Genomic DNA, 57,094 nt, shown 5'->3' with positions numbered 1-57,094 from the left:
CATGATCGACCTGGTGCAGAAGGGCTTCTTCCCGGCCGGATCGAAGGTGCTCTACGCCCATCTCGGCGGTGCGCCGGCGCTCAACGGCTACGCCTACGCGTTCCGCAACGGCTGAGGCTGGTCACGCTTCGTAGCCCGGATGCAGCGAAGCGAAATCCGGGTTTGCCTTCTGCGGTATCTATGTTTCCCGGATTGCGCTGCGCTTCATCCGGGCTACGCGCTCTGTGCCCAAGTAAGGTCGGCGTCAGCTTCTCCCGATATCTTGTCCAGGCCGGGCGAGTCGGGAGACCTTCGCGTGACGATGATGAATGCGGCCGGCCGAGCCGTTGCCGCGCTCGGCGTCGGCATTGTCGCGGTGGGGCATTGGTTCTGGGCGTACCAGAGCCATAGTCATCTACCGCGCGCTCGCCTGCTGGCGGTGAATAGCGAGGTCGAACTCTATGTCGGCATCTTCCTGATCGGCGTCGGCGTCCACGCCCTCGCATCCCGTTACTGGTTTCGCGAACCAAACCCGCCCGCGCAGTCTTCGACTCGGGAGCCGCAATAGCGCGCCCGCCTCGCGCGCGCGACTATGTCTGGGTTGACAATCTAGGAACAAAATAGGAACATACGGTCTGTAACCACAGGGTGTGGCGATCGCCTCATCCGCGGCGGTATTGTGCGGCCGCAGGACCAAAGGCCAAGCCGCGCACCACTTGCGGATGAATTTCTCCGCCTCCTATGATGGGTTGTGGCTGGGGAGTGCGCGTCATGAGGGTTGTGGTCTGGGCGGTCGTTGCGGCCGCATGGTTGTTTGCGTCCGCAACGTCATCAAGCGCCCGCGGTCCCTACGGCTCGATCACGGTCGGCAATTGGAAGGGCGGCGCCTTCACCAACGACAAGGACGGCGCGTTCACGCATTGCTCGGCGGGGACGGTCTATCAGAGCGGCATCTACTTCGTGGTGGCGATTACCGCGAATGGGAGCTGGCGGCTCGGCTTTGCCCATGAGAGCTGGCGCCTGACGCTGGGTGAGGCTTTTCCGCTTGCGCTGACCTTCGACGGCCAGCCCGCGTTCAATGTCTACGGCATGCCATTCGGCACCCAGCTCGTGAATGTCGAGATGCCGGTAACCTCCAACCTGATCAATCAGTTCCGCAAGGCGCACCAGATGACCGCGTTCGCACAGGGACAATTGTTTCAGTTCAACCTCAATCAGACCGCGCAATTGCTGCCGGCGTTGCTCAATTGCGTGGTCTCGGTGAAGAAGAACGGCGTCGCCGGTGCAGGGGAATTCGCGGTCGCAGCCAAGCCGGCGGCTGCAGCGGCGCCGTCGGCAGCTGCGCCGAGCCCGCCGCAGAAGCAGGCCAAGTCGCGGGGACGGGGACCGGCTTCGTGGTCAGCAGCAGCGGGCACGTCGTCACCAACCATCATGTCATCAACGGGTGCAGCGAGATCACCGGCAATCTGAGCGGCGAGGCGCCGGTGAAATTGCGGCTGGTATCCGGCGATGAGACCAACGATCTCGCGCTGCTGCAGGCGCCATCGCCGTTCAAGGATGTCGCCAAGATCAGGCAAAATCCGATTCCGGTCGGCAATGGCGTGGTGGCGATCGGCTACCCCTATCACGGGCTGCTGACGTCCGATTTCACTGTCACCACGGGCATCGTCTCTTCGCTGAGCGGCATTCTCAACGACACCCGTTTCCTGCAGATCAGTGCCGCGGTGCAGCCGGGCAACAGCGGTGGTCCGCTGTTCGATCTCGGTGGCAGTGTGGTCGGCGTCGTGGCGGCCAAGCTCGATGCTGTCACGGTCGCGCGGGCAACAGGAACCATCCCGGAAAACATCAATTTCGCGATCAAGACCGGTGCGCTGCGCGATTTCCTCGACAACAGCGCGGTGCAGTACCAGACAGCCGAGTGGCGTGATTCGTTAAAGCGGGAGACGCCGGAGATCGCCAAGGACGCGCGCGGCTACACGCTCCTGATCGTTTGCAAGGTGAACGAGCAAAGCGCCGGCGCGAAGAAGCCGTGAAGCTCAGGTAGGCGGTTCGGTTGGTAGGATGGGTAGAGCGAAGCGAAACCCATCTCGTTCCGCGCATGAGATTGATGGGTTTCGCTGCGCTCTACCCATCCTACGGTCTACGTTAGCCGCCGCAGCGTGTGCAGCGTGATTTCGGCCGGGCAATTCAGCCGCACCGGCGCGAGGCTGGTGCCGGCGCCGGTCGATGTGTAGCCCGCGAGTTCGCCAAAGCGCCAGGCGCCCTTGCCCATCCGGCGCGGCAATCGCGCCTCCAGCTTGATCGCGATGCCGCCGGGCAGGCAGAGCTGGCCGCCATGGGTATGGCCGCTCAGCATCAGGTCGAAGCCGGCCGCCGCCGCTTCGCGATAGGATTCCGGCGTGTGCGCAAGCAGGATCGAGAACGCCTCGCGCGGAATCGCCGCGGCGGCCTTTGCGATGTCGTCGGTGCGATAGAAATGCGCATCGTCGATCCCGGCGAGGTGGATCGTCGCGCCGTCGCGCGTGATCGGCTCCTGCTCGTTGAACAGCATCCTGATCCCCATCGCCTCCAATCCCGGCGTCATGCGGATGCTGTCGTGATTGCCGAGGATGCCGTACAGCGGCAGCTTGATGCGCGCGCAGAGATCCTTCATCAGCGCGAGGCTGGTCTCGAACGGGCCAAAGGTCTTGCCGCGATAGTCGCCGGTCAGGACGCAGATGTCGCAGGCGATAGTGCCCACGATGTCAGCCAGATGCCGCATCGCGCCCTGGCTGATGTCGGCGTGCAGATCGCTGAGATGAAGGATGGTGAAGCCGTCGAAGGCGGCCGGCAGCCGCGCCGACGTCACCAGATTGCGCCGCACCTCGACCCGGTCGGCATTGCGCCGCGCACGGCCATGGAGGCCGACCAGCTTGAGCGTCGTCGTGACGATCCGCGGCGCCAGCTTCCAGTTCTCGACATTGAACAGCAGCGTGCCCTGGCCGAACACTTGCTTCTCATGCGCAGCCTCGATCCCAAGCCGGCGCACGACATGGTCCGCGCCGATCCGCTCGATCAATCCCTGCAACGCAGTGTCGGCCATCGTCCCCCGTGCGGCCCGCGATACGAAGCGCGGGCCGGCGCGACACTATCATGGGCGATCCGGTGCGGGATACCGCTGCGGCCAAAGCATGATCCGGAAAAGTGCGCAGCGGTTTTCCGAAAAGATCATGCTCAAACAAAGAGCTAAGGCGCGATGAAGATTCGACCCAATCTCATCGCGCCTTAGACCACAGGAACCCGTTTGGCGGCAACTGCGGCCGGCGAGATCACCTCGATGTCGAGCGGCACCTGCCAGCGCTCGGTGAAGCGCACCAGCGGCGCTGCATTGCCGTTGCGCCCGCCCTGCAGCACGAAGCCGTCATAGCCGGAGTTCATCACCTCATTGCACTTCTGCACGTAGATCGGGAAGCCGCCGATATAGGGCATGAACACGCGGGGACGGCCCGGGATGTTGGCGCCGACATACCAGGAGCTGCAGGTCGAGCGCAGCGAGACCGTGGAGACGTCGTTGACATGGGCGACCCAGGCGTCCTCGTCGTCGCGGACCGCCTCGATCGTGCCGGCGCCGATGTCGCGCATGTGACTGATGCAATCCGCCAGCCAGTCGACATGCTGCTCGATCGCCTGGATCATGCTCGCGAGCACCGACGGGCTGCCGGGCCCGGTGATCATGAACAAGTTCGGAAATCCCTCCGAGGCGAGCCCAAGATAGGCGCGCGGGCCGGCCCGCCATTTTTCGGCCAGCGTCTGCCCGCCGCGGCCGGTGATCGCGATCTTGTCGAACGAGCCGGTCATGGCGGCAAAGCCGGTGGCGGAAACGATCGCGTCGAACTTGTATTCGGCGCCGTCGACCACGATGCCGTCACGCGTGAAGCGTTCGATCGGCGTCTTCGAGACGTCGACCAGCTTCACATGCGGCAGGTTGTAGGTCTCGAAGTAGTTGGTATCGACGCAGAGCCGCTTGCAGCCGAACACGTTCTGCGGGCACAACAGCTCGGCGGTGGCGGGATCCTTGACGATGCCGCGGATCTTCTCGCGCGCGAAATTGGCGATGGTGTCGTTGGCGGCCTTCTCGAACAGCAAGTCACCGAACGCGCCGAGGAAGGGCAGGCCGCCGCGCTGCCAGGCTTCCTCATACAGCTGCTCGCGCTCATCCTCACTTGCCTGCAGTGCGGGCTGGGCGTTGAACTGAAAATAGAAGCCGGTCGGGCGCGCGCGGGCTTTCGCGCGCAGCTCCGGATAGTGCGCCTTGGCTTCCTTGAGATACTCCGCCGACAGCCGTTCATTCCATGCCGGCACCGACCAGGTCGCGGTGCGCTGGAACACGGTGAGCTCGGAGGCCTGCTGTGCGATGATCGGGATCGACTGGATCGCCGACGAGCCGGTGCCGATGACGCCGACGCGCAGCCCGCTGAAATCGACACCTTCATGCGGCCATTCGCCGGTGTGATAGATCGGCCCGCGGAAATCCGCCATGCCGGGAAAGGCCGGGCGGTTCGGCGCCGACAGGCAGCCGACAGCCATGATGCAGAATTTCGCGGTGACCTTGTCGCCGCGGTCGGTCTCGACCAGCCATGTCCCTGCCTTCTCGTCGAAGGTCGCCGCGGTGACGCGGGTATCGAACACGATCTGGCTGCGCAAATCGAAGCGGTCGGCGACATGATTGGCGTAGGCGAGAATTTCGGGCTGCGGAGAATATTTCTCCGACCAGCTCCAGTCCTGATCGAGTTCCTCGGAGAACGAGAAGGAATATTGCAGGCTCTCGACGTCGCAGCGCGCGCCGGGGTAGCGATTCCAGTACCAGGTGCCGCCGACCCCGCCGCCCGCCTCATAGACCCGGGCGGTGAAACCGAGCCCGCGCAGCCGGTGCAGCATGTACATGCCGGCGAATCCCGCGCCGATCACCACGGCATCGAACGTCCCGGTTTCGGCAGGGCGCGCAGTTGTGCGCGCGGTGCTCTCCTGAGCCATGTCCCGTCTCTTCCCTGTGCTTTGTCTTCGGCCGCGCCTCGTTGGGCGGGCACGAGAAAGATTAAGGCGAGCGCGGCGCGGCCCGCAAGCATGTGCGTTGCCGGGCCGGGTATGGCTCCTATGCCGCGGCGCTGATCGCAGCGGTATTCAAGCGCCGATTCATTCCAGCCGTTCCACCTTACGCAATGATGGGAACAATCTCATCCAGAGCAGCGCCACCGCGACCGTGCCGATGCCGCCGATCAGGGCCGCCGGCACCGTGCCGAACAACGCGGCCGTGATGCCGCTTTCGAATTCGCCGAGCTGGTTGGAAGCGTTGACGAACAGATAATTCACCGCGCCGACGCGGCCGCGCATCTCATCCGGCGTTGCGAGTTGCACCAGCGAGACACGGATCACGACGCTGATCGTGTCGGCCGCGCCCATCGCCGCGAGCACCAAGGTGGAGAGCCAGATCTCGCGCGACAGCGCGAATACGCAGATCGCGACGCCGAACGCGATCACGCCCTGGAACATGCGCAGGCCGACATGTTTCGAGATCGGATGCCGCGCCAGCATCGCCGTCATGACCAGCGCGCCGACCGCGGGTGCGGCGCGCATCACGCCGAGTGCCCATGGTCCCGCCTGCAGGATATCGCGCGCATAGATCGGCAGCAGCGCGCTGGCGCCGCCGAGCAGCACCGCGAACAGATCGAGCGAGATGGTGCCGAGGATCGCCGGATTGTCGCGGACGAATTTGACGCCTGCGAACAATTGACCGAGCGATGGCGGATCCGGCTCGCCCGCCGGCCGCTCCAGCCGGATCGCGCCGGCGAGGATGGCCGCGAGCAGCCAGAATGCTGTCATCACGGCATAGGGGACGACCGGAGAGATCGCGTAAGCGAAGCCGCCGATCGCGGGGCCGGCAACGACCGAGACTTGCCAGGCGCCGGTCGACAACGCAGTGGCGCGCTGCAGATGGCCGTCCGGCGCCACCGCCGGCAGCAGCGCCGAGGCGGCCGGATCGCCGAATGCACCGGCGACGCCAAACGCAACCAGCACCGAGAAGATCTCGGGCACCGTCAGGTCGCCGGCAAAGCTGCGCCAGCCGAGATAGGCGGCTCCCAGTCCCTGGATGATCTGGCAGGCCTGCACGACGCGGCGGCGGTCGTAGCGATCGGCGGCGTGGCCGGCGATGAACACGAGCAACGCGCTGGGGATGAACTGCACCAGCCCGACCAGGCCGAGATAGACCGCACTGCCGGTCAGCGCGTAGACCTGCCAGCCGATCGCAACCGTTGCGATCTGGTAGGCGAATTCGGAGAAGCCGCGCGACGCCACGAACAGCAGGAGCGGCGGATGGCGGAACAGATCGGCGGATGCCGCCTCGGATTGCGGGGACATTGGTCACGGATGGCGGAACCGGGGCGCGTCGTCAATCTCTGTGATTTGGACGCCCTCCATCTCGTTGGAGCCGGTGCTGTCAGATATATTCGGACGATCGACCCTCTCGAGAGCGACAGGCCGTGCACATGGCGCAAGCCCGAAAGCGATCCACCTCCGACGTTGAAGCTGTGGTTCGGGCCGGCCGATTCGATGTTGCAGCGTTGCAGGAGATCGCCGGCGACAAAAGCTTCGCTCGTGGCAGTGCCTATAAGGCGGATGGCCGGGTGGAGGTCATGACGATCGACGACACCCGCGTGATCGCGCGGGTGGCTGGGACCGAAATCTATCGCTGTGAGCTGACCGGGCGAGGTAAGAGCTTTTCCGGTCATTGTACCTGTCAGGCCTTCGTCGATTGGGCCTTCTGCAAGCATCTGACCGCCGTTGCCTTGACCGTCAACGATCTGGATCCGGAAGCGCTGGGACAGGCCTCGAACCGTCTTGGCAAGATTCGTTACCATTTGCGCACGAAGGGCATCGATCGCCTTGTCGAGATGGTTCTCGATCTCGCCGGGCGCGACCCCAAGCTGCTCGAGGAATTGGAGCTGTCGGCCACGCTCGACACGGCCGATGATGCGACGCTCATCGCGCAATTCAAGAAGGCCATCACCGACGCGACCCGGGTCCGCGGATACGTCGAATATCGCGACATGCGCGATTGGGCTCGCCGGATTGACGGCGTACTTGATCGTATCTCGGTTCTGCGCGATGGCGGGAAAGTGTTGCTCGTTCTAGAACTGCTCGAACATTTCTTCGCCCGAATGGACGAGGCCCTGACCAGGGTCGATGACTCCGACGGTGGCGGAGGTGCTTGCTACGCTCGCGCCTGCGAAATTCACCTTGCTGCCTGCGAGCAGTCAAAGCCCGAGCCAATAAAACTGGCGCGGGAGCTGTTCAAGCGCGAAGTCAGCTCCGATTGGGATTTCTTCTTTGGTGCGAGTGAGACCTATGCCGGGGTCCTCGGCGCGGCCGGGCTCGGCGAATATCGCAGGCTCGCAACCGAGGCGTGGCAAAAGGTGAAATCCAGGCAACGGGGGCGAACGGAGGTCCAGCCGAACGGAGAATATGCGCTTCGAGCCATGATGGAGCGCTTTGCCGAACGAGATAATGATGTCGATGGGATCATCGCCATTCGGGCCAACGATCTATCGTCCGCGTATCGTTATCTCGAGGTCGCTCAGGCCTGTCTCGACAACGGACGGGAACAGGAGGCGCTGAAATGGGCGGAAGAGGGGCTGTGGAAATTCGAGGATGAGCCCGACAAAGGCCTGGTTCTCTTTGCCTGTGATCTCCTTCAGCAAAACGGACGAAATGAAGACGCCAGCGCGCTGCTCTGGAAGCTGTTCGGCAAGGAACCCAGCGTCGACCTGTATCAGCGATTGATATCCGCCGCTGGCGATCGTAAGGCCCAGATCGGTGTTCGCGATGATGCCGTCGCCATGTTGAGCGCTCGAGCCGAAAAATCTGGCTCGCAAGCCGAATGGGACGTGTTCGGAGCTCCTGATGTTCTTGTCCGCGTGCTCATGGCGGAGGGATTATTGGCGGATGCTTGGGCGGCTGTCGGCAAGCACGGATGCCGTGAAATTGCGATGGAAGAACTTGCCAAAGCAAGCGAAGTGGATCTCCCGGCGGAGGCGTTGAAGGCGTATGCCCAATTGGTGGAACGCAAGGTCCGGATGGGCGGACAGGGCAACTACGAAGCCGCATATGCCATGATCAAGCGGATGCGGCGGCTTGACGGAGCAACCCAACATTCCGCCTACTTGGCCGATCTGATGACCCGCCATAAGGCGAAGCGGAATTTTATCAAGCTGCTGGCGTCGAAACAGGCCAGTTGAGGCGGCGCGCCCCCCATGGGACATCGTACGTCGCGGCCCGGCCGCTACTTGGAGAACGCCTCATGAAACTCGGTTGGCGGCCGCAGAAGTGGCTGGAAAAGAAAAGCAGGTCTGGCTTTCGCGGCTATCCGGTCGGGACGGTGGCGTTCTATGGACCCGACAACCTTCGCGCCAGCAAGGTTGCCGTTGCGGTGGTCACCGCCGAGGGAGCGCCTCCCTTCGCATTGCGCAGGTGGTTCTCCGAAACCGGCGATGTTCGCAATGATCCGACAATCATGGAGGAGGCCGCGGCTTTCCTTCGCGCGGAGGAAGTGCGCACAGTTGCCGTAGCGCCGACGATGATGGGATGCCCGCATGAAGAGGGGATTGACTATCCCGAAGGGGAGGTTTGTCCGCAATGTCCCTATTGGGCCAACCGAGAACGGCCCCTGCCCTGTTGAGAGGTCGTCTGACGACGACTCAGCTCCTGCACGGCGGCAGGCATTTGCAGCATTTCGGAATAATAAAAAAATACCGCTGAGTTGCCCGACGCGTCAAGCGCTTTTCCGAGTGCCAGCGGCCGCCTGCTACTTTGCATGGGGTTGTTTTCGATATTTTGAGAGCGCGTAGCTTTGATTCGTCGCTTCAGCGCAAATTGCCCGGCGATTAGTCGCGAGCCCTTCGCGATGACCACGAAGGGTGCGCTGACACGGTAAGACTAGCCGTCGTTGGCCTTCACGATCCGGATCAGCTCGTCGCCGTAATGCTCGAGCTTCTTGTCGCCGATCCCGGCGATGTTGCGCAGGTCGCTGAGCGTGTCCGGCCGCATCGCGGCGATGCCGTCGATGGTGGAATCGTGCAGCACGACATAGGCCGGCACGCCGCGCTGGCGCGCGACGTCCGAGCGCCAGGCGCGCAGGGCCGCATGCAGCGCCGGGTTTGCGACGCCGCCCGGGCTGTCGGCTGCGGGCGCGAGATCGCCGCGGCGCGACTTGCTGCGCACCGCGCGGTTGCGCGCGCCCTCCGGCTGCTCGCGCAGCATCACCGCGGTCTCGCCCTTCAGTACGCCGCGCGCGCTGTCGGTGAGCTTGAGTGCGCCGAAGGCGTCGCTGTCGGCGCGCAGGTGACCCATCGCCACCAGCTGGCGCAGCACCGCGCGCCATTGCTTCTCGTTGAGCTCGCGGCCGATGCCGAACACCGATAATTGGTCGTGGTTGAACTGCTTGACCCGCTCGGTCAGCCGCCCGACCAGCACGTCGATCAGGTGCATGGCGCCAAACCGCTGCCCGGTGCGATAGACGCAGGACAGCAGTTTCTGTGCCAGCACCTTGCCGTCGCGGACGCGCGGCGGCGTCAGGCAGTTGTCGCAATTGCCGCAGCTTTCATCGGTGCGGGTCTCGCCGAAATAGCCGAGCAGGCGCTGCCGCCGGCAATGCACGGTCTCGGCCAGCGCCACCAGCGCGTCGAGCTTGCCGATTGAGACGCGCTTGAAGGCGTCGGAACCGGTGGATTCGTCGATCATGCGGCGCTGCTGCACGATGTCGGAAAGGCCGTAGGCCATCCACGCCGCCGACGGCTTGCCGTCGCGGCCGGCGCGTCCGGTCTCCTGGTAATAGGCCTCGATGCTCTTCGGCAGATCGAGATGCGCGACGAAACGCACATCGGGCTTGTCGATGCCCATGCCGAACGCGATCGTGGCGACGATCACGATTCCGTCTTCATTGAGGAAACGGTCCTGATGCCGGGCGCGCACGCCGGCATCGAGCCCGGCATGGTAGGGCAACGCCGGAATGCCGGCCTCGCTCAGCGCCGCCGCGACATCCTCGACCTTGGCGCGCGAGAGGCAATAGACCACGCCGGCGTCGCCGGCATGCCGCTCCCTGATGAAGTTCTTCAGCTGCGTCGTCGCATTCTGCTTGTCGACGATCTCGTAGCGGATGTTGGGACGGTCGAAGCTGGCGACGAATTCCGGCGCGTCGGTGAGGGACAGCCGCTCGGCGATCTCCTTTCGCGTCAGCGCGTCCGCGGTCGCGGTCAGCGCGATGCGCGGCACCTTGGGAAAGCGCTCGGCGAGTACGGACAGGCCGATATACTCCGGGCGAAAGTCATGGCCCCATTGCGACACGCAATGCGCCTCGTCGATCGCAAACAGCGCGATCTGCGCCTGGCCGAGCAGGTTGAGGCAGCGCGGCGTCAGCAGGCGTTCCGGCGCGACATAGAGCAGGTCGAGATCGCCGGCGAGCAGCCGCCGTTCGACCTCGGAGGCCTCCTCATAGGACAGCGTCGAGTTCAGCACCGCGGCGTTGACGCCGGCTTCGGTGAGTGCCGCGACCTGGTCGCGCATCAGCGCGATCAGGGGCGACACCACGATGCCGCAGCCGTCGCGCAGCAGCGCAGGCAGCTGGTAGCACAGCGACTTGCCGCCGCCGGTCGGCATCAGCACCAGGCAATTGCCGCCATCGGTGACGTGGCGGATGATCTTCTCCTGCGCGCCGCGGAAGCCGGACAGGCCGAACACGGAACTGAGCACGGACCGCGCGTCGCGAGGCGGAGCGGATGCGTGGTCGAGGGCGGGCTGGGCGGTCATGATCCCTTGGTCTGTCCTGGGGTCAACAGGCGGTGATCGAGCTCTTCTGGGCGAACGATACCGGAACGAAACGTGTTAATACACGTCCCAACAACAAACTCAATTCAGGCATGCCCGGTCAGCTGCGGATCATCACAGGCATTGCCGCGATCGCGCTGGTCGCGGGGGCGGCGGCGGCCTTCGCGGTCGCCTGGCGGCCACAGATTGCGGCCATGGCGCCGCCGCGGCCCGATACGTTCGATCCCGATATCGTCAAGCGCGGCCGCGATCTCGCGGCGATCGGCAATTGCAACACCTGCCATACCGTCCACGGCGACGGAAATTACGCCGGCGGGCTTCCGGTTCCGACGCCGTTCGGCACCATCTTCTCGTCCAACATCACGCCGGACGCCGAGACCGGGATCGGAAGCTGGCCGGAGGAGGCGTTCGTCCGCGCGATGCGCTCCGGCGTCGGCCGTGACGGCCGGCATCTGTACCCGACCTTTCCCTACGATCATTTCACCAATGTATCTGACGCGGATGACCGGGCGCTCTATGCGTTCCTGATGACGCGGCAGCCGGTTCACGCCTCGCCGCGGGCGAATCAGCTGACGTTTCCGCTGAACTACCGGCCGCTGATTGCAGGCTGGAAGCTCTTGTATCTTCGCAGCGGCGACGTGCCTTCCGACGCGGCGAAGGGAGCGGAATGGAACCGCGGCGCCTATCTCGTGGAAGGGCTCGCGCATTGCGGCGCCTGCCACACGCCGCGCAACGCGCTCGGCGCCGAGCGGGTCAATGCGCAGTTCGCTGGCGGCGACGTCGATAATTGGCATGCCTACGCGCTGAACGACACCTCGCGTGCTCCGGTGCGCTGGACCGCCGACGCGCTCTACGCCTATTTGCGGCATGGCTGGCAAGCCGATCACGGCACTGCGCGCGGACCGATGGCCGAGGTGGTCGGCAATCTCGCGACCGTGGCCGACAGCGACGTGCGCGCCATCGCCGTGTACATGGCCGATGTCTCCGGCGCGCCGGCGCCGGATCGGAAGTCACCGACTGATGCGGTGGCGCCATCGGCCGCAGCGGACGCGACACAGGCGAACGCCACAGGCGCCGCGATCTATGCCGCAGCCTGCGCTTCCTGCCATGAGGGCGGCCGGGCGCTGCCCTATGGCGGCGTCAACCTCGCGCTCAGCACGGCGATCGCAGGCCCCGATCCGCGCAACCTGCTCAACATCGTCCTGTCGGGTGTCGGTGCCGTCCCGGGCGAGCGCAGTCCGATCATGCCGGGCTTCGCGGCGAGCGTCGATGATGCGCAGATGGTCGCGCTTGCGAATTATCTACGGAGCAAGTTCGGCAAGCGGCAGCTGTGGAAGGATGTCGACAAGGCGGTGCGTGATGCGCGCGCGGTGCAGGCCGCGTCGCTTGCGGCGGGCGATGCCCCTGCGGACTCAAGTCAACGAGGCAAGCCATGACGATAGTGAAGGTCAATGGCCGGGATCATCAGGTCGACGCCGATCCGGATACGCCGCTGCTCTATGTGCTGCGCAATGATCTCGCGCTCAATGCCGCCAAGTTCGGCTGTGGGCTCGGGCAATGCGGCTCCTGCACCGTGATCGTCGACGGCAAGGCGGTGCTGTCCTGTGTCACGCCGCTGCTGCTCGTCGAGGGCAAGCAGGTGACGACGCTGGAAGGGCTTGGCACGGTAGCGGCGCCGGCGCCGATCCAGCGCGCCTTCATGGAGGAGCAGGCGGCGCAGTGCGGCTATTGCATTGCCGGGATGATGATGCGGGCGCAGGCGCTCTTGATGCGCAATCCGAAGCCGTCGGATGCGCAGATTCGCGCCGAGCTCGAGCCGCATCTCTGCCGCTGCGGCACCCATATGCGCATTCTCCGCGCGGTGCACCGCGCCGCCCGGCTGATGGACACGGCCGACGCCGCAAGCGACAGGAGCGTCCGATGACCACGCCCGTGGTGCTCGATCGCCGCAGCGTGCTGGCCGGTGGCGGCGCGCTGATCGTCAGCTTCTCGCTGCGTCACGCGGCGGCACAGCAGCAGAAGGGCCCGGAACTGCCGGGCAGCCTGGCGAAAACGCCCAATCTGGATTCCTGGATCCGGATCGATGCCGACGGCCAGATCACGGCCTTCACCGGCAAGGCCGAGCTCGGCCAGGGATTCCGCACCGCGTTCCAGCAGATCGCCGCCGAACAGCTCGATATTGCCTTCGATGCGCTGAAGGTGATCACGGCCGATACCAAGCTCACGGCGAATGAAGGCTACACGTCAGGCAGCCATTCGATGCAGGACAGCGGCACCGCGATCCTGCACGCCGCGGCGCAGGCGCGCGCGTTGCTGGTGGCGGAGGCCGCGAAGCGGTTCGACGTTCCGCCCGATAAATTGCGCACCGAGAACGCGGCTGTGATCGCTCCCGATGGCCGCCGCCTGAGCTTTGGCGAGCTCGTCGCTTCGGACATGCTGCATGTCCAGGCCCAACCGACCTCGAGCCTGAAGGATCCGGCGCGCTTCAAGGTGATGGGGCAGCCGGTGCCGCGCGTCGATATTCCGGCCAAGGTCACGGGCGGCGTCGCCTATGTGCAGGACATGCGGCTGCCCGGCATGGTGCATGCGCGCGTGGTGCGCCCGCCGAGCTACGGCGCGCAGCTCGCCGAATGCGACACGGCTGCGATCGAGAAGATGCCGGGCGTGGTCGGAATCGTGCGCGACGGCAATTTCCTCGCCGTGGTGGCGGAGAAAGAGTTTGGGGCGGTCAAGGCGATGAAGGCGCTATCAGCCGCAGCGAAGTGGCGGGAGAGCGCGAAACTGCCGAACCAGCACGATCTGGCCAACGTGCTGACGGCGCTGCCGTCGCAGGATTTTGCGATCTTCCAGCGTCATGATGCCGCGGTGAGCGGCGCGCGATCGCTCGAAGCCACCTATACGCGGCCCTACCAGTCGCATGGCTCGATCGGACCGTCCTGCGCGGTCGCGCAGTTCGTCGATGGTGCGATGACGGTGTGGACGCATACCCAGGGCGTCTATCCCGACCGGCAGGCGATCGCCGAGATGCTCGGCATGCCGCAGTCGAGCGTCCGCCTGATCCATGTCGAAGGCTCCGGCTGCTACGGCCATAACGGCGCCGACGATGCTGCGGCTGACGCCGCGCTGATTGCCCGCGCGCTGCCCGGGCGCCCAGTTCGAGTGCAATGGATGCGCGAGCAGGAGCACGGCTGGGAGCCGTATGGTCCGGCGATGGTGACCAAGCTGAGTGCATCGCTGGATGGCAGTGGCAAGATCGCCGACTGGAATTTTGCGGTGTGGAGCAACACCCATTCGATGCGGCCGGGCGGCGCCGGCTCGCTGCTTGCGGCACAGCACATGGCGCGGTCGTTCGCGGTGCCTGCACCAAAGCCGCTGCCGCTTCCGGAAGGCGGCGGCGATCGCAACGCGATCCCGATCTACAATTTCCCGAATGCGCATGTGATGCATCACTTCATCCCCGCGATGCCGCTGCGGATTTCCGCGATGCGCGCGCTCGGCGCCTATCATAACGTGTTCTCGATCGAGAGCTTCATGGATGAGCTGGCCGGTCTTGCCGGGGCCGATCCGGTCGCGTTTCGCCTCAACCACCTCGACGATCCGCGCGGCCGGGCGGTGGTCGAGAAAGCCGCCCAGGAATTCGGTTGGGTGAGCGGACGGAGAGCGCCGCAGAATCGCGGCTACGGTTTTGCGTTCGCGCGCTACAAGAATCTCGCCGCCTATTGCGCCATTGCGACAGAGGTGGAGGTCGATCCCGAGACCGGGCGGGCTCGTCTGGTGCGCGCGGTCGCGGCCGTCGACGCCGGTCAGGTCGTCAATCCCGATGGCATCACCAACCAGATCGAGGGCGCGATCGTGCAGTCGACGAGTTGGACGCTCTATGAGAGCGTCACGTTCGACCAAGCGCGGATCACCAGCATCGACTGGCAGACCTACCCGATCCTGCGCTTCAATGCCGTGCCCGACAGCATCGCGGTCCACATCATCAACCGTCCAGGGCAGCCGTTCCTCGGCAGCGGCGAGACCGGGCAGGGGCCGGCCGCGGCATCGCTCGCCAATGCCATCGCGCATGCGACCGGCAAGCGGCTGCGCGATCTGCCGCTCAGCCGCAAGCGGATCAAGGATGCGATTGACGCCTAAATCTCAGACCGTCGGCGCGGGTGGCGCCCGCGGCACAGGCATTGGCTCGACCGTGTAGGTCTTGGGCATGTTGATCGGCTTGTAGGCCGGATCCTTCTGCATCCGCTCCAGCACCGAGGCGTGGATGGTCGCGCCTTCCGGTATCGGCCTTGGCTCGCCGCGCGGCAGGTAGAAGCCGAGGAAGGATTTCCGCTCCGGCCATTCCTTCCATTTGTCGCGCTTCGGAATCCACTCCAGGATTTCCCAGGCGGCGGTCAGGGAATTGTGCAGCGGGTCCGTCACGCTCGGGGGCGCATAGTCGTGGGTGTGCGGCGGTAGCGGCATCCCCCAGGCGAGATGATCGATCAGCGCTTGGTCCATGTGCAGCCCGGCGGCCCTGGCCTGTTCGAGCATCCAGATCAGCGGAAACTTCGACGGCCCGCTCTGGTCCTCCGGATAGCCGCCGCCGACGTCGGAATGCACACCGGCGAACCAGACCTGGCGGATGTCCTGGTCGATCGCGGTCGACGGGTCGAACGGATCGGTACGGAATTTCTGCGGCTCGATCCAGCGGTTGAGGCGGAACATGCGCCTGCGCTCGTCGATCGAGATCGCCTGGCGGAACCGCCTGACGCTGGAATTGGTGCGGGTGAACAGCAGCGTCTGCATGTCGAACAGGAAGTTGTCCTGCCGCGGCACGATGATCGAGGCCACCGTGTCCCAGACGCCGACGAATTCGATGTCGATGTTGCGGCCGCCGGCGATTTGGCTGAAATGCCAGACTTCCTTCAACGGGGCAGGGTCAAACGTCCCGTCGGACTTCTGGGCGTCAGCGCTCGCCTTCTTGTAGGCGCCGAAGGCGTAGCCGGCGAGGTCGAGCTGGTCGACCGGCAACAGGCCCATCACATGCACGAAAGCCGCCAGCGTGCGCACGGTGTAGGCACCGCGGCTGAAGCCGAACATCCAGACCCGGTCGCCGGGCTCCCAGAGCCGGCAGAGAAACTGGTAGGCGTCGAGCGTGTCCTTGTCGAGACCGGCGCCGAAGGCCAGGCCGAACAGGCCCCACGCCTCCTGCTTGAAACGGCCCCAGCTGTTCTGCAGACCGATGGTGCCGAGACCCGGATGATAATAGATCCGCTGCCCGTCATCCTTGTCGGCGACGCGAAACAGCTTCAGGACGTTGGAAATATTGGCGCCGATCTCGTTGCCGGTGCCGTCGCACAAGATCACAATATCCTTCGGCATCCGTAGCCCCTGCGGTCGCCGTGAAATTCGCGGCTTCTATGTACGGCAGAACGCGGGGATGATTCAATCTCCAATTGAAGACGGTTCTGTGTAGCGGGCGTGACCAGCAATCGTCGTGCGGATGGCTGCAACCGGCTCCGGGATGAGAGCCCGCTCTGCACAGCGTCCCCGGAATTCAATTGCAACGCTTTGGAAAAGGTGGAAATCTGTCCATCAATCATTGTTATATTGCGTTGATAATTTTCCCTTCCAGGGACCTCGCCGGTGCGCGCGATCATTCGGCCTGCGGCTTTCCGCGGCTCGCCCACCAAGGACAGGAATCGATCGGCATGAGCCGTCAAGCTCTCGTGACGATCATTCTCGCGGGGCTGGTGGTGAGTGCGTTCGGACTGTTCTGGTGGGTCGGCAGCTATTCCGATCGCGTTTTTGCTAAGCGATTCCGCACCCGCTTTCCGGAGAAGACGCTGAGTTACAGCGGTGACCAGCTCGGCGCGCTGGTGCAGTCCGATCTGAGGATGAAGTATGTATTTCCGATCCTGTTCCCGCTCGATCTCGTCGTCATGCTGGCGCTGGCGGGCGCGATGGGTGCGGCGTCATCGCACTGGCTCAACCAGATCTATCCGTCGGCGGCCTGGCTCGGGCTCGTCGTGCCGGCGGTGTATCTGCTCAGCGACCTGATCGAGGATTGCCTGCTGGCATGGCTGTTGCTGCGCGGCGACCCGGACGCGGCGGCGCGGTCGGTCTCGGTGCTGAAGGCGATCACGACGATCAAGCTCGTCAGTGTTTCTGCCTCGATCGCGCTCACGCTGATTGCATTCGTCGGCTGGCTGTTCCGCACCGAGGCGCTCGCCATCTAGACCGGGCGGCTGAGCGATCTACTGATAAGTCGCGACGATATCCGACACGGCGCGCTCGAGCTGCTGGGCGGTCGCGCACTGGCGCACCACGGTGCAGAAGGTCGCGTAGCGCGGCATCTCGGAATCGCCGAAGCCCCAGACCATACGGCCCTCGGGGTTGAGCCAGACCAGCCGCTTCGAGCGCTCGCCGATGCGGCGCAGGATGTCGGCGCGCGGATCGAGATTGTTACTGCGGGCATCGCCGAGCACGATCACCGTGGTCTGCGGCGTGATCGCGCTCATCCAATTGTCTTCGAAATCGGCGAAGGAATTGCCGTAATCGGACGAACCGAAGCCGACCTTGGACATGATCTCCTTCATCGCCTCTTCCGGCGAGTTCGATTCCAGGATGTCGCTGACCTCGATCAAATGGCCGGAGAAGGCGAAGGAGCGGACGTCGTCGACGACCTCGTGCAGGCTGTGGATCAGGAGCAGGAAGAAGTCCGAGACGCGGGCGACCGAACCCGAGACGTCGCACAGCGCGACGATCTTCGGCCGGTCGCGATGCTTGCGCTTCCACGCTGTCAGGAAGGGAACGCCACCCCAGGCCGCGTTCCGGCGCAGCGTGCGGCGGACGTCGAGATGGCCGCGGCGCTGGCGCTTGCGCGGCTTGGAATAGCGCTCGCGCAGCCGCCGCGCGATCTGGCGGATCAGCGCGCGCATCTGCTCGACCTGGCGCGGCTCGATCCGAGCCAGTGGCGCGTTGCGCAGGATCTCGTTGCGCAGGTTCTCGGCCTCTTCGCGGCCATAGAGCAGCAGGGCCTGCGAGACGGCGTCGCGAACGGTGCCGCGCAGGCCGTTGAGCGCCTCCTGCAGCCGCTCGGCGAGCGCCGGATTGCGCGTGGTCTGCTCGTCGATGTCGTCGCGCAGGCGCTGGATGCCCATCGCATCGAGGATGCGGGTCTGGAAGATGCCGCGCTGGGTGAAATAGCGGATGTCGGGCAGCGAGGCTGCGCCGGAGGCGTTGGCGATCGCCGTCGAGATCGCGGAGCGATCCTGCGACAGCAGCATCTGCGCCAGCGGCCCGACATTCTCGTTGGCTGCGCCGCCCGCGTTATCGCCATGCTCGTCGGCCGACGGGTTGGCGCCGGATTCTTTGTTGTCGTCCGTCCTGCTCTGCTCGGCGCTTTCCTGCTGCGGCTCGGGCTGGCTGAAGAACAGGTCGAAGCATTCGCCGAGTGCGCGCTTCTCGTCCTGGGTCTTGGCAAGCGTCAGCAGGAACGTGTCGCGCAGGATATCGCGGTCGTTGAAACCGACCTGCGCGACCGCCCGCATCGCATCGATGCTTTCGGCCGGCGAGACCCGGACCCCGGCTCCCCGCGCCGCACGAAAGAAGCGATGCAGGTTCTCGCGCATCTTGGCTTAACTAAACACGCCCTGGCGCGACGCCTTGGCGATGAAGGACGAGATCTGCGGCGTCGCGGCCTCGATGTCGGCCTCGTATTTCAGGAGCACGTTGAGCGTGTCCTTGACGATCTCGTGGTCGAGCTCGCTGGCCTGCAGCAGCACCAGCACGCGCGCCCAGTCGATCGCTTCGCTGACCGAGGGCAGCTTCTTCAGGTCCAGCGAGCGGATCTCGTGGATGAAGCCGACCATCTGCTTGCGCAGCGTCTGCGAGATGCCGGGCACCCGGCTCTCGACGATGCGCTCTTCCAGCTTCTGCTCGGGGAAGCCGATGTGCAGATGCAGGCAGCGCCGCTTCAAGGCGTCGCCGAGATCGCGTTCGCTGTTCGAGGTCAGGATCACGGTCGGCGGCGCCACCGCGGAGACGGTGCCGAGCTCGGGGATCGTGACCTGGAAGTCGGAGAGGATTTCCAAGAGCAGCGATTCGAATTCGGCGTCCGACTTGTCGATCTCGTCGATCAGCAGCACGCAGCCGGCGGGCTGCTCCAGCGCCTGCAGCAGCGGCCGCGGCTCGACGAATTCCTTGGAGAAAAACACGTCGCCGAAGGTGTGGAGCTGGTCGAGCGCCGCCGCCAGCGACTGCGCGCCGCCGAGCACCTCGCCGAGCTTGTCCTTCAGGATCTGGGTGTAGAGCAGCTGCTTGGCGTATTTCCACTCATACAGTGCCTTGGCCTCATCGAGGCCCTCGTAGCACTGCAAGCGGATCATCTTCATGCCGCGCCAGGCGGCGATCGCCTTTGCCAGCTCGGTCTTGCCGACGCCGGCGGGGCCTTCGACCAGGATCGGCTTCTCGATCTGCTGCGACAGATAGACTGCGGTCGCGATCTGCCGGCTCGCAATATAGCCTTGTGCGGCGAGGCCGCTTTCCACGGCCTCGATCGAGGCGGTGGGCCTGGTGTCAGCCACGAGGATCAGCTCCGAATTTGCCTTGAACTCGGACCTGTTCTGCGCCCGTTGCGGGCAAAGCACAAGGCTCGTTTGGCCCGCAACGGCGAGGAGACCAAAGGCTGGAGTTGGCGCATGGTTCCGGGGTATTCCGCCGAGCGCAATACCAAAGGAAGTGCGTAGCCCGGATGAAGCGAAGCGCAATCCGGGGAGGTTTTTCCCCGGATAGTCTGTCCCGGATTTCGCTGCGCTCCATCCGGGCTACAGAACGCCTATCGTGGCCACCGCTTGCCGGCGCCTTTAGCTTGCGCAGCTCTTCACGAAATCCTTGCGCTGCGGGCCGACGATCTTCTGGTCGATCGCCTGCTTCAGGCAGTCGAGATGCGCTTGCGCCATGCAGAGCTGCATCTGGTCGTGCCGCTCCTGACCCTTCAGCGCCTTCGCCGCGCTCTGACAGGCCGCGCGCTTCGCACCGGGCACCGGCGCTGTGGACGTGCTCTCCTGCGCGGGAGCTGCCGCCGGCGTCGCTGCGGGGGTTGAGGTTGATTGCGCGAACGCTGCGACCGAGACCAGCAGCGAGGTGGCCGAGACCAGGGCGACGACGAGACGTTTCATGGGATGTGCCTCCGCGGGCATGATCCGGAGAAACGAGCATCGGTTTTCCGGAACGTCATGCTCAGACCAGGAAAGGATCATGATGCGATCTTGCGATCGCGCCGTGATCCACGGGGAGGCTGACAATTAGAGGCCGCCGCCTGAATGCGGAGTGAATGTGCGGGTAAGCCGCTTCACCTCAGCGTGAGGCCGGTCGCCGCTTCAAGCTCGGAGATCGCCTGCGCGGCGTTCGCGACCTTGATCGTGGTCATGCCCATCTCGCGCGCCGGCTTCAAATTGACCCCGAGATCGTCGAGATAGACGCAGTTCGCAGGGTTCACTTGCAGCGTCTCCACCATCATCCGGTAGATGCGCGGATCGGGCTTGCGCAGGCCGATCTTCGCGGACTCGATGACATGGTCGAACAGCGCCATAACCTCGGCGACATAGAGCGTGCGTCCGCTGTGGCTGCCGATTGCGTTCGACGGCAGATTGTTGGTGATGCAGCCGGTCTTGAACTGCGCCTTGATGCGCTTGAGCGCCTCGACCATTTCGGGCCGCAGGTCACCGGAGAGCAGCGGCAGCACGTCCTTGCCGCGCACCTCGGCGCCGAGCGCCTTGGATTCCATTGCGAACAGCGCGTCGAACGCGTCGATCCCGATCTCGGCGCGCTCGAACTTGGCCCAGGCGTTTTCGAGATGGTTGGCGGCGTTGGTGCGGCGGATGATGTCGATCGGCAGGCCACGCTCGGTCTCATAGCGCGCGAATGCCTCGAACGGCGAGGTGGTCAAGACGCCGCCGAAATCCCAGATCACTGCCTCGATCATCAATGTCCTGCCCGTTGCAAAGCGGCGGCTTCGCCTCGGGTCGTCCGGCCGTTTGGCCGAAGACAGGGAAACGCGCGTTACGCCTTCTTTATTGGAATTGCCGCCGATCAGGCAAGCCGCCAGTTCGCGGCAAACTCCGCCATACGGAACGGGCTCACCAGACCATCGGAACCAGGCGGTAACGCACGCGCCCGAGATATTCGGCATAGCCGTCGAGCTCGGCGGTGAGCATCCGCTCCTCCATCATCGACCTCAGGCCGAGCAGCGCCGCCATGACCGGCACGATGACAAGGCCGTACCAGGATCCGAGCAGCAGCGGCGTGCCGGCATAGGTCAACAGGCCGCTGGCATAGATCGGGTGCCGCACATAGGCGTACGGCCCGGTGGTCACCGCGGCATGCCCGCGCTCGCGCTGGATCTTCACGACCGGCGCGGCGTAGCTGTTTGCGCGATAGGTCCGGTAGACGATGTAGAACGATGCGGCGATCATCAGCGCGCCGGCGCATTGCAGCCAGAAGGGGACGACCGATGCCTGGTAGCGCACCGCATCCAGCGCCATTAGCGGCAGCCATGTCAGCCACAACAGCGGCATGATCGATGTGATGACGCGATCCCATTCGGCCTGGCCGCGCACGGTGCGCCGCTCCGCCAGCAGTCCCGGATCGTGCCTGGCGAGCCAGGCCTCGGTGATCAGTCCGCCGATCGTGATCTCGAGCAGGAACAGCCATGCGCCGGTCCAGCGCACGGTGCCGGCCGTGAGAAACAGGAGTGTTCCGAGGCCCACGCATGTGAAGACGGCGCCGCGCAGATTGATGGTCGGATGATTGCCGTTCTCGTCCATGTCTCTCTCCGGCGAACGGCAACGGCCGCGCCACCGGATCGGGCGGGCCGTTGCGTTGGTAACGAATCGAAGCGCGCCTCAACGTGCAAAGCCGGTCACGATCGGCGGGTCCAATTTCGCGCCTGTCCGGAATAAACCTTGCTCTGCATCGCACGTGCCGCCGGATCGAGCAGGACCTTCATCGCGGTGTTGAGTCTCTCCTCCGAGCTCGGCGAGCCGTCATGGCGCATCTGCTGGGGGGCGCCGGGGCCCTGCGGCGGTGCCATGTAGGCCGAGGTCGTCGGCGGAGCGGGCGTGGTGGCGATCTTCGGACGGGCGACAACAGCCGCTTCCAGCGGGCGCCGTGCGTCGGCGACGGCTGAGGCTGAGGCTGTTGCTTCCGCCGGCGGCGGGGCGGCATTGCCGGGTCCGGATTGGCGGGGCGGTCTTGCCATGGCATCGGCTCCATAGGTTGGGGTATGACGATGAGTTCAGGATTTGGACTTCAGGTCTTGTCCTCGTCGGATGTGGTGCGTTTGGCGATGATCGGGTTGCGGTCGCTGATCGCGGCGAGCAGCGAGGCGTGGGTCACGACTGATGACACGACGATCTTCCCGGAGGGCTCGATCCGGCGACCGTTCTGCTGCTGTTGCTGTGGGCTCCGGGCGGTGGATTTCTGCATCATGGTGGCCTCCTTGAGGATGGGTGGGGCCCGACAGCGCCGGGCCCCGAGTTCGGCGATCAGATGCCGAGGACGCCGCTGAGGGCGGGGATCGCCACCTTTGCGATCCCGCCGAGGATGTCGCCCCAACCCTGCGGGTTGACCGACCCGTTGGTCGCCACTTCAGCAATCCGCTTCGGACCGCGCTCGATGCCCTCACACTGGATCGGGCTACGCACGCTGCCGAAGGTCTCAAAGTCGTTCCTTGCGTACATGTTCAGCTCCTTCTTTCGGTTTGAATTGACGGCAACTACGGGAGGTGGTCACCCGACCGCGGTCGCCGTCGCTGGACGTCGCCCAAGGGATCGCTCATCGCGTCGATCCCCTGGACCACGTGACGCTCATTCGCGCCACGTTCCGATCTCCTCCGGACGCAGAGGAGCAATTGCCTCAATAGACCTGCCAGTACCGCAGCGGCCCGACCGCCACCGGCACCACGTCGCTGACGTCGATCGTGTACTGATAGACTTCGCGCGCCTGGGTCAGGACCTGCGTCGGGTTGAAGAAGCGGTACGTCACGTCGTGGCAATCCGAGTCCGGCCGGCAAATGACGCTCTGGTCGACCTCGACGGTGTCGAGCCGCAGGCCCTTCTTGGCGGCCTCAATGAAGATCTTCCGCGTGTTGTAGGCATTCATCGCGGAATAATTCAGCGCGCGATCCTGCGGCGAGAGACCGACGTTGCGGAACTCGTTGTAGATCCGCTCGAGGAAGCCTTCCGCGCCGTCCGGCCAGGGGAGTGGTCCAAACAGTGTGAACAGATCCCACTGGTAGAAGCCGCGCCAATCGGTCACCAGCGTCGGCACGACGGTGCCGTTCAGCAGCTTGGTCGTGTTGGCGCTGTCGACCCAGCCGGCCATCGAGACCCGCGCGACGCCGCCCGGCGGCGGGAATGGCGGGTTCGCCGTCGGTCGTGCGTCGGCGTCGGCCACGGCCGCTGTCGCTTTCACCACGGTACGGGCCGTCGCGGGATCGTCGCGCGAGACCTCCTGGTGCCACAGCGCCAGGATCAGCGCGGCGAAGAACCCGAGACCGAACACGTCGAGCGGCTTGATCGCGTAGATCGGGATCGAATCGATCGTCATCGTCCAGGTGATGGCGTCGGCGTCCGGGAAGTTGTTGCCGGAGCCGGCCGGCGCCGACGTCTCGCCTTCGGCCTGGTTCAACAGATAGCGCGCCATGATCGCCGGGTTGTACGGTGCCGAGGTGTCGCCGGAGCGGTCGCGATCCGTTCCGAACGCCGGGTCGCCGCGGCCGATCAGGCTGTCGCGCCAGTTGGCGATCGCCTGCACGAAGTAGTCGAGGCGGGCTTCCTTGCCGAAATCGTAGAACAGCCGGCCGATCGGGAAGGCGAGTTGACCGGTGGGCTCGGTCGCCGTGCCCCGCGGACGCATGCCCCCGCGACAACCGCAGCTCTTCTCGCTGGTTCGTACCGCGGGCGCTTCGTACATCGGCAGCGCCTGCGGCATTGCGACGGGAAGCGCGTTGCTCGGCATCAGCGCCGGCATCTGCTGCGGCTGCAGCCAGGTTTGCGGCATCATGCCGGCGGTTGGCATCGCCATCTGCGGCATGACCATCTGCGGAGCCGGTGCCGGCATCCAGACCATGTCGCCGCCCGGATGGGGAGCGTGGTACGGATACGGCGCGGGCGCTGCGATCGGCGCGGCGACGACGCCGTGATCAGCGGGAACGGCCATTGCCGCAGGTGCTGCCGGTGCGGCGGGCTGCGCCTCGCTTGGCATGATCCCGGCGCTGCTTCGCAGGACCGAGCCGTCCGGCCCGAATATGCGCGGAGCCGATGGTGCAGACATTGCTGATAGATCTCCCATGGAATCCTCTCTGGTTGCAGTTGGCTGAGCGGCGGATGACGGTTGGAGGAAAGGGCGCGCGGACACTCCCCAGAAGCGGGGAGACGCGGCCGTGGCACCCGACGGCATGACGGCGTCCGCCTGCTCGCCAAGCAGGGCGGCGACAGCCGCGGGAATATCGAGCCGTCCGGCGAGGCAGCGCGAGGCGCTGCCGTCGCTCCGGCAGGGCGCCGCGCTTTCGAGCAGCGCGGCACGGACGGCTTGCGGATCGGCCTTGCGTCCGTTCTGGCGCAGGCATGAGAGCAAAAGCGCGACGACACCGGTGACGATCGGCGCAGCGAAGCTCGTTCCGGAACGCAAACTGACGTTGCGGACCGGCGAGGCGCCGGCGATGTTCTCGCCCGGCGCGAGGATGCCGTTCTCGAGATAGGCGTCGCCGAAATTGCTGAAGGGCAGCGGATTGCCGGCCAGATCGCACGCGCCGACCGCCAGCACCGACGAGAGGCTGCCCGGCACCTGGACGCAGCGGCAGCCGTCATTGCCGGCGGCCGCGACGATCAGCTTGCCGGCGCGTTCGCAGGCGCGCACCGCGTCGACCAGAATGCGATCGGCCTGTCCTGTCGCGGACTGCTGGCCGCTGCTGATGTTGATGACGTCGGCACCGGCGGCGAGCGCCTGGTTGATCGCGAGCGCCAGCGTGCTTTGCGAGGAGGGCTCGATCTGTCCAGCGGCGTCCTCGCGATAGATCGAGAACACCGTCGCGCTGCAATTCGGCGCGACGCCGAGCACCGGGCTGCCAGGTGTGCCCATCAGCACGCTCGTGACATGCGTGCCGTGCTCGGACTGGATCGTCGGCGAAGACGGCGCGACGAATTCGCCGCCCATGGCGACGCGCGCCTGCCCAAGCGAGGGATGATTGAGATCGACGGGACCGTCGATGATGGCGATCTTCACCGTGGGGTCGCCACCCGACGTTCTCTGCCACAAGGCAGTCAGACCAGCGATGTCGGCAACTGAATTCATGAAATCAATCCTGGCCGGTCTGCTGCGAATTTCGTGCAGCCGATCCGCCTTCCACGGCAATCTGCTTTCACGCAGCGAGCGATAGGAGCGGTGTGTCGCTGCGTTGGTGCTGTTGTGGCAGGTGTGCTGCGAAAGGCCTATTCGCCGCGGTGGCTCAAAAAGGATCGGGCCGATGATGCTGATCGACCGATCCAGGAGATCGACCGTGCGCGTCGAAAGATCGATCAAAGGATTTAGTCGGGATCGGTCCCACGGCGTGATGCGCGCGCAAGCGTGCAAAGCCGCCGCCGCATCTCAGCACCAATGCGTGCACGTGCTGCGATAAGCCGAATGCGGAATTCAGGTGGCTGGTGTCAGTCGAGCTCGCGGCGACGATCGAGAGCCGGCGCAGTTGATGCGATCCACGGCGCCTCGCGCACCCGACGCATCGCCTGCGCGCGGCGCGGCAGGCCGAGCTTCTGCAGCACGTGATGGACGTGGTGCTTGACGGTCGCCAGGCTGAGGTTGAGATCGCGCGCGATCTCCTTGTTCGACATGCCTTGTCCGATGAGCTTGAGAACCTCGCTTTCGCGGCGCGTCAGTCCCTGGTCCGCGTCGATCGTATCGCTCTGGCGCTCCATGCAAAACAGCGCGCGCAGCAGGCCGCCGGAAATCTCGGCGCTGCAGGCAAGCCGTCCCGATGCGACGTCCGACAGCGCGCGGCAGAGTTCGTCGAAGCTGGCATTCCGGGAAATGTAGCCGCTGAACCCGGCCCGGCCGCACTGAACCACGTCACGCCGGTCCTCGTTGAGACCGAGCGCGACCAGGGCGATGTCGGCATGCTCGCTCGCGATCACCCGCACCTCGTCGAGATCGATGCCCTGTGTGACGTCGATCAGGATGACGTTCACACCGCCCGTCTCGAGCGCCGCGCGCAGGCCGGCAAGGTCGGAGACAGCTGCCTCGACGGCAAACTCGGCGTGGTTCTGGAAACTCGAGGTAAGCCCCTCGCTGAACAGCCTGATCGGCGTGACGACCGCGATCCTCATCATTATCCTCGAACTCAACGAAATGGCGGATGAAAAGCCGTCTGGTGGTCGACGGCACCGGCATCCAGAAAGTCATGAAGGTAAGTATGCGGTATGCTGCCAGAGGTTGTATTGTTATCGAGCCGAAAGTACGGCCCCGAGATGCGCAGGATCAAGAGATGCAGTTCACATTCGGGCGTCGTGCCGAGAGCACCGTGCACGGTGCGACGTCTCGGATAGCGCGGCAAAGCGACGATGCGAAGCGCGTGCGCACCAAGGCGCTGCGGGAAATCCGGCGGTGACTTCAACGCCGTAGTCATCGGCGGCTAGATATTTAGATAATTGACGCATGCAGGCGCGGATGCTCTGTACAAGATTGCGTGTTCACCGGGGCCGAGTGTGAGCGACCCAATGCCGCGCCTCGGATGCGCTCAATTCCGATGCAGATCGACGGGGTTCCATGACGAATTTGATTCGAGCGACGGCCTTTCTCACGATGCTGATGGCGACGCCGGCCTTCGCCATCGTCGGTGGCGGCGCGCCGTCGACCGACGGCGTCGCGCGCTCGGTCGTCACCATCGTCGGCTCGCGCGGCAATTTCTGCACCGGCGCGCTGATTGCGCCGAAGGTGGTGCTGACCGCGGCGCATTGCGTGCAGCCCGGCGCCGACTACAAGATCGTCGAGTACGGCGCGGATCGGCAGCCGAAGCTGCAGGACGTCAAGACGGTCGCGATCCATCCCGGCTTCCGGATGCAGGCGATGATCAACCATGTCGCCACCGCCGATGTCGCGTTGCTGCAACTAGCGGTGCCTTCCGCAGGCAAGGCGCCGGCCACACTCGGCATGCCCAACATCCCGATCCAGGTCGGCGGCCGCTTCACCGTCGCGGGCGTCGGTGTCACCGTGCGCGGCGACGGCAAGAGCGGCGGCAGCATTCGCGTCGCCGGCCTGATCGCGAGTGGCAAGCCCGGCACGCTGCAGATCCGTCTCGTCGACCCGGTTGGGCAGGGCGTGCGCGACGGACTCGGGGCCTGCACCGGCGATTCCGGCGCGCCCGTGTTCGAGGACAAGCAAAGTGGGCCGGTCATCGTCGGCGTGGTGAGCTGGTCCACCGGCCCGAACGGCACTGCCGGCTGCGGCGGCATCACCGGCGTGACGCCGCTCACGCTCTATCGCGACTGGGTGATGCAGACCGCGTTGCAGTGGGGCGCGAGTTTTTAGATTACAGCGCGTTCGAACCGGCGTTACACTCGCAATCCGTCATCCTGAGGTGCGCGCTCTTGCGCGCCTCGAAGGATGAACGGCCACCAGCCGGGCCGTCGCCCTTCGAGGGCCGCTGAAGAAGCGGCCACCTCAGGGTGACGGTGATGGATTGGCTGCGCGCCGTGGATCGAGCTGCCGGCGAAGCTTTATAGTTCCGTCATCCTTCGAGGCTCGCTCCGCTCGTACCTCAGGATGACGGAACTAAGAGGGCGCGTCTGAACCTAATGCCCCGCCGCCTTGTTTGCGGCGGCGTTGTTCAGCACGATCAGGCCGTCGACTGCGACGCCGAGCTTGCTGTTGATCAGGAACGGGTTGACGTCGATCGAGGCGATGCGGCCATTGGCGTCGGCCATCAGGTTGGAGAGCCCGACCAGCGCCTTCACTGCAGACGCCTCGTGCAGCGCGGGCTTGCCGCGATAGCCTTTCATCTTCACCCCGGCCTTGGTCTTGGCGATCAGCTCCTTCGCCTCGGCTGCATCGAGAGGCGCGCCGGCCAGGGCGACGTCCTTCATCAATTCGATGTCGACGCCGCCGGTGCCGAACAGCACCACCGGGCCCATCTCGGCATCGAGCGAGGCGCCGACCACGAGCTCGAGGTCGGCCTTGACCTGCTGCGCGATCAGGATGCCCTCGAGCTTCGGCTTGCCCTTCAGCTTCTTCACCCGCGCGGTGATGTCGTTGAACGCCTTCTTCACCTCGGCCGCGTTGGCGAGGTTCAGCACCACGCCGCCGATATCCGACTTGTGCAGGATGTCGGGGCTGACCACCTTGGCGACCACCGGAAAGCCGATCGCCTTGGCGATCTTCACGGCTTCCGCCGCGGTCTGCGCGACGTCTTCCTTCGAGATCGGGATGCCATAGGCCTTGAGCAGCTGCTTCGAGGCGACCTCGTCGAGCGCGGCGGCGCCGTTGGCGGCCTTCAGTGTCTTCTCCAGCACCGCGCGCGCCGACGCCTTCGAGCTCGACACGATGTCAGGCACTTCCTTGCGCAGACCGGCATATTCGACCAGCGACTTGATCGCGCCGACCGCACGGTCGAGGCCCTGCATGACTGCGATATTGGGCAGTGACTTGCGCAGTCCCTTGGTAAAGTCGGTGAAGCCGATCGACATCGCGCTGATATAGATCACGGGCTTGTGGGCCTGCCCTGCCATCTCGTTGACGATGCGCAGATTACGCTCGCGCAACTCGTGCGGCGCCTTCGGCAGCTCGGCGTCGATGATGACGATGTCGGTGTCGGGATCGTCGATCATGATCTTGATCGACTTCATGTAGACGGAGGGATCGACCACGGCGGCAAAGCCGGCGTCGAGCGGATTGCCGACGATGCTGCCGGGGCCGAGCATCTTCGCCAGCTGCTCGGACGCGTTCGGGCTCAGCGGCGCGAAGTTCAGGCCGGCGGAATAGAACGCGTCGATCAGAAGCCCGCGCTTGCCGCCCGACAGCGACACTGCCGCGAGGCGGTTGCCCTTCGGCGGATCGGCATGGACGAAGCACTCGGTGGTTTCGATCAATTCATCCAGTCCGCGCACCCGGATCACGCCCTCGCGGGTCGAGATCGCATCGAATGTCTCGATCGAGCCGGCGAGCGCACCGGTATGCGCCATCGCCGCGGCGCGGCCGCCTTCGGAGGCGCCGAGCTTGAGCGCGATGACCGGCTTGCCGGCGGCGCGCGCGGCCTTGCAGGCGTCGCGGAACACCTTGGTGTTCCTGACGCCTTCGAGATAGACCACGATGACGCGGATGCTCGGATCGGCCGCGAAATAGCTCATCAGGTCCGGCGTCTCGAGCCCGGATTCGTTGCCGGTCGTGACCATGTAGCCGACGCCGACGCCGCGATCCTCCAGCGCCTGGCGGATCGCCATCACGATCGCGCCCGATTGGCCGGCGATCGCGACCGCGCCCGGCTCCATGGTGACGATGCGGTCGTCGATATTGGTGAACAGGTTCTCGCCGGCGCTGAGATTGCCGAGGCAGTTCGGACCGGTGACGGCAAGCCCGGTCTCCTTGATCGCCTGCTTCAGCTCGACCGCGAGCCGCTGGCTCTCCTCGTCCTGCAGCTCGCTGAAGCCAGAGGTGACGATGGTCGCCGAGCGGGCGCCGGCGGCGGCCGCGTCGCGGATCACCTGCACGGCAAAGCGGGCCGGCACCAGCACCAGCACGTGGTCGGGCTTCTCGGGAAGGCTGGCGAAATCCTTGTAGCAGGTGACGCCCCAGATGGTTTCGCGCTTGGCGTTGATCGGAAACAGGCCGCCGGCATATTTGTACTTGATCAGGTTGTTCCAGATCCGTTCGGCGTAGTTGCCGGGCTTGTCGGTGGCGCCGACCAGCACGATGTTGCGCGGGTGCAGCATCGCATGAATGCTCTTGACGATGTCGCTGGCATCAGCGGGCGGCGCCCATTTGTGGGACACATGAGACGCGGTGCTTGCGAAAGCTTCCATGGAGCCTGCCCTTATCCTTGTTCTGCTTGTTTCCTCTGGCCCACGGTGCATCACCGCAGGACGCGATTTTTCATTGTTTTTATGGCGAGGGAAAGGGGGTAGCAACTCACGCTGGCGCAAGTCAGGGCATCGCTTGCAATATCCCGGCAGGCGCAAAATCGATGCGCGTCAGGAACCCGATTCGGGCCGGCCAGAATCGGATTCGATCAAGGTCGCGTGCAGCAGATAGCGCTCGGGCCCCGATGTCAGCGCGTCGAACGGCCAGCAGGTCGACAGCACCAGTTCATAACGGCCGGTCAGCGGATCGATGCCGGATTGATCGAAACGGACGACCGCGCTGCGATCGGCCCGGTAGCGAAACAGCTTGCCGTCGCTCCTCGTGACGTCGATCTCGTCACCGATTGTGATATCTTTCAGAAACCGGAAATGGGTGTCGCGATGCGCGGAATAGACCGCGACGCCGCGCTCGCCGGCATCGACGCTCTGCTCGACATGGCCGGGGCCGAACGCCAGCGCCTGGCCGCTGCTCCCGGCGAGCACGATCGCGGACGCGTGCAGGCGCTTCACCTCGATCCGGGCGACCGGCCAGGTATCGGCCCAGCGCCACGGCTTCACCGGCTGGCCGGTCGCGATGGTCTGCGCGAAGGCGCGCTCCAGCAGCACCTGCGCAAGCAGCGCCTTGGCATGGATATAGGCGCCCTGGCCAAACAGGATCAGGCCGACGAGGGCGAAGGCGAGGGGGAGGATGAGGCGGCGCATTTTCGGCAATCCTCGTCATTGCGAGGAGCGAAGCGACGAAGCAATCCATCTTTCCCCGAATGGTGGCATGGATTGCTTCGCTTCGCTCGCAATGACGGTTGAGGAAAACTGCGCGCGCGGCCCTTGGGGGACGGGTGGGAAGGCCGCGCGCGCTCTTGGAAAGGAGGAGGTCGGGGGGCACCTTCTCCTTTCATCCGACGTCATTGGGGCGACGTCTGACGCCGGTTGAACACCAGAAGCAGAAGGCTGACCGTGAGCAGGATCACACCGGCGACCATCTTCAATTCGGCATCGGTCGCGGTCTTCGGCAGCTGGATGGTACCGGGACCTTGCGTTGCGACCGGTGACCGCTTCAGCGCGGCGAGCTGCACCTTGCCGTTGCCTGCCTCAGCGCGACGCTCGCCCGGTGCAGCCGGAAGACTCGGACGCTCGCCGAACACTTTTGCGAAATCCCAACCGGCGGGCAGGTTGAGCGGCAGCTCGGACAGCTTCAGCGGCGCGCCGTCGGGACGGCTCGGCGTCTTGTCGACCGCAACGAGGCTGGTCAGCCGCGTCACGAGCTGGTGCTCCAGCGCCAGCGCAAGGATGGTCTTGTCGGCATCCTCCGGGTTCGCCTGCCGCGTGGTGCGCGCGACCTCGGCATCCGCGATCTTGCGGCGCGCCCACAGCTTGGAGAGGCCCTTGCCTTCGGCGGCATTCGCGAGCGGCAGCGTCACGCTCCACGGACGGTCGCCGATGCGGCCCTTGATCTCGATCGAGCCGGTGAGCTTGTCGAGCTTCGCAGCCAGCACCAGCGGCTCGTCGCGATAGACGTCGCGCAGTGCCGACGGCGTCAGGTCGGCGGTCGCCTCGGAGAATTTCGCGGAGAGATTGGTCACCGCGGGATTCTCGAGCTTGGCAAACAGGTCGCGCATGCGTTCGTCGACCTGCTCGACCGAGCCGATATGGGTGAAGGTGCCGCGGCCGAGCTCGGCGGCGCGCGTCATGAGGTAAGTGTTCGGCGCCGAGCCGATGCCGACCATGAACACCCGTGAGCGGCCGCGCAGCGCGCTGATGGTCTCGAACAATTGCTGCTCGTTGCCGATGGCGCCGTCGGTCAGGAACACCACTTGCCGGACATGATCAGCGTCGTCGTGGTTGGTGTCGGCCAGCGCGGCGCGCATCGCCGGCACCATCTCGGTGCCGCCGCGGGCCTGTATCGCACTGACGAACGCCGTCGCGTTGCCGATATTGGCGCTGTTGGCCGCGACCGGCGCCGGGAACAGCGTGTCCATGGTGTCGTCGAAGCGGATCACGTTGAAGCGATCAATCGGCTGCAAACGGCCGAGCGCGTAAGTGAGGCTCGCCTTGGCCTGGATGATCGAGGTGCCGCCCATCGAGCCGGAATTGTCGATCACGAAGATCACCTCGCGCGGCAGCGGCCTCTGCTGGGGCTGCTCGACCGATGGCGGCGTGACGAAGGCCAGCAGATAGTCGGAATTGCCGAGATGCTCGCGGAACAGCCCGACCGACGGCGCCTTCTCGGCAACCGGCTTCCAGGTCAGCTCGAAATCGCGATCGGCCGGCACCGGGCCTTCGGCGAGCTTGACGACGCGCGTGGCGCTGTCAGGGCTCTCGATCCTGACCTGGTGGAAATGGCTCGTCACCTCGCCGAGCGGGAAGCCGGCGTTGAGATGCACCGTGATGTTGGTCGGATTGATCGGCGCGTTGGTGGCGGGATCGAGCACCTCGGACGCGATGCGGTCGCGATCCGGCACCGGATCGGTTGTCGTGGCGCCCCAGCCATTGCCATCGGCACGGAGGTCGACGCTCTGCACCACGGGGCGTGGATTGTAGCGCGGGCCGACCACCATCGGCACCCGCAGCGAGAACTCGTTGCCGTTCTGCTGCACCGGCTCCTGATACTCGATCTGCACCAGCACGGTTTCGCCCGGGCCGATATTCGCGACCGAGTTGGTGAAGATGTTCGGCCGCTCCTGTTCGGTGAGCGCCGCCTTCTGGCCATTCTGCTTGGCCTGCTCGTAGATGGCGCGGGCCTGCTGCCGCTCCTTGATGTCGCCGACCACGATGCGGTCGCCGACCACCATCTTCAGCGTATCGACCGCGCCGCCCGCCGGCAGCGGATAGACGTAGGTCGCCTCCACCCAGTCCTTGGTGGGGTTGCGGAAGATCTGCGTGACGCGGGCGCGGACGGTCGGGCCCGACACGGTGAGGTCGACATCAACGCCGAGCCTCAAGGCATCCCTGTAGCCGTCGTCGGTCTTGAACAGCAGCGAGCCGGAGCGCGCATCTGATGGCCGCAGCACCGCCTGTTGCGGCAACTCGGCCGACCACACCGGATCGAAACTCAGGAACAGCGCTGCAAAGCCGATCACCAGCGCGGCTACGCCTTCCACCAGGAAGAACAGCGCGATGCGCATCCTGCGCGACATGCGTATCTGCGGACTGCTCTCACATGCATCGTAAATCGTCATTGTCGTCACTCCCGAGCGAGACTTTCGCTGCCTCGCAATCATGGAGAGTGGCGGTTTTGGCGCGAGCAGAATGATCGGCAATGATTGGCCGCCGTCCGGCGCGGCCCGCCGCCGGTCAAGGCGGGTTTGTGCGGTTTTGTGATGGATTGTCCGGTCTGGTAGACTGCGCGGAATCAAGGGGAACCGGGCAGGAATCAGAATGCCGACGCCTGACAAGCAGCTTTCCGCCGAGCAGAGCCGGCAGGTCGCGGAGACCATCCGCGAGGAAATCGCGCGCCGCCGCATCTCGCGGCAGACGCTGGCCGAGCAGGCCAAGCTCAGCCTCTCGACCTTGGAGAAGGTGCTCGGCGGCCGCCGCCCGTTCACGCTGGCGACCACCGTGCGGCTCGAGCAGGCGCTCGGCGTCTCCCTGCGCAAGCTGCCGGAGGCGATCACGGTCGCGGCGCCCGCCAATGGCGGGATCGCGCCCGATAGCCTCGGATCCTATTCGCGCCGCTCGGTGGCGCGGATCGAAGGGACCTACATCACGGTGCGGCCGTCGTTCGGCGAGCCGGGCGCGTTCTATGCCTATCGCACCGAGATCGCATGGGACGACGCGTCGTCATCGCTCGGCTTCCGCGAGGGCGAGCGGCAGGACGCCGACTACACCCAGTATGGCGAGGTGGCGGTGCCCAATGAATCCGGCTTTGTCTATCTCGTGACTAACAGGCATGGCCAGCATCGCGTGATCACGGTCTCGCGCCCGCGCAATTCCGGCGAGATGTACGGCATCATCACGACGCTGCTCGCCGGCCGCGGCTCGCTGCTGACGCCGGTTGCCGCGCCGATCGCGTTCCTGCCGATCAAGAACGTGCCCAAGCCGAGTCTTGGCCGGGTATCGGCTGACGATGCGAACTACGCCGTCTATCGCGAGCATCTGCGCCGCACGATCGACGAGCCGTTCGCGATCTTCCTGCCGGGATAGCCTCTAGCTTTGACGCGTTTTCTTCACGCGAACCGGTGTCCACTTCGCTCGAATACGCTACGGTTTACGCCGGTCTCGGACGCGCGGGCGCAACCACGCCGGCGATCAACACGGCGAGAATGCCGGTCAGGAAAATGCCGTCAAACGTGCCGGCGCCGCCGATTGACGCAATCGGCGCGCCGAGGCTGCCGATCTTGTCGAGGTTCAACAGATCGGCGCCGAGCAGCGTCCCCGTCGAGCCGCCGATATAGGCGAGCGGTGCGGCGTATTCGCGGGACAGCAACAGCGCGAGGATCGCGGTCGCCACGACCGGGACGAACACGGGCACGGCGATCCCCATGCCCCGCACCGGCGTGGCGCTGGCATGGACAATGGCTGCAATGACGATCGTCGCGATCGCGGCCCTCAGCCAGAGCTGGTAACGCAGCATCAAATAGGCGGACATCACGGCCGGGATCACCGCGCCGCCGACATTGACGGCGAGGATCGTGCTCGGCGATGCCAGATAAGGCACGACATAGCGCATGCCGAAGAAGTCGACGATCTCCCCCGATCGCACCGGCGGTCCGGGCAGCACGGTGATCGGGATGTTGAAATAGCTGCCGATCAGCGAACCGAACAGCAGCAGCAACGCGACGCCGGGGCCGATGCCGAGCCGCATATAAGCGTAGCGCAGGATGCGCAGTTGGATCAGCACCACCAGCACCACGGCGGCGAACACCAGGATCGAGAAGAATCCCGGCGTCAGCGGCAGATAATGAACGTGGGAATGCATCGGTTCGCCAGTCCGGGTTCGGCGCGGCCCCTGTTGTCAGGTAGGAATTTTGGACGGGATCACAAGCAGGAGTCCCGTCATCCTGAGGAGCGCGTAGCGCGTCTCGAAGGATGCACGGCCACCAGCGGGGCCGTCGACCCTTCGAGACGCCGCTCCGCGGCTCCTCAGGGTGACGGTGAGAGACCTAAAAACAACGAAGCCGCCCGAATGGGCGGCTTCGCGATACGTTGGCTTGTCGTCCGCCCGGCGCTAGCCGCCGGTCTCGGCGCTGATGATGTCGCCGAACAGCTCCCACTGTCCGTTCTTGAACTGCATCATCTTGAGTTGCTCGACCGGCGCGAAATCGGTCGCGCTGGTGTTGATCCGGATGCCGGGGATCAGCGTGTCGGGCGCAAAATCCTTCAGGCTGGCGGCCTGCTTCATCACGTTCTCGCGGGTCAGGTTGTCGCCGCATTGCTTGAGCACCTGCACCATGGTCTGCGCCGCGGCGTAGCCATAGACCAGGTTGGCGTCGGACAAATTGGCGCCCGGCAGGTACTTCTCGGCGAAGGCCATGAACTTCTTCATGCCCTCGTCATTCTTCCACTGTGGATCGGAGGCGTCCTTGAGGTAGCCGGCCGACAGCACGCCTTCGGACGCTTCGAGGCCGGCGGGCTTCATGACCGCGCCGATCGAGATCGAGACGTCGGTCATGACGTGCATCGGCTTCCAGCCGATCTCGGCGATCTTCTTGATCGCCTGCGCGGCGAATTTCGGCGTCGAGATGTTGACGAACACGTCGGCTCCGGTGTCCTTCAGCTTGACGATGTGGGAATCGATCGACGGCTCTGTGGTCTCGTAGCTTTCCTCGGCGACGATCTTGACGCTCGATTTGTCGAGTACTTCCTTGAGGCCGATCAGGTAGTCCTTGCCGAAATCGTCATTGGCATAGAAGATCGCGACCTTGGCGTCCGGCTTGGCCTTGAGGATGTACTTGCCGAAGATCCGCGCCTCGACGCGATAGCTCGGCTGGAAGCCCATGGTCCATGGGAAATCCTTCGGATCGTTCCACTTGCTGGCGCCGGTGGCGAGGAACAGCTGCGGCACCTTCTTGGCGTTGTGATACTTCTGCACCGCGGTCTGGGTCGGCGTGCCCAGCGCGTTGAACACCAGGAAGACCTCGTCGCTCTCGATCAGCTTGCGGATCTGCTCCACGGTCTTCGGCGGCGAGTAGCCGTCGTCATAGGAGATCCAGTTGATCTTGCGGCCGTTGATGCCGCCCTGATCGTTGATCATCTTGAAATAGGCTTCTTCGGTCTTGCCGATGACGCCGTAGGCGGAGGCGGGACCGCTATAGGCCTCGACATTGCCGATCTTGATCTCGGTGTCGGAGGCGCCGGTGTCATACTTCTTTTGGGCAAAGGCGGCCTGGGTTGAGAGCAGGCAGAGCGCCGCGGCGGCGGCCAGCAGCGACAGTTTTGTGGTTTTCATAAAGGCAATTTCCTCGATCTATTCTGGTTGGGGACTGACGCAACGAACCCGCAGCCGGTCCCGGCAGACGGTTACGGGGCAATTCTTGTCGCGACGAGATCCGGAGCGCGCGAGGCGCACGTCAGATCACGCCGCAGTATCGGTCGGCTTCGGCTGGCTGAACTGTTGCCGAAGCGTCGGCTTATGAATTTTGCCCGTCGCATTCCGCGGCAGGACATCGATGAACTCGATCAGGCGCGGGCATTTGAACCGCGCCAGATTGGCCTGGCAATGGGCGTGGATCTGGTCCGGCGTCAGCGTGTGGCCCGGCTTCACCGCGATCACGGCCAACCCGACCTCGCCCCACTGCTCGTTCGGAATGCCGATCACGGCGGCTTCGGCGACAGCCGTCAGTTGATGCAGCACGCTCTCGACCTCGGCCGGATAGACGTTCTCGCCGCCGGAAATGTACATGTCCTTCCAGCGGTCGACGATGTAGTAGAAGCCTTCCTCGTCGATCCGCGTGGCGTCGCCGGTGTGCAGCCAGCCGTCGGTGAAGGACGAGGCGTTGGCGTCCGGCCGGTTCCAGTAGCCCGGCGTGATGTTCGGGCCCTTGACCCAGAGCTCGCCGAGCTCGCCGACCGCGGCATCGCTGCCGTCGGGCCGCACGATGCGCACTTCCGTGTGCAGCACCGGCTTGCCGGACGAGCCGGCCTTGCGTGCGGCATCCTCGCGGTCGAGCACCATCACCGCCGGCGAGGTCTCGGTCATGCCATAGCCCTGCTGCAGCGCGACGCCGCGCGCCTCCCAGGTCTTGAGCAGCGGCACCGGCATCGGCGCGCCGCCGACGCCGCCGATCATCAGGCGGCTGAAGTCGGCGGCGGCGAAGGAAGGATGCTGCGCCATGAACTGGTAGATCGCGGGCACGCCGAAGAACACGTTGATGCCCCGCGCGGGATCGCCGATCAGCTTCAGCGCCTCGCCGGGATCGAAGGCGCGCATGATCAGCACCGTGCCGCCGGCATGCAGCACCGGGTTGGTGTAGCAATTCAGCCCGCCGGTGTGGAACAGCGGCAGCACCGTCAGCAGCACCGAGGCCGGCGAGATATAGGCGGGGCCGCCGAGATTGACGCAATTCCAGAACGTCATCCCATGCGTGATGATCGCGCCCTTGGGCTGGCCCGTGGTGCCCGAGGTGTACATGATGGTCGAGATGTCATCGAGTGTGACCTCCTCGAACCGTTCGAGCGGCTTGGCCGCCGCGATGCCGGCTTCATAGGCGCCGCCCGGGCCGAGCCGCACGGTCGACGCGACATCGCAGAGCTTGGCGACCGCAAGCGCGGTCTCGGCGAGGTCGTCGTCATGGATCATCACCTTCGGCGAGGCGTCGCCGGTGATGTAGCGCAGCTCGGGAACGGTGAGGCGGGTGTTGAGCGGCAGGAAGACCGCGCCGATCCGGAAGCAGGCGAACTGGATTTCCAGCGTGTCCGTGGTGTTCAGCGCCAGCACCGCGACCCGATCGCCGCGCGCAACCTTCAGCCCGTCACGCAGCCAGGCGGCAAGCCGCGACACGCGGGCGTCGAGCTCCGCATAACTAAAGCGGCGACCGCTTGCGAGATCGACAAGCGCCATCTTGTCCGGCGTGCGCCGGCGATGATGCGCGATCCAGTCGTAATAACGAACCGGCACATGTCCCTCCTCCGGAACGGTGGTCTTGCGCCGCCTGTTCCTGGCTCGATTGATGCCATGAATTGGCAGTGGAGGGGGCGTATTAGGATACTGTCTTGCGTTTAGTGGCTGGCGGGTGGCCAGATGGAAAACCCGGTCCGGCGGACAGCCACTCGACGCAAGTGAACCGTGAGAAATCCGGACATCGTCGGGCGCGAGAATCAATGGAGCACGCGGATGGCAAACCCGTTCTACACCGGCGAGCATGAGGCCTTTCGCGAGGTGATGCGGCGCTTTGTGGCCAGGGAAATCGAGCCTTATGCCCATCAATGGGACGAGGAGGGTGAGTTTCCGCGCGAACTCTATGCCAGGGCGTCCGAGATCGGGCTGCTCGGCCTCGGTTTTCCGGAAGAATATGGCGGGGTCGCCGCCGATCAGTTCATGAAAATCGTGGCCTCGCAGGAGCTGGCGCGGGCCGGCGCCGGGGGCGTCTCCTCGAGCCTGATGAGCCACACCATCGGCTCGCCGCCGATCGCCCGCGCCGCGCGGCCCGAGGTCAAGGCGCGGGTGCTGCCGGAGGTGCTTGCGGGCAAGAAGATCTCCGCGCTCGCGATCACCGAGCCGAGCGGCGGCTCGGACGTCGCGAACCTCCGTACCAAGGCGCGGCGCGATGGCGACCATTACGTCGTGTCCGGCGAGAAGACCTTCATCACCTCGGGCATGCGTGCCGACTACGTGACGGTCGCGGTGCGCACCGGCGGCGAAGGCCCCGGCGGCGTCAGCCTGCTCTTGATCGAGGGCAATACGCCGGGCCTCTCCCGTACCAAGCTGAAGAAGATGGGCTGGTGGGCGTCGGATACCGCGACGCTTCATTTCGATGAATGCCGCGTGCCGGTCGAAAATTTGATCGGCGAGGAGGGTCAGGGCTTCAAGATCATCATGCAGAACTTCAACAGCGAGCGTATGGGCATGGCGGCGAGCTGCACCGCCTATGCCCGGGTCTGCCTCGACGAGGCGATCGCCTATGCCAAGGAACGCAAGACGTTCGGCAAGCCGATCGCCCAGCACCAGGTCATCCGACACAAGATCGTCGACATGGCGCAGAAGGTCGCGGCGTCGCAGGCGATGCTGGAGATGCTGGCGTGGCGGCTCGGCCAGGGCGAAAGTCCGGTCGCCGAGATCTGCATGATGAAGAACCAGGCGACGCAAACAATGGCGCATTGCGCTTCCGAGGCGGTGCAGATCTTCGGCGGCGCCGGCTTCATGCGCGGCGTCAAGGTCGAGCGCATCTACCGCGAGGTCAAGGTCAACGCCATCGGCGGCGGCACCGAGGAGATCATGAAGGATCTCGCGAGCCGGCAGATGGGGTTGTGAGAGCCCGGAATCCATCGGGCAGGAGATTCGAGTTGAAATGGATTCCGGGCTCGATGCTTCGCATCGCCCCGGAATGACAAGGGATAGACCGAACAATGCTCTTCACCGCCGACCACGACGAGCCACGCCGCGCGCTCCAAAAATTCATCGCGGCCGAGATCAATCCCCATGTCGACGAATGGGAGAAGGCCGACATCTTCCCGGCGCATGAGCTGTTCAAGAAGCTCGGCGATCTCGGCTTCCTCGGGCTCAACAAGCCGGTCGAGTTCGGCGGCCAGGGGCTGGATTACTCCTACGCGCTGATGATGGCCGAGGAGCTCGGGGCCATCACCTGCGGCGGCGTGCCGATGGCGATCGGGGTGCAGACCGACATGGCGACGCCGGCGCTGGCGCGATTCGGCTCCGACGAGGTGCGGCGCGAATTTCTGGCGCCTGCGATCGCGGGCGACCAGGTCGCCTGCATCGGCGTCTCCGAGCCCGGCGCCGGCTCCGACGTCGCCTCGATCAAGACCAACGCCCGCTCCGACGGCGACGACTACGTCATCAATGGCGGCAAGATGTGGATCACCAACGGCACCCAGGCCGACTGGATCTGCCTGCTCGCCAACACCAGCGACGGCCAGGTCCATCGCAACAAGTCGCTGATCTGCGTGCCGATGAAAACCAAGGGCGTGCAGGTCGCGCGCAAGCTCGACAAGCTCGGCATGCGCTCGTCGGATACGGCGCAGATATTCTTCGACAATGTCCGGGTTCCGAAGCGCAACCGGATCGGCGAGGAAGGCCAAGGCTTCACCTATCAGATGATCCAGTTCCAGGAAGAGCGGCTGTGGGGCGCGGCGGCCTGCCTGAAGGCGCACGAGTTCATCATCAACGAGACCATCGAGTATACCCGCAACCGCAAGGCGTTCGGCGGCTCGATCCTCGATAATCAGGTGGTGCACTTCAAGCTTGCGGAGATGCAGACCGAGGTCGAGCTGCTGCGCTCGCTGATCTATCGCGCCGCCGAGGCGCTGGTCGCCGGCGAGGACGTGACCCGGCTCGCGACCATGGCGAAACTGAAGGCCGGTCGGCTCGGCCGCGAGCTGACCGATGCCTGCCTGCAATATTGGGGCGGCATGGGTTTTACCAATGAGACGCCGGTCAGCAGGGCCTATCGCGACAGCCGTCTGACCTCGATCGGCGGCGGTGCCGACGAGGTGATGCTCATGGTATTGTGCAAGATGATGGGCACGCTGCCTGGCCTGAAGAAGGGAAACGCCTGATGATCACGCTCTATCACTGCGACGCCGCGCGCTCGTTCCGCCCGCTGTGGATGCTGGAGGAGCTCGGGCTGCCCTATGAGCTGAAAATGCTACCGTTCCCGCCGCGCGTGTTCGCCAAGGAATATCTCGGCATCAATCCGCTCGGCACCATCCCGTTCATGGTCGACGGCGAGACCAGGATGACGGAGTCCTCCGGCATCTGCCACTACCTCGGCAGCAAATACGGTCCGACGCCGCTGATCGTGGGCGCCGACGAGCCGGCCTATGGCGCGTTCCTGAACTGGATGTATTTTTCCGATGCAACGCTGACCTTTCCGCAGACATTGGTGCTCCGCTATAGCCAGCTCGAGCCGGAGGAGCGGCGCAACCCGCAGGTCTCCGGCGACTATGCAAAATGGTTCCTCGGCCGCCTGCGCGCAGTGGAGGCCGCCGCCGCGAAGTCGGAATTCCTCTGCGCGGAACGCTTCACCGCCGCCGACATCGCCAACGGTTATGCGCTCCGGCTTGCCAGCAATATCGGCCTTGCCAAGGATTTCGGGCCGAATGTCGCGGCCTATTGGGCGCGGCTGCAGCAGCGCGAAGGTTACAAGCGTGCGGTGGCGTCGGAGCAAAAAGCCGGGAAGGAACAGAATGTTGCGCCGCGCCCGCGACCTTGATCGCGCCGGCGTCGATGTGCCTCGGAATTGATCCAGCGCCTCGGTGACAGCTTGCGAATTTGCGCTATGGTAGCTCCGCCGCAGCGGCCCAAAGAGCCGCGCGAGGAGGAACCGCCATGGACGCGATCGTGGACGCGAAGTGCCAGAAGTCCGGCCAGCAGTCCGGCCACCGGATGCTGATCACGCCGGAGCGGGTGTTCTATGCCGGGCTGCTCGGCCGACCGCGCGAACGCTGCCCCGGCGCATTCCATGTCTATGTCGCGATCCGCGACGGCTTGCATCTGTCGACCAGCGAGGGCCGCGAGTCCCATGGCGAGCTCGCGGTGACGATGCCGAACCTCCGCCACACCATCACCAGCGAATATCGTTCCGCGATCTGCGTTGCGATCGAGCCGGAGAGCGTGCCCGACGGCACGCTGGAAGCGGTCGCCCGCCGCCTGCAGGGACCGGACTCGCATTTGTTTGCGAACCGGATCCGCAACGCCTATGCGACGCTCGCCGAGATGCAGCATCGCGACGCGATCGCCAATGCCGAGTTCGACACGATGTGCTTCGGCGACGCACTGCCGCAACGGGTGCTCGATCCGCGCGTCGTGCGCGCGATCGGCCGCATCGGGCGGTTCTCCGGCGAGCCGGTGACCGCGGCAGGTTGCGCCGCCGAGGCGGGGCTGTCGCCGTCGCGCTTCCTGCATCTGTTCAAGGAGGAGACCGGGATCTCGTTCCGCTCCTTCCGCGCCTGGAAGCGCGCGCGGCATCTGCTGCACTTCGCCAACCAGGACATCAACCTCGCGCATCTCGCGCAGGATATCGGTTATCCCGACTCGACCCATTTCAGCCACTCGATCCGCCGATTCTATGGCCTGAAGCCACGCGCGATCTTCTCCGGCTCGCGCGATCTCGCGATCTACCGCACCGGGCAAGAGCGCGCGCTGACGTAACGTCGTCGTCCCGGCGAAAGCCGGGACCCATACCGCGTGATTCATCAATGAAGCGGGATGGCAGAGACCCACTGAAACAATGACCGGCTGTGGTTATGGGTCCCGGCTTTCGCCGGGACGACGGTTAGAGATTCGCGCCCTGGATCACCTCGCCGAACCGCAGCCAGCCGGGCCCTTCGATCCGCTGCAATTGCAGCTGTTGCAGCGGGTGATGGTTGGTCGGGCTGGTGTTGACCTTGATGCCGGGTAGCAACGTCGGGACATAGACGTCCCTGAGATTGTTCGCCTGCGCCATGATGTTGTCGCGACTGAAATTGCCCTTGCATTGCTCGAGCACGATCTTGAGCACGTTCGCCACCATGTAGGCGTAGAGGTTGTAGCCCTCCTTCGGATTGCCGTCGGGGAAGTATTTTTCCATGAAGGCGAGGAAATCCTTCACGCCTTGGTCATTGGCCCAGGCGGGATCGGCAACGTCCTTGATATAGGCCGACGAGATCGTGCCTTGCGCCTTGTCGAGGCCGACGGGGACTATGGTCGAAGACAGCGACGCAGCACCGCTGGCGATGAAATGCATCGGCTTCCAGCCGAGCTCGTAGATCTTGCGGATCGACTGCGCGCAGAACTTCGCCGTTGTGCCCGAGATCAGCACGTCCGGATTGGCGCCGCGCAGCGCGACGATCTGGGAATCGATCGTGGGATCGGTGACCTCGTGCGAGGCGACCACGGCCGATGTCGCGAACCGCTCGCCCAGCACGTCCTTGGTGCCGGCGACGAAATCCTTGCCGAGATCGTCGTTCTGGTAGAGCACCGCGAATTTCGCGTCCTTGTGCTGGCTCAGCGCATATTTGACGAACACCTGCGCCTCGGTCCGCGCGCTCGGCGCAAAACCCATGGTCCACGGATAGGACTTGTAGTCGCCCCATTTGTCGCCGTTCACCGACAGGAACAAATGCGGCACCTTAGCGGCGTTGATGTATTTGACGACGGCCGAATTCGGCGCGGTACCGAGCATGTTGAACAGGAAGGCGACATTGTCGCTCTCGATCAGGCGGCGCACCTGCTCGACCGTCTTCGCCGGATTGAACGCGTCGTCGTAATAGATGTACTTGATCTGCCGGCCGGCGATACCGCCCTGCTCGTTCAGCATCCTGAAATAGGCTTCCTGGCAGCGTGCCTGCACGCCGAGCGCGGACACCGGGCCGCTCAGCGAAGTGGTGCTGCCGATCCTGATCTCGGTCGCGGTGACCCCGGGTGTGTCTTCGGCCAGCGAAGCCCGGAGGCCCGCGACTGCGGCTAGCCCCGCGCCTGCCGCGCCGGTGAGCCATCTGCGCCGGTTGATCGAGACCATGACGTTCTCCCCGTGATGCCGGCTTGTTGCGCCGCTTCTGCTTGAAGCAGAGCCTATGCGCCACGTGGGCTCGGAGTCTTGTGTTAACCGGCTGGCGGCGAATTACGGCGCGGGCGCATTGACTTAGCCAGTCAACGCAAGATGGCGCGAAGGCAAATTTCTCATCATGGGAAAACCAGCAGCGCATGTGCACTGCAAAGCGGACAAGAGACCCATGAGCGACAAGGCCGTCATCACCTGCGCGCTGAACGGCGTGCTTACCGACCCGAAGCAGCACAACGTTCCGGTGACGCCGGAACAGATGGCGCGCGAGGCCAAGGCCGCGTTCAACGCCGGCGCCAGCATCATGCACATCCATCTGCGCCAGCAGGAGCCGAACAAAGGCCACCTGCCGTCGTGGGACGTCGGCGTCAGCAAGGAGATCCAGCAGGCGATCCGCGAGGCCTGCCCCGGCGTGATCATCAACCACACCACCGGCACGTCAGGCCCGAACTACCAGGGCGCGCTCGATTGCGTACGCGAGACGAAGCCCGAGATCGCCGCCTGCAATGCGGGCTCGTTGAATTATCTCAAGGTCAAGGCCGACAACACCTGGGCCTGGCCGCCGATGATGTTCGATAACGCGGTCGAGAAGGTGCAGGACTATCTCGACGTGATGAAGGCGGCCGACACGATCCCCGAATTCGAGTGCTTCGACGTCGGCATCGTGCGCTGCGTCGGCATGTACCGGCAGACCGGCATGTATTCCGGCCCGCTCGAATACAATTTTGTCATGGGCGTGGCCTCGGGCATGCCGGCCGATCCGGAGCTGTTGCCGATCCTGCTCAAGCTGAAGGCGCCGGAAGCGCATTGGCAGGTCACCGCGATCGGCCGTGCCGAGATCTGGCCGCTGCACCAGCGCGCCGCCGACCTCGGCGGTCATCTGCGCAGCGGGCTTGAGGATACGTTCTATCTCGGCGACGGCACCAAGGTGACATCGAACGGGCAGCTCGTCGAAGGCCTCGCCGCCTGCGCGCGGCGCGCGGGTCGCGAGATCGCGAGCCCGGCCGAGGCGCGGCAGATTTTTGGGGTCAGGCACTAGGCCACGCCAGCCGTCATTGCGAGCGCAGCGAAGCAATCCATCTTGCCACTCGAAGACAGGGTGGATGCTTCGTCGCTTCACTCCTCGCAATGAGGGTTGAGAGGAGAACCAGACATGGACAATCTCACAGCAACCGGCGGCGTCACCGGGCCGGGCCGCATCGGGCGGGTCGCGATCGGCGACCTCCTGAAGCGCGCCGCGCGGCGGTTTCCCGACCGCGTTGCGCTGACCGATGGCGGCCGGCAGGTCACCTTCACCGAGCTCGAACGCGACGCCAATCGCTTCGCCAATCACTTGGTGCAGCGCGGGCTGAAGCCGGGCGAGAAGATCTCGACGATCTGCAACAACTCGGTCGAATTCGTCAAAGCGCTGTTCGGCATCCACCGCGCCGGTCTGGTCTGGGTGCCGATCAACACCATGCTCGGGCCGTCGGACATGGACTACATCCTTGACCATGCCGAGGTCCGCTTTGCCATCATCGACGACAACCTCCACGCCCAGGCCGACCGGCGCGCGGCGCTGGAGGCCCGCGGCATGGAGATGATCGCGGTCGACCTGACCGGCAATGCGGGGAAGGCCGGATTGCAGGAGTTCAACGGACTTCTGGCCGGGCAATCCGACATCGAGCCGGACATCGAGATCAACGACCGCGACCTCGCGATGATCATCTACACGTCGGGCACGACGTCGCGGCCGAAGGGCGCGATGCATTGCCATCTCGCCGTGGTCATGGCCGTGATGAGCAACTGCATCGAGATGCAGCTCGCGCGCGATGACGGGATCACCGGGCAGTTTCCGCTGTTTCACTGCGCCGGCCACGTGCTGCTGCTCAGCTATCTCTCGGTCGGCGGCCGCATGGCGCTGATGCGCGGCTTCGATCCGGTGGTCTGCATGGAGGCGATCGTCCGCGACAAGCTCACGGTGTTCGTCGGCCTGTCGCTGATGTACCAGGCGATCCTCGATCATCCGCGCCGGCGCGAGTATGACCTGTCTGGCCTGCGCTGCTGCATCTACACCATGGCGCCGATGGGCAAGCCGCTGCTCGAGCGCGCGATGGCGGACATGTGCCCGAACTTCGTGCTGACCAGCGGGCAGACCGAGATGTATCCGGCGACCACGATGTCGCGCCCGGAAGTGCAGCTCGATCGCTTCGGCAATTACTGGGGGGAGTCGCTGATCGTCAACGAGACCGCGATCATGGACGACAACGGCAATCTGCTGCCGCGCGGAGAGATCGGCGAGCTGGTGCACCGCGGACCCAACGTGATGATGGGCTATTACAAAGACCTCAAATCGACCGAGGAGGCGCGCAAGTTCGGCTGGCACCATACCGGCGATCTCGCTTTGATCGACGCCAATGGCGAGGTGCTGTTCCTCGATCGCAAGAAGGACATGATCAAGTCGGGCGGCGAGAATGTCGCGTCCGTCAAGATCGAGGAGACGCTGTTGGCGCACCCCGCGGTGCAGAATGCCGCCGTGGTCGGTCTGCCGCATCCGCAATGGGGCGAGGCGGTCTCCGCCTTCGTCAAGCTGAAGCCCGGCGCGGTCGCCGACGAGGCCAGTATCGAAGCGCATTGCCGAAAGCATCTCGGCGGCTTCCAGGTGCCGAAGCTGGTGCGTATCCTCGAGGAGATGCCGATGACCGCGACTGGCAAGCTGCGCAAGGTCGAGCTGCGGCAGCAATATAGTGGGCATTTTGTGGAGCGCGTCTAGTGGCCATCATCGAGAACACCATCGCCACCGGCAGCGCCGGCTTTCAGGGCAATCGCGACGGCATGCTGGCGCTGATCGCCCGGATGCGGGGGCTGGAAGAGCGGACGCGTGCGGCCTCCGCCGCGGCAAAGGACCGCTTCCACAAGCGCGGGCAACTCTTGCCACGCGAGCGCGTCGCGCTGGTGCTCGATCCCGGCTCACCCTTCCTCGAACTGTCGACGCTCGCCGGCTACATGTTCGATGTGCCGGATGCCGACAAGAGCGTGCCCGGCGGCGGCCTGGTCGCCGGCATCGGATTCGTCTCCGGCATCCGCTGCATGGTCAGCGCGAATGATGCCGGCATCGACGCCGGCGCGCTGCAACCCTACGGCCTCGACAAGACGCTGCGGGTGCAGGAGCTCGCGCTGGAGAACAAGCTACCCTATGTGCAGCTCGTCGAGAGCGCCGGCGCCAATCTGTTGCGCTACCGCGTCGAGGATTTCGTTCGCGGCGGCAACATCTTCCGCAACCTGGCGCGGCTGTCGGCGGCCGGGCTTCCAGTCGTCACCGTCACCCACGGCTCCTCGACCGCGGGCGGTGCCTACCAGACCGGCCTCTCCGATTACATCGTGATGGTGCGCGGTCGCACCCGCGCCTTCCTCGCCGGGCCGCCTTTGCTCAAGGCCGCCACCGGCGAGATCGCGACCGAGGAGGAACTCGGCGGCGCGGAGATGCATACCCAAATCTCCGGCCTCGGCGACTATCTTGCCGAGGATGATCGCGATGCGCTCCGTATCGCACGCGACATCATGGCCAAGCTGCCATGGGACAGGCCGAGCTCAGAACCGGCAGCGTTCAAGCCGCCGCGCTACGACGCCGAGGAGTTGCTCGGCATCATGCCGATGGACCACAAGCGCCCCGTCGACATGCGCCAGGCGATCGCGCGCTTCATCGACGATTCCGACTTCACCGAGTTCGGCGCCAACTACGGCCCGGCGACGATTTGCGGCCATGCCCGCATCCAGGGCCAAGCGATTGGCATCATCACCAACAACGGCCCGCTCGATGTACCCGGCGCCAACAAGGCGACGCATTTCATTCAGGCCTGCTGCCAGTCGCGCACGCCGATCCTCTACATGAACAACACCACCGGCTACATGGTGGGCAAGGCCTATGAAGAGGCCGGCATGATCAAGCACGGCTCCAAGATGATCCAGGCGGTGACGTCGGCGACGGTGCCGCAGATCACGCTGTATTGCGGCGCCTCGTTCGGTGCCGGCAATTACGGCATGTGCGGCCGCGGCTTCCATCCGCGCTTCTGCTTCTCCTGGCCGAATGCCAAGACCGCCGTGATGGGCGGCGAGCAGGCTGCCGAAACCATGGCAATCGTCACCGAGGCGGCGGCTGCGCGGCGCGGCAAGCCGATCGAGAAGGAGAAGCTGGACGCGATGAAGGCGCAGATCACGGGCGTGTTCGACGGTCAGATGGACGTGTTCTCGACCAGCGCCCGGGTGCTCGACGATGGCGTGATCGATCCGCGCGATACGCGGACGGTGCTGTCGGAGGTGCTTTCGATCTGCCGCGAGGCGGAGGCACGCAGCCCGCAACGCATGCAGTTCTCGGTGGCGCGGCCATGAGCGGTACCATCGTGAAGCGGACGCCGTTCTTCAAGGTTTTGATCGCCAACCGCGGCGAGATCGCGCTGCGCATCATGAGTACCGCGCGACGGCTCGGCTATGGCGTCGTCGCGGTCTATTCGGACGCCGACCGCGACGCGCTGCATGTGCGCGAGGCCGATCAGGCGGTGCGGATCGGCGAGGCGCTGCCGGCGCAGTCCTATCTGAAGATCGACGCAATTATCGCAGCCGCCAAGGCAAGCGGCGCCGGCGCGGTGCATCCCGGCTACGGCTTCCTCGCCGAGAACGAGGACTTTGCGCAGGCGTGCCGCGATGCGGGGCTGGTGTTCATCGGCCCGTCGCCCGAAGCGATCCTTGCGATGGGCAACAAGGCCGGTGCCAAGGAGATCATGCAGAAGGCTGGTGTGCCCTGTGTGCCCGGCTATCAAGGTGCCGACCAGAGCGATGCGGTGATGCTGGCTGAAGCCAAGACAATCGGTTTCCCCGTCATGATCAAGGCGGTCGCCGGCGGCGGTGGCCGTGGCATGCGGCTGGTCGCGGATGCGGCGGCGTTTCCGGATGCGCTGCGCAGCGCGCGGTCGGAAGCGCAGGGCGCGTTCGGCGATCCCACCGTCATCCTCGAGCGCGCGATCGTCGATCCGCGCCACATCGAGATCCAGGTGTTCGGCGATCGCCATGGCAACGCGATCCATCTCGGCGAGCGCGACTGCTCGGTGCAGCGCCGGCACCAGAAGCTGATCGAGGAGGCGCCGTCGCCCGCGGTGACGCCGGAGCTGCGCGCGCGGATGGGCGTGGTCGCGGTGCAGGCGGTCAAGGCGATCGGCTACGAGGGGGCCGGCACGCTGGAGTTCCTGCTCGATCGCGCCGGCAATTTCTACTTCATGGAGATGAACACGCGGCTCCAGGTCGAGCATCCCGTCACCGAGGCGATCACCGGGCTCGATCTGGTCGAATTGCAGCTCCGCGTCGCGCGGGGCGAACCGCTTGGCCTGCGGCAGGAGGATATCACTTTCTCCGGCCACGCCATCGAGGTGCGGCTGTGCTCGGAGGATGCCGGGCACGATTTCATGCCGCAATCCGGCACCATGGCGCGGTGGCAGATGCCTGATGGCATCCGCGTCGAGCACGCGCTCAAGTCCGGCTCCGAGATTCCGCCGTTCTATGATTCGATGATCGCCAAGGTCATCAGCCACGGCGCGACCCGCGACGAGGCGCGCGGCAAGCTGATCTCTGCGCTGGAGCAGGTGACGGCGTTCGGCGTTACCACCAACCAGGGTTTCCTGATCGACTGCTTGCGCCATCCGGTCTTCGCCAAGGGCGAGGCGACCACGGCCTTCATCGGCAACAACCGCGATGCGCTGCTGGCGCCGCGGCCGGATCGCGGCGGCGATCTCGCGCTTGCGGCGTTGCTACTCTACGTCACGAATCCGCACGCGCCGCCATGGCAACGCGGCCGGTCGCTGTCGGCGACGTTTCCGCTCGGCCTGCGGATCGATCTCGGCCATGGCGTGCAGGAGATCGAGATCGTTCGCGAGCGCGATGGCAGCTATATCGCGACTCGCAACGGCGATCGCTTCAGCTTCGTGATTGACGAGCTCGATCAGGATAGCATCCGCTTTCACCATGACGGCGTGATGGAGCAGGCCAAGCTCCTGCGCGACGGCGACCGGCTCTATATCCTGCACCGCGGCGTTACGCTGTCGGTCCGCGACCTCACGCTCGCCCCGCCCGAAAGTGCGTCAGCCGCCGGCGGCGACGGCAAGGTCCGCGCCGCCATGAACGGCCGGGTCGTCGCGGTGCTGGTCAAGGCCGGCGACAAGGTCGCCGCGGGTCAGCCGGTGATGACGCTGGAAGCGATGAAGATGGAGCACGTCCACACCGCCGGCGTCGCGGGCACGGTGTCGGCGATCGACGTCGCCGAGGGCGAGCAGGTGACGACGGGGAAGATCGTCGTGGAGATCGAGGTGGCAGCATAAAGACCGTCGTCCCGGCGAAGGCCGGGACCCATAACCACCGATCTACCTTGCTGAAGCGCGCTGGAGCCGCAGCGTCGCAAGATAACGAACGGCTGTGGTTATGGGTCCCTGCTTTCGCAGGGACGACGCAGTCATTCCTCACGCCCCGTCCCATCATTCAGCCAACACGCGACCTGATGCCCGGTGCCAGCCGCCTGCAGCGCCGGGCGTTCCGTCTTGCAGCGATTGATCGCGTAGCGGCAGCGGGTGTGGAAGGCGCAGCCGGGTGGCGGGTTGACCGGGCTCGGTACGTCGCCGTCGATCAGCGGTGCGGAGCGCTTGGCCTTCGGGTCGGCGATCGGCACCGAGGCGAGCAGCGCCTGCGTATAGGGATGCCGCGGATTGGCGAACAGCTCGTGCTTGTTGGCGATCTCGACGATGCGACCGAGATACATCACGGCGACGCGGTGGCTGATATGGGCGACGACGGCGAGATCGTGCGCGATGAAGAGATAGGAAAAGTTCTGCTTTCGCTGCAGGTCGATCAAGAGATTGATCACCTGCGCCTGGATCGAGACGTCGAGCGCGGAGACCGGCTCGTCGCAGACGATCAGCCGCGGCCCGAGCGACAGCGCGCGCGCGATGCAGATGCGCTGGCGCTGGCCGCCGGAAAACTGATGCGGAAAATTCTTCATCTGGTCGGGCCGGAGGCCGACCTGCTGGAACAGCTCTGCGACGCGCTCCTGCTTCTTCGCGCCGGTCGCGATGCCATGGACAGTCAGGGGTTCGCCGACGATATCGCCGGCCGTCATGCGCGGATTCAGCGAGGCGAACGGATCCTGGAACACGATCTGCATCGAGCGGCGGTACGGCCGCAGCGCGGTCTTGCTGAGCGGCGCGATATCCTCGCCGTCGAGCCTGATCGCGCCGCTGGTCGGCTCGATCAGCCGCAGCACGGTGCGCGCCACGGTCGACTTGCCGCAGCCGGATTCGCCGACCAGGCCAAGCGTCTCGCCGGCGCCGAGCGAAAAGCTGACGCCGTCGACCGCGTGTACGGTGCCGACCTGTCGGCGCAGCACGCCGCCGCGCACCGCGTAGTGCTTGACGAGATCGGTGACTTCGAGGAGCGGGCGCTGCTCGGTCATGACGCCTCCGCCATCTCGCCGGCCCGCCAGCATGCCGCCCAATGATTGCTCTTGACCTCGTCGAGCGGCGGATATTCCTGACGGCAACGGTCGACCGCGAGCTTGCAGCGCGGCGCGAAGGCGCAGCCGGGCGGCAGCCTGGTCAGCGACGGCACCATGCCGGGGATTTCGACCAGCCGCACGTCCTCTTTCGCATCGGGCGAGGGCACTGCGGGGATCGAGGCCATCAGGCCGCGGGTGTAGGGATGCAGCGGCGTCTCGAACAATGATTCAACTGTCGCCTCCTCGACCTTCTTGCCGGCATACATCACGATCACGCGCTGCGCGGTCTGCGCGACGACGCCGAGGTCATGGGTGATCAGGATAAGTCCGGTGCCAAGCCGCTGCTGCAGATCGACGATCAGCGCCAGGATCTGCGCCTGGATCGTGACGTCGAGCGCGGTGGTCGGCTCGTCGGCGATCAGCAGCGCCGGCCGGCACGCCAGCGCCATCGCGATCATGGCGCGCTGGCGCATGCCGCCGGAGAGCTGATGCGGATATTCCTGCGCGCGGCGCTCGGGTTCGGGGATACGCACCAGCCGCAGCATGTCGACGGCCTGCTTCCAGGCCTCCTTGCTGCTCACCTTCTGATGCAGCCGCACCGCCTCGATGATCTGGTCGCCGATCCGCATCACCGGATTGAGCGAGGTCATCGGCTCCTGGAAGATCATCGAGATGCGGTTGCCTCGGATGCTACGCATCGCGGCGTCGTCGAGCTTCAGCAGGTCGGTGCCTTCGAGCGTCACCGAGCCGCCGACGATGCGGCCGGGTGGATCGGGCACAAGGCGCATGATCGAGAGCGCACTGACGCTCTTGCCGCAGCCGGATTCGCCGACGATCGCCAGCGTCTCACCGCGGCGGACCGAAAACGAGACGTCGTCGACCGCGCGGAACAGGCCGGAGTTGGTGAAGAACACCGTCTGCAGGTTCTTCACGTCGAGAACCGTCTCTGCCGGAAGTGCCTCGCTCATCAGCCGCGCTGCCTCGGATCGAGGATATCCCGCAGCGCGTCGCCGAACAGATTGGTGCCGAACACCGCAAGGCTGATCGCGATGCCGGGGAAGATCACGAGCCATGGCGCGGTGCGGACATATTCGGCGGCGGATTCCGACAGCATGCGGCCCCAGGACGGATAGGGCTCGGGGATACCGAGGCCGAGGAACGACAGCGATGCCTCGGTCAGGATGGTCGAGCCGAGCTGCGCGGTCGCGAGCACGATCAGCGGCGCGATGGTGTTCGGCAGCACATGGCGCAGCGCGATCCGCATCTCGCTCATGCCGATCGACTTGGCCGCTTCCACGAACGGCTGTTCGCGCAGCGCCAGCGTGTTGGCGCGGATCACGCGCGCCACGGTCGGGATCAAGGGAATCGCGATCGCAAGGATCACGTTCGGCAGCGACGGGCCGAGCGCCGCGGTCATGACCAGCGCGAGCACCAGCAGCGGCAGCGATTGCAGGATGTCGGTCACCCGCTGGAACACGAGATCGACCCAGCCGGATAGATATCCGGAGGCGAGGCCCACGATCACGCCGAGCGTGGCGCCGAGTGTCGTGGAGCCGATCCCGACCGCAAGCGATATCCGCGCGCCGTGGATGATGCGGCTCCAGACGTCGCGGCCGAAGGAATCGGTGCCGAACCAGTGCAGCATGGAGGGCGGGGCGAGCCGGTGCGCTGAATCGACGGTGAGCGGATCGTAGCGGCTAATCAGATCGGCAAAGATCGCGGTCAGCACGAACAGCAGCATGATGATGAGGCCGACCGTGCCGAGCACATGGCGCTGCGCGAGGAACGCCAGCCGTCCCCAGCCGCCGGTGGCGTTGGCTCCGGCGCGCCGCAATTCGCTGTCGAAATTGATCGTCGCCATCGGTTAGTCTCCGAACCGGATGCGCGGGTCGATTGCCGCATACAACATGTCGACGATAAAATTCACGACCACGACGACGACGGCGATGAACATCACGAGGTTCTGCACGATCGGGTAATCACGCCATCGCAGCGCCTCGACCAGGAAGCGGGCGATGCCGGGAATGTTGAACACGGTCTCGGTCACGATCAAGCCACCGATCAGGAATGCGGCCTCGATGCCGATCACGGTGATGACCGGCAGCACGGCGTTCTTCAGCGCGTGGTGATAGTTCACCGAGGCTTCGGAGGCGCCCTTGGCGCGCGCGGTGCGGATGTAGTCCTGGCGCAGGATTTCCAGCATCGAGGAGCGGGTGATCCGCATGGTCAGCGCCGCGCTGCGGAAGCCGACCGCCATCGCCGGCACCGCATAGATGGTGATCGCCTCGAGCCAGGTCTTCGGGTTCGGGTTGAAGATCGGCATGGTGCCGAACAGCGAGACCGACGCCATCAGGACCAATAGGCCGAGCCAGAATGACGGCAGCGACAGCCCGCTGAGGCTGACGACGCGCAGCGCATAATCGAGCTTGGAGCCCTGGTGCACGGCGCTGATCACGCCGAGCGGGATGCCGATCGAGGCGGAGAACAAGAGCGCCAGTCCCGCGAGCCGCGCGGTGATCGGAATCCGCGGCAGGATCTCCTCCAGCGCCGGCTTCTCCGAGACGTAGGAATAGCCGAGATCGCCGTGCAGTAGGCCGCCGATCCAGTGCAGATACTGAATCACGATCGGCTGGCTCAGGCCGAGCTCGCGCTCGAGATTGGCCTTGTCGGCGGGATCGACGAAGCCTGCGGCATCGAACAGAATGTCGACGATGTTGCCGGGAACGACGCGCAACAGCACGAAGATGATGACCGAGATCCCGAACAGGGTCACGAGCATCAGGAACAGCCGCCGCACGATATAGGCAAACACCCTGGCTCTCTCCCTGATCCCTCGTCTGTGGCGATGTTTTTTTACGCGTTTTCTTGACGCGAACCGGTATCCACTTCGCTCGAAAACGCTATGCCTATTTATCCAGCCAGACGTCTTCGTAGCGATAGCCGTTATAGGAGCTGTTGGACATGATCGTGACATTCTTCACGTAGGGTTTCCAGCAGGTGCCGGTGCGAGCGTGGAAGATAATCGGCCGCGCGACGTCTTCCTGCAGCTTCTTGTCGATCTCCCACACCAGCTTCTTTCGCTTGTCGAGGTTGGTCTCCTCGGATTGCTGGTCGAACAGCTTCTCGATGTCCTTGTTGCAATAATTGGTGTAGTTGCGCTCCGAGCCGCAGGCATAGTTCTCGTAGAAGGACTGGTCGGGCTCGTCGACGGCGTTGCCGGTCAGGTTGAGGCCGAGCGAATAGTCCTTGCGGGCGATCTTCGGGAACCATTGCGCAGTGTCGACGACGTCGAGCTCGGCGTCGATATAGATGCTCTTGATCTGGTCGATCAGGATGATCGCGGGATCGCGGTAGACCGCGATGTTGCGGGTCGACACCTTGATCTGAAGGTGTTTGTCCGGGCCATAGCCCGCCTTCTGCATCAGTTTGCGGGCTTCCTCGCGGTTCTTCTCGACGTCGGGGCCGTAGCCGGGAATCGATTCAAGCATGTCCTTTGGCATCGCCCACAGGCCATCCGGCGCCGGCTCCATGGTGCCGCCGATGTCGCCCTGGCCCTCGAACATGATCTGGATGAACGCCTTGCGATCGAGCGCCAGCGCCAGCGCGCGGCGGATGTCGAGATTGTTGAACGGCGGCGCGGTCGAATTGATGATGATGTTGGTGGAGACGTTGTTCGGTTCCACCACACAGACCGCCGTCGGGTCCTGCGATTTGACGTCCTTGAGCAGCGGGATCGAGACCTCGGTCGGGAATGTCATGTCGAACTTGCCCGAGACGAAGCCGAGGATCGCCGTCGAGCGGTTCGGGATGATGGTGAACTCGATGCCGTCGAGATAGGGCAGGCCCTTCTTGAAGTAGTCGGGGTTCTTGGTGAGCTTGATCGATTCGTTGGCCTTGAACTCGACGAACTTGAACGGGCCGGTGCCGATCGGCTTGGTGCGCATTTCCGCCGGCGAGACGTGGCAGGGATAGACCGGCGAATAGCCCGAGGCGAGCAGCGACAACAGCGCGGGCTGCGGCCGCTTCAACTTGAACGATGCCTCATAGTCGCCGTTGGTGGTCACCTCCTCGACCTGGTCGTACCAGGATTTGCGCGGATTCTGCCGGAACTTCTGCTGCGACTTGCCCATCAGCATGTCGAAGGTGCATTTGACATCGGCCGCGGTGAACGGCTTGCCGTCATGCCATTTCACGTCCTTGCGCAGCTTGAAGGTCAGCGTCTTGTTGTCGCCGCTCCAGGCCCAGCTCTCCGCAAGCTCGGGCCGGATCGTGCTGGCGCTGTTCTGGGCGATGTGCTGATCGAAGATGACGAGGTTGTTGAAGATCGGCATGAACGGAATGTTCACCGAATAGGTCGCGCCCTCGTGGATCGAGGCGCTGCCGGGACTGTCGCGGTGATAGATCCTGAAGATGCCGCCCGATTTCGGCTCGGCTGCGCGTGAAACGTCGCTGATGGTCAACACAGACAACACCGCGACGGCCAGCGCTTGCACGCTCCGCATGGTCCCCTCCCACATGTCGGTCTCAATGGCCGATTGGCATCGACGATACCACGGTGAGCCTGTCGGGCAACCGGCGCGGGCCGGGCAAGGATTGGCAATTCGGATGACGCGGGGACATTAAAATTTCCACGGACCGGGAATATTGACAGTGATTGTGGGGAACTCCGGTTGTTTTGCTATGCAGTGATAAATCTTCGTTCGATTTCGATTGCTAATGCCGATACATGTGACGTGAAGCAGACTGCAATCAGCGACAGTTTGTCGCCGATGTTATCCGCGCGCTCTCAGCTCTCCCCGTCATCCCCGCGCAAAGGCTTCGCCTTTGTCGCTGGAGGTGCGAGCGGAGCGAGCCTCGAAGGATGCACGGCCACGAGCCGGGCCGTACATCCTTCGAGACGCGCTTCGCGCTCCTCAGGATGACGGTGAGGGAGCATTCACCTCACTCCGCCGCTTGCGATGAGGGCGGGCTGACGCTCGCCACGCCGTCGGCCTCGGTGGCCGAGATCGTGGTGCGGATCATCAGGCGGCCTTCGTGCGCCGGCCAGGGGCGGCCGCGATGCATGGTGGCGCGGTTGTCCCACATTACGACGTCGCCCTGCTTCCATTGATGCAGATAGCTGACGCCGGGCGCGGTCGCGGCTTCAGTCAGCTGCTCGATCAGCGCCTTGCCGGCCTCGGCATCCATGCCCTCGACGCCATAGGCATGGGAGGCGAGATACAGTGCGCCGCGGCCGTTGACCGGATTGCGCCACACCATGCGCCAGCATACCGGCGGCAGTGCGTCGACTTCCTCTGTCGTTGCGAGCCCGGCGGCGACCTTGCTGCGCGAATGCGCGTAGGAATGCCAGGCGAACGAATTCTCCAGCCGCTTCGCCGTGTCCTTGTCGAGCCGCTCGAAGGCAAGCCGCATCGAGGCGAATTCGGTCTCGCCGCCATGTTCGGGGATGATGCGCGCCGACAGGATCGAGGTCAGCGCCGGCACGCGCTTGAAGGAGGAATCGGTGTGCCAGAGCTGGTTGGCCTTGGCGCGCAACTGCTGCCGATGGTCGGATGGAACCACCTTGCCGTCGGGCCCGAAGGTCGAGAGGATCACGAAATGCGAGCCGGTGCCCATCGATCCGACCTTGGTCGTCTCGGGCGGACCGAAGCGGCGCGAGAAGGCGAGCTGGATGTCGTCGCTGACCTCCTGACCGCGGAACACCAGCACGGAGTATTCCTCGAACGCCGCGCGCACCGCCGCATAGGCGGTATCGCTGGCGGCAACGTCAGACAGCGTGACGCCGCGCAGCTCGGCTCCGAACCCCTCGCGCAGTGGGATCACTTCCATCGGCAGGTCCTCCCTGATTTTTCTTGTTGAAGCGACGTTAGGGGAAAAGCCCGCCACCGGCAACGCGGCTCGCGCCGCCTCACCCCATTGCAATCAGATTGTGCCGTGCGCGCCGGTCGGCGACCTCCATGCGTTGCGTGACGAAGGCGAACAGCGCC

The 57,094-nt window shown here is 64.9% G+C and carries 50 protein-coding genes (2 of these 50 only partly in view); 21 read left to right on the top strand and 29 right to left on the bottom strand.

Annotated features, from left to right (window positions below; translation table 11 throughout):
- The 4 genes from FBZ93_RS25565 to FBZ93_RS41835 form a co-directional block, all read left to right on the top strand.
- On the top strand, positions 1-115 hold the end of the coding sequence (locus FBZ93_RS25565; protein ID WP_146989586.1) for a 1-aminocyclopropane-1-carboxylate deaminase. Its footprint begins 899 nt before the window's first position; the window shows 115 of its 1,014 coding nt (coding positions 900-1,014); its start codon lies beyond the left edge, outside the window; its stop codon occupies positions 113-115.
- Between the two features lie 186 nt (positions 116-301).
- Positions 302-547 (top strand): hypothetical protein, encoded by a 246-nt coding sequence (locus FBZ93_RS25560; RefSeq protein ID WP_246667652.1) that lies wholly within the window; start codon positions 302-304, stop codon positions 545-547.
- Positions 548-750: 203 nt separating this feature from the next.
- Entirely contained in the window at positions 751-1,449 is a 699-nt protein-coding gene (locus FBZ93_RS41840; RefSeq protein WP_349643268.1) for a hypothetical protein, read from the top strand.
- Positions 1,374-2,012: a S1C family serine protease gene (locus tag FBZ93_RS41835; RefSeq protein ID WP_349643267.1), complete on the top strand. Its 639-nt coding sequence runs from the start codon at positions 1,374-1,376 to the stop codon at positions 2,010-2,012. The genes FBZ93_RS41840 and FBZ93_RS41835 overlap by 76 nt, the downstream gene beginning before the upstream one ends.
- A 107-nt stretch (positions 2,013-2,119) precedes the next feature.
- Here FBZ93_RS41835 and FBZ93_RS25550 read toward each other — a convergent pair whose 3' ends face one another.
- From FBZ93_RS25550 to FBZ93_RS25540, 3 genes are all read right to left on the bottom strand, one after another.
- Complete coding sequence (locus FBZ93_RS25550; RefSeq protein ID WP_146989584.1) at positions 2,120-3,061, bottom strand: metallophosphoesterase; 942 nt, start codon at positions 3,059-3,061, stop codon at positions 2,120-2,122.
- Between the two features lie 182 nt (positions 3,062-3,243).
- On the bottom strand, positions 3,244-4,992 hold the full coding sequence (locus FBZ93_RS25545; protein ID WP_146989582.1) for a flavin-containing monooxygenase: 1,749 nt from the start codon (positions 4,990-4,992) through the stop codon (positions 3,244-3,246).
- A gap of 159 nt (positions 4,993-5,151) precedes the next feature.
- Positions 5,152-6,375, bottom strand: a complete 1,224-nt coding sequence (locus FBZ93_RS25540) for an MFS transporter (RefSeq protein ID WP_146989580.1) — start codon at positions 6,373-6,375, stop codon at positions 5,152-5,154.
- A 128-nt stretch (positions 6,376-6,503) separates the two neighbouring features.
- Here FBZ93_RS25540 and FBZ93_RS25535 point away from each other — a divergent pair, with 128 nt between their 5' ends.
- Together FBZ93_RS25535 and FBZ93_RS25530 are read left to right on the top strand one after the other, a co-directional pair.
- Positions 6,504-8,252, top strand: a complete 1,749-nt coding sequence (locus tag FBZ93_RS25535; protein ID WP_146989579.1) for an SWIM zinc finger family protein — start codon at positions 6,504-6,506, stop codon at positions 8,250-8,252.
- Positions 8,253-8,314: 62 nt separating this feature from the next.
- Entirely contained in the window at positions 8,315-8,692 is a 378-nt protein-coding gene (locus FBZ93_RS25530) for a hypothetical protein (RefSeq protein WP_146989577.1), read from the top strand.
- 257 nt (positions 8,693-8,949) lie between these two features.
- On the opposite strand, the gene recQ is transcribed toward FBZ93_RS25530, so the two are convergent.
- The gene (gene recQ, locus FBZ93_RS25525; RefSeq protein WP_146989576.1) at positions 8,950-10,818 is read right to left on the bottom strand and encodes a DNA helicase RecQ; all 1,869 of its coding nucleotides are present in this window, start codon (positions 10,816-10,818) and stop codon (positions 8,950-8,952) included.
- 110 nt (positions 10,819-10,928) lie between these two features.
- Here recQ and FBZ93_RS25520 point away from each other — a divergent pair, with 110 nt between their 5' ends.
- Genes FBZ93_RS25520 through FBZ93_RS25510 form a run of 3 tightly spaced genes read left to right on the top strand, consistent with a single transcriptional unit; the run spans position 10,929 to position 14,973 of the window.
- On the top strand, positions 10,929-12,272 hold the full coding sequence (locus FBZ93_RS25520; RefSeq protein ID WP_146989570.1) for a cytochrome c: 1,344 nt from the start codon (positions 10,929-10,931) through the stop codon (positions 12,270-12,272).
- Positions 12,269-12,760, top strand: a complete 492-nt coding sequence (locus FBZ93_RS25515) for a (2Fe-2S)-binding protein (protein WP_146989568.1) — start codon at positions 12,269-12,271, stop codon at positions 12,758-12,760. The genes FBZ93_RS25520 and FBZ93_RS25515 overlap by 4 nt, the downstream gene beginning before the upstream one ends.
- Positions 12,757-14,973, top strand: a complete 2,217-nt coding sequence (locus FBZ93_RS25510) for a xanthine dehydrogenase family protein molybdopterin-binding subunit (RefSeq protein WP_146989567.1) — start codon at positions 12,757-12,759, stop codon at positions 14,971-14,973. The genes FBZ93_RS25515 and FBZ93_RS25510 overlap by 4 nt, the downstream gene beginning before the upstream one ends.
- A gap of 3 nt (positions 14,974-14,976) precedes the next feature.
- Here FBZ93_RS25510 and FBZ93_RS25505 read toward each other — a convergent pair whose 3' ends face one another.
- Complete coding sequence (locus FBZ93_RS25505; RefSeq protein ID WP_146989565.1) at positions 14,977-16,197, bottom strand: DUF2235 domain-containing protein; 1,221 nt, start codon at positions 16,195-16,197, stop codon at positions 14,977-14,979.
- 329 nt (positions 16,198-16,526) lie between these two features.
- Here FBZ93_RS25505 and FBZ93_RS25500 point away from each other — a divergent pair, with 329 nt between their 5' ends.
- The gene (locus tag FBZ93_RS25500; protein ID WP_246667639.1) at positions 16,527-17,054 is read left to right on the top strand and encodes a hypothetical protein; all 528 of its coding nucleotides are present in this window, start codon (positions 16,527-16,529) and stop codon (positions 17,052-17,054) included.
- An 18-nt stretch (positions 17,055-17,072) separates the two neighbouring features.
- Here FBZ93_RS25500 and FBZ93_RS25495 read toward each other — a convergent pair whose 3' ends face one another.
- The 10 genes from FBZ93_RS25495 to FBZ93_RS25450 form a co-directional block, all read right to left on the bottom strand.
- The gene (locus tag FBZ93_RS25495; RefSeq protein WP_146989563.1) at positions 17,073-18,449 is read right to left on the bottom strand and encodes a vWA domain-containing protein; all 1,377 of its coding nucleotides are present in this window, start codon (positions 18,447-18,449) and stop codon (positions 17,073-17,075) included.
- A 6-nt stretch (positions 18,450-18,455) separates the two neighbouring features.
- Positions 18,456-19,403 carry an AAA family ATPase gene (locus tag FBZ93_RS25490; protein WP_021078095.1) on the bottom strand — a complete coding sequence of 316 codons (948 nt, stop codon included), beginning with the start codon at positions 19,401-19,403 and terminating at the stop codon, positions 18,456-18,458.
- Positions 19,404-19,682: 279 nt separating this feature from the next.
- Positions 19,683-19,997, bottom strand: coding sequence for a hypothetical protein (locus FBZ93_RS25485; protein WP_146989561.1), 315 nt, complete (start codon positions 19,995-19,997; stop codon positions 19,683-19,685).
- A 173-nt stretch (positions 19,998-20,170) separates the two neighbouring features.
- A complete protein-coding gene (locus tag FBZ93_RS25480; RefSeq protein WP_208764055.1) occupies positions 20,171-20,803 on the bottom strand; it encodes an HAD-IA family hydrolase in 633 nt (210 codons plus the stop codon).
- Between the two features lie 154 nt (positions 20,804-20,957).
- Positions 20,958-21,644 carry a methyltransferase family protein gene (locus FBZ93_RS25475; protein ID WP_146989559.1) on the bottom strand — a complete coding sequence of 229 codons (687 nt, stop codon included), beginning with the start codon at positions 21,642-21,644 and terminating at the stop codon, positions 20,958-20,960.
- Positions 21,645-21,739: 95 nt separating this feature from the next.
- Positions 21,740-22,078: a hypothetical protein gene (locus FBZ93_RS25470; protein ID WP_146989558.1), complete on the bottom strand. Its 339-nt coding sequence runs from the start codon at positions 22,076-22,078 to the stop codon at positions 21,740-21,742.
- A gap of 50 nt (positions 22,079-22,128) precedes the next feature.
- A complete protein-coding gene (locus FBZ93_RS25465) occupies positions 22,129-22,308 on the bottom strand; it encodes a hypothetical protein (RefSeq protein WP_146989556.1) in 180 nt (59 codons plus the stop codon).
- Between the two features lie 56 nt (positions 22,309-22,364).
- A complete protein-coding gene (locus tag FBZ93_RS25460) occupies positions 22,365-22,559 on the bottom strand; it encodes a hypothetical protein (protein ID WP_076864612.1) in 195 nt (64 codons plus the stop codon).
- 175 nt (positions 22,560-22,734) lie between these two features.
- Positions 22,735-25,173, bottom strand: coding sequence for a S8 family serine peptidase (locus FBZ93_RS25455; RefSeq protein WP_146989554.1), 2,439 nt, complete (start codon positions 25,171-25,173; stop codon positions 22,735-22,737).
- A gap of 353 nt (positions 25,174-25,526) precedes the next feature.
- The gene (locus FBZ93_RS25450; protein ID WP_146989553.1) at positions 25,527-26,201 is read right to left on the bottom strand and encodes a LuxR C-terminal-related transcriptional regulator; all 675 of its coding nucleotides are present in this window, start codon (positions 26,199-26,201) and stop codon (positions 25,527-25,529) included.
- Positions 26,202-26,230: 29 nt separating this feature from the next.
- Between FBZ93_RS25450 and FBZ93_RS25445 the strand changes: the two genes are divergently transcribed.
- On the top strand, positions 26,231-26,482 hold the full coding sequence (locus FBZ93_RS25445; protein ID WP_146989551.1) for a hypothetical protein: 252 nt from the start codon (positions 26,231-26,233) through the stop codon (positions 26,480-26,482).
- A 158-nt stretch (positions 26,483-26,640) separates the two neighbouring features.
- Entirely contained in the window at positions 26,641-27,402 is a 762-nt protein-coding gene (locus tag FBZ93_RS25440; RefSeq protein WP_208764054.1) for a S1 family peptidase, read from the top strand.
- Positions 27,403-27,665: 263 nt separating this feature from the next.
- Here the strand turns inward: FBZ93_RS25440 and FBZ93_RS25435 are convergent, their stop codons facing one another.
- The 3 genes from FBZ93_RS25435 to FBZ93_RS25425 all read right to left on the bottom strand — a co-directional run bounded on the left by FBZ93_RS25435 (position 27,666) and on the right by FBZ93_RS25425 (position 33,079).
- Entirely contained in the window at positions 27,666-29,888 is a 2,223-nt protein-coding gene (locus FBZ93_RS25435) for an acetate--CoA ligase family protein (protein ID WP_146989549.1), read from the bottom strand.
- Positions 29,889-30,056: 168 nt separating this feature from the next.
- A complete protein-coding gene (locus tag FBZ93_RS25430) occupies positions 30,057-30,647 on the bottom strand; it encodes a class GN sortase (protein WP_146989547.1) in 591 nt (196 codons plus the stop codon).
- A gap of 200 nt (positions 30,648-30,847) precedes the next feature.
- Positions 30,848-33,079, bottom strand: a complete 2,232-nt coding sequence (locus tag FBZ93_RS25425; protein WP_433995443.1) for a marine proteobacterial sortase target protein — start codon at positions 33,077-33,079, stop codon at positions 30,848-30,850.
- Positions 33,080-33,320: 241 nt separating this feature from the next.
- Between FBZ93_RS25425 and FBZ93_RS25420 the strand changes: the two genes are divergently transcribed.
- Entirely contained in the window at positions 33,321-34,085 is a 765-nt protein-coding gene (locus FBZ93_RS25420; RefSeq protein WP_146989543.1) for a helix-turn-helix domain-containing protein, read from the top strand.
- A gap of 64 nt (positions 34,086-34,149) precedes the next feature.
- On the opposite strand, the gene FBZ93_RS25415 is transcribed toward FBZ93_RS25420, so the two are convergent.
- From FBZ93_RS25415 to FBZ93_RS25405, 3 genes are all read right to left on the bottom strand, one after another.
- Complete coding sequence (locus FBZ93_RS25415; RefSeq protein WP_146989541.1) at positions 34,150-34,860, bottom strand: DUF1614 domain-containing protein; 711 nt, start codon at positions 34,858-34,860, stop codon at positions 34,150-34,152.
- Between the two features lie 249 nt (positions 34,861-35,109).
- Positions 35,110-36,330 carry an ABC transporter substrate-binding protein gene (locus FBZ93_RS25410; RefSeq protein WP_146989539.1) on the bottom strand — a complete coding sequence of 407 codons (1,221 nt, stop codon included), beginning with the start codon at positions 36,328-36,330 and terminating at the stop codon, positions 35,110-35,112.
- Between the two features lie 126 nt (positions 36,331-36,456).
- Positions 36,457-37,998 carry an acyl-CoA synthetase gene (locus tag FBZ93_RS25405; protein WP_146989537.1) on the bottom strand — a complete coding sequence of 514 codons (1,542 nt, stop codon included), beginning with the start codon at positions 37,996-37,998 and terminating at the stop codon, positions 36,457-36,459.
- Positions 37,999-38,214: 216 nt separating this feature from the next.
- On the opposite strand from FBZ93_RS25405, the gene FBZ93_RS25400 reads away from it, so the two are divergent.
- From FBZ93_RS25400 to FBZ93_RS25385, 4 genes are all read left to right on the top strand, one after another.
- Entirely contained in the window at positions 38,215-39,351 is a 1,137-nt protein-coding gene (locus tag FBZ93_RS25400; protein WP_146989535.1) for an acyl-CoA dehydrogenase family protein, read from the top strand.
- 95 nt (positions 39,352-39,446) lie between these two features.
- Positions 39,447-40,613: an acyl-CoA dehydrogenase family protein gene (locus FBZ93_RS25395; RefSeq protein WP_146989533.1), complete on the top strand. Its 1,167-nt coding sequence runs from the start codon at positions 39,447-39,449 to the stop codon at positions 40,611-40,613.
- The gene (locus tag FBZ93_RS25390) at positions 40,613-41,269 is read left to right on the top strand and encodes a glutathione S-transferase family protein (protein WP_146989531.1); all 657 of its coding nucleotides are present in this window, start codon (positions 40,613-40,615) and stop codon (positions 41,267-41,269) included. The genes FBZ93_RS25395 and FBZ93_RS25390 overlap by 1 nt, the downstream gene beginning before the upstream one ends.
- 116 nt (positions 41,270-41,385) lie before the next feature.
- On the top strand, positions 41,386-42,207 hold the full coding sequence (locus tag FBZ93_RS25385) for a helix-turn-helix domain-containing protein (RefSeq protein WP_146989529.1): 822 nt from the start codon (positions 41,386-41,388) through the stop codon (positions 42,205-42,207).
- Positions 42,208-42,331: 124 nt separating this feature from the next.
- Here FBZ93_RS25385 and FBZ93_RS25380 read toward each other — a convergent pair whose 3' ends face one another.
- Entirely contained in the window at positions 42,332-43,555 is a 1,224-nt protein-coding gene (locus FBZ93_RS25380) for an ABC transporter substrate-binding protein (RefSeq protein WP_146989527.1), read from the bottom strand.
- Between the two features lie 214 nt (positions 43,556-43,769).
- Between FBZ93_RS25380 and FBZ93_RS25375 the strand changes: the two genes are divergently transcribed.
- The 4 genes from FBZ93_RS25375 (at position 43,770) to FBZ93_RS25360 (ending at position 49,941) form a co-directional block, all read left to right on the top strand.
- Positions 43,770-44,636, top strand: a complete 867-nt coding sequence (locus FBZ93_RS25375; protein WP_146989525.1) for a 3-keto-5-aminohexanoate cleavage protein — start codon at positions 43,770-43,772, stop codon at positions 44,634-44,636.
- Between the two features lie 114 nt (positions 44,637-44,750).
- On the top strand, positions 44,751-46,349 hold the full coding sequence (locus tag FBZ93_RS25370; RefSeq protein ID WP_146989523.1) for an AMP-binding protein: 1,599 nt from the start codon (positions 44,751-44,753) through the stop codon (positions 46,347-46,349).
- Positions 46,349-47,965 (top strand): acyl-CoA carboxylase subunit beta, encoded by a 1,617-nt coding sequence (locus FBZ93_RS25365; RefSeq protein WP_146989521.1) that lies wholly within the window; start codon positions 46,349-46,351, stop codon positions 47,963-47,965. The genes FBZ93_RS25370 and FBZ93_RS25365 overlap by 1 nt, the downstream gene beginning before the upstream one ends.
- Positions 47,962-49,941, top strand: a complete 1,980-nt coding sequence (locus FBZ93_RS25360; RefSeq protein ID WP_146989519.1) for an acetyl/propionyl/methylcrotonyl-CoA carboxylase subunit alpha — start codon at positions 47,962-47,964, stop codon at positions 49,939-49,941. Before FBZ93_RS25365 ends, FBZ93_RS25360 begins: the two co-directional genes overlap by 4 nt.
- Before the next feature lie 131 nt (positions 49,942-50,072).
- Here FBZ93_RS25360 and FBZ93_RS25355 read toward each other — a convergent pair whose 3' ends face one another.
- From FBZ93_RS25355 to FBZ93_RS25325, 7 genes are all read right to left on the bottom strand, one after another.
- The gene (locus tag FBZ93_RS25355; protein ID WP_146989517.1) at positions 50,073-51,065 is read right to left on the bottom strand and encodes an ABC transporter ATP-binding protein; all 993 of its coding nucleotides are present in this window, start codon (positions 51,063-51,065) and stop codon (positions 50,073-50,075) included.
- The gene (locus tag FBZ93_RS25350) at positions 51,062-52,075 is read right to left on the bottom strand and encodes an ABC transporter ATP-binding protein (RefSeq protein ID WP_146989515.1); all 1,014 of its coding nucleotides are present in this window, start codon (positions 52,073-52,075) and stop codon (positions 51,062-51,064) included. Before FBZ93_RS25350 ends, FBZ93_RS25355 begins: the two co-directional genes overlap by 4 nt.
- On the bottom strand, positions 52,075-52,968 hold the full coding sequence (locus FBZ93_RS25345; protein WP_076864594.1) for an ABC transporter permease: 894 nt from the start codon (positions 52,966-52,968) through the stop codon (positions 52,075-52,077). The genes FBZ93_RS25350 and FBZ93_RS25345 overlap by 1 nt, the downstream gene beginning before the upstream one ends.
- A gap of 3 nt (positions 52,969-52,971) precedes the next feature.
- Positions 52,972-53,919, bottom strand: a complete 948-nt coding sequence (locus FBZ93_RS25340; protein WP_146989513.1) for an ABC transporter permease — start codon at positions 53,917-53,919, stop codon at positions 52,972-52,974.
- 94 nt (positions 53,920-54,013) lie between these two features.
- Complete coding sequence (locus FBZ93_RS25335; RefSeq protein WP_146989512.1) at positions 54,014-55,609, bottom strand: ABC transporter substrate-binding protein; 1,596 nt, start codon at positions 55,607-55,609, stop codon at positions 54,014-54,016.
- 439 nt (positions 55,610-56,048) lie between these two features.
- Positions 56,049-56,936, bottom strand: a complete 888-nt coding sequence (locus tag FBZ93_RS25330; RefSeq protein ID WP_146989510.1) for a TauD/TfdA dioxygenase family protein — start codon at positions 56,934-56,936, stop codon at positions 56,049-56,051.
- A 79-nt stretch (positions 56,937-57,015) separates the two neighbouring features.
- Positions 57,016-57,094, bottom strand: the 3' end of a protein-coding gene (locus FBZ93_RS25325) for a DUF2270 domain-containing protein (protein ID WP_146989508.1). 659 nt of this gene lie beyond the right edge of the window; only the last 79 of its 738 coding nucleotides appear in the window; the start codon falls outside the window, past its right edge; it ends in the stop codon at positions 57,016-57,018.

This window comes from Bradyrhizobium macuxiense, assembly GCF_007993935.1.
Lineage (GTDB): Bacteria > Pseudomonadota > Alphaproteobacteria > Rhizobiales > Xanthobacteraceae > Bradyrhizobium > Bradyrhizobium macuxiense_A.
Note: the sequence above shows the minus strand (reverse complement) of the source record. Positions and strands in the feature narration are given on the sequence as shown.

Excerpts from the sequence above, each read along its gene's own strand:
- FBZ93_RS25460 (WP_076864612.1), bottom strand. The coding sequence starts at position 22,559 with ATGTACGCAAGGAACGACTTTGAGACCTTCGGCAGCGTGCGTAGCCCG.
- FBZ93_RS25395 (WP_146989533.1), top strand. The coding sequence starts at position 39,447 with ATGCTCTTCACCGCCGACCACGACGAGCCACGCCGCGCGCTCCAAAAA.
- FBZ93_RS25360 (WP_146989519.1), top strand. The coding sequence starts at position 47,962 with ATGAGCGGTACCATCGTGAAGCGGACGCCGTTCTTCAAGGTTTTGATC.
- FBZ93_RS25375 (WP_146989525.1), top strand. The coding sequence starts at position 43,770 with ATGAGCGACAAGGCCGTCATCACCTGCGCGCTGAACGGCGTGCTTACC.
- FBZ93_RS25530 (WP_146989577.1), top strand. The coding sequence starts at position 8,315 with ATGAAACTCGGTTGGCGGCCGCAGAAGTGGCTGGAAAAGAAAAGCAGG.
- FBZ93_RS25455 (WP_146989554.1), bottom strand. The coding sequence starts at position 25,173 with ATGAATTCAGTTGCCGACATCGCTGGTCTGACTGCCTTGTGGCAGAGA.
- FBZ93_RS25480 (WP_208764055.1), bottom strand. The coding sequence starts at position 20,803 with ATGATCGAGGCAGTGATCTGGGATTTCGGCGGCGTCTTGACCACCTCG.
- FBZ93_RS25510 (WP_146989567.1), top strand. The coding sequence starts at position 12,757 with ATGACCACGCCCGTGGTGCTCGATCGCCGCAGCGTGCTGGCCGGTGGC.
- FBZ93_RS25515 (WP_146989568.1), top strand. The coding sequence starts at position 12,269 with ATGACGATAGTGAAGGTCAATGGCCGGGATCATCAGGTCGACGCCGAT.
- FBZ93_RS25420 (WP_146989543.1), top strand. The coding sequence starts at position 33,321 with ATGCCGACGCCTGACAAGCAGCTTTCCGCCGAGCAGAGCCGGCAGGTC.
- FBZ93_RS25425 (WP_433995443.1), bottom strand. The coding sequence starts at position 33,079 with ATGTCGCGCAGGATGCGCATCGCGCTGTTCTTCCTGGTGGAAGGCGTA.
- FBZ93_RS25485 (WP_146989561.1), bottom strand. The coding sequence starts at position 19,997 with ATGAAACGTCTCGTCGTCGCCCTGGTCTCGGCCACCTCGCTGCTGGTC.
- FBZ93_RS25520 (WP_146989570.1), top strand. The coding sequence starts at position 10,929 with ATGCCCGGTCAGCTGCGGATCATCACAGGCATTGCCGCGATCGCGCTG.
- FBZ93_RS25440 (WP_208764054.1), top strand. The coding sequence starts at position 26,641 with ATGACGAATTTGATTCGAGCGACGGCCTTTCTCACGATGCTGATGGCG.
- FBZ93_RS25400 (WP_146989535.1), top strand. The coding sequence starts at position 38,215 with ATGGCAAACCCGTTCTACACCGGCGAGCATGAGGCCTTTCGCGAGGTG.
- FBZ93_RS25550 (WP_146989584.1), bottom strand. The coding sequence starts at position 3,061 with ATGGCCGACACTGCGTTGCAGGGATTGATCGAGCGGATCGGCGCGGAC.
- FBZ93_RS25410 (WP_146989539.1), bottom strand. The coding sequence starts at position 36,330 with ATGAAAACCACAAAACTGTCGCTGCTGGCCGCCGCCGCGGCGCTCTGC.
- FBZ93_RS25330 (WP_146989510.1), bottom strand. The coding sequence starts at position 56,936 with ATGGAAGTGATCCCACTGCGCGAGGGGTTCGGAGCCGAGCTGCGCGGC.
- FBZ93_RS25500 (WP_246667639.1), top strand. The coding sequence starts at position 16,527 with ATGAGCCGTCAAGCTCTCGTGACGATCATTCTCGCGGGGCTGGTGGTG.
- FBZ93_RS25450 (WP_146989553.1), bottom strand. The coding sequence starts at position 26,201 with ATGAGGATCGCGGTCGTCACGCCGATCAGGCTGTTCAGCGAGGGGCTT.
- FBZ93_RS25345 (WP_076864594.1), bottom strand. The coding sequence starts at position 52,968 with ATGGCGACGATCAATTTCGACAGCGAATTGCGGCGCGCCGGAGCCAAC.
- FBZ93_RS25385 (WP_146989529.1), top strand. The coding sequence starts at position 41,386 with ATGGACGCGATCGTGGACGCGAAGTGCCAGAAGTCCGGCCAGCAGTCC.
- FBZ93_RS25560 (WP_246667652.1), top strand. The coding sequence starts at position 302 with ATGATGAATGCGGCCGGCCGAGCCGTTGCCGCGCTCGGCGTCGGCATT.
- FBZ93_RS25470 (WP_146989558.1), bottom strand. The coding sequence starts at position 22,078 with ATGGCAAGACCGCCCCGCCAATCCGGACCCGGCAATGCCGCCCCGCCG.
- recQ (WP_146989576.1), bottom strand. The coding sequence starts at position 10,818 with ATGACCGCCCAGCCCGCCCTCGACCACGCATCCGCTCCGCCTCGCGAC.
- FBZ93_RS25505 (WP_146989565.1), bottom strand. The coding sequence starts at position 16,197 with ATGCCGAAGGATATTGTGATCTTGTGCGACGGCACCGGCAACGAGATC.
- FBZ93_RS25415 (WP_146989541.1), bottom strand. The coding sequence starts at position 34,860 with ATGCATTCCCACGTTCATTATCTGCCGCTGACGCCGGGATTCTTCTCG.
- FBZ93_RS25465 (WP_146989556.1), bottom strand. The coding sequence starts at position 22,308 with ATGATGCAGAAATCCACCGCCCGGAGCCCACAGCAACAGCAGCAGAAC.
- FBZ93_RS25335 (WP_146989512.1), bottom strand. The coding sequence starts at position 55,609 with ATGCGGAGCGTGCAAGCGCTGGCCGTCGCGGTGTTGTCTGTGTTGACC.
- FBZ93_RS25475 (WP_146989559.1), bottom strand. The coding sequence starts at position 21,644 with ATGGACGAGAACGGCAATCATCCGACCATCAATCTGCGCGGCGCCGTC.
- FBZ93_RS25380 (WP_146989527.1), bottom strand. The coding sequence starts at position 43,555 with ATGGTCTCGATCAACCGGCGCAGATGGCTCACCGGCGCGGCAGGCGCG.
- FBZ93_RS25430 (WP_146989547.1), bottom strand. The coding sequence starts at position 30,647 with ATGCGCCGCCTCATCCTCCCCCTCGCCTTCGCCCTCGTCGGCCTGATC.
- FBZ93_RS25355 (WP_146989517.1), bottom strand. The coding sequence starts at position 51,065 with ATGACCGAGCAGCGCCCGCTCCTCGAAGTCACCGATCTCGTCAAGCAC.
- FBZ93_RS25545 (WP_146989582.1), bottom strand. The coding sequence starts at position 4,992 with ATGGCTCAGGAGAGCACCGCGCGCACAACTGCGCGCCCTGCCGAAACC.
- FBZ93_RS25435 (WP_146989549.1), bottom strand. The coding sequence starts at position 29,888 with ATGGAAGCTTTCGCAAGCACCGCGTCTCATGTGTCCCACAAATGGGCG.
- FBZ93_RS25445 (WP_146989551.1), top strand. The coding sequence starts at position 26,231 with ATGAAAAGCCGTCTGGTGGTCGACGGCACCGGCATCCAGAAAGTCATG.
- FBZ93_RS25370 (WP_146989523.1), top strand. The coding sequence starts at position 44,751 with ATGGACAATCTCACAGCAACCGGCGGCGTCACCGGGCCGGGCCGCATC.
- FBZ93_RS25540 (WP_146989580.1), bottom strand. The coding sequence starts at position 6,375 with ATGTCCCCGCAATCCGAGGCGGCATCCGCCGATCTGTTCCGCCATCCG.
- FBZ93_RS25390 (WP_146989531.1), top strand. The coding sequence starts at position 40,613 with ATGATCACGCTCTATCACTGCGACGCCGCGCGCTCGTTCCGCCCGCTG.
- FBZ93_RS41840 (WP_349643268.1), top strand. The coding sequence starts at position 751 with ATGAGGGTTGTGGTCTGGGCGGTCGTTGCGGCCGCATGGTTGTTTGCG.
- FBZ93_RS25495 (WP_146989563.1), bottom strand. The coding sequence starts at position 18,449 with ATGCGCGAGAACCTGCATCGCTTCTTTCGTGCGGCGCGGGGAGCCGGG.
- FBZ93_RS25350 (WP_146989515.1), bottom strand. The coding sequence starts at position 52,075 with ATGAGCGAGGCACTTCCGGCAGAGACGGTTCTCGACGTGAAGAACCTG.
- FBZ93_RS25535 (WP_146989579.1), top strand. The coding sequence starts at position 6,504 with ATGGCGCAAGCCCGAAAGCGATCCACCTCCGACGTTGAAGCTGTGGTT.